This is a genomic window from Halococcus sp. IIIV-5B (genome assembly GCF_003602035.1).
In the GTDB taxonomy this organism is placed as follows: Archaea; Halobacteriota; Halobacteria; order Halobacteriales; family Halococcaceae; genus Halococcus; species Halococcus salsus.
Genome location: NZ_QZWE01000001.1, coordinates 57,672 through 115,180 on the forward strand (window position 1 = coordinate 57,672; position 57,509 = coordinate 115,180).

Annotated in this window: 53 protein-coding genes and 1 pseudogene (1 of these 54 only partly in view); 19 read left to right on the top strand and 35 right to left on the bottom strand. The window is 63.4% G+C overall.

What is annotated here, in order from left to right; genetic code table 11:
• Nucleotides 1-741 carry the 5' portion of a histidinol dehydrogenase gene (gene hisD, locus D3261_RS00245; RefSeq protein WP_120068189.1) on the bottom strand. Its footprint begins 576 nt before the window's first position, so the window shows 741 of its 1,317 coding nt (coding positions 1-741); its start codon is at nt 739-741; its stop codon lies beyond the left edge, outside the window.
• 168 nt (nt 742-909) lie between these two features.
• Here hisD and D3261_RS00250 point away from each other — a divergent pair, with 168 nt between their 5' ends.
• The 5 genes from D3261_RS00250 to D3261_RS00270 all read left to right on the top strand — a co-directional run bounded on the left by D3261_RS00250 (nt 910) and on the right by D3261_RS00270 (nt 5,460).
• Nucleotides 910-2,298: an APC family permease gene (locus D3261_RS00250; RefSeq protein ID WP_120067631.1), complete on the top strand. Its 1,389-nt coding sequence runs from the start codon at nt 910-912 to the stop codon at nt 2,296-2,298.
• Nucleotides 2,299-2,410: 112 nt separating this feature from the next.
• Entirely contained in the window at nt 2,411-3,313 is a 903-nt protein-coding gene (locus D3261_RS00255; RefSeq protein WP_120067632.1) for an allophanate hydrolase subunit 1, read from the top strand.
• Nucleotides 3,310-4,281 (top strand): biotin-dependent carboxyltransferase family protein, encoded by a 972-nt coding sequence (locus tag D3261_RS00260; protein WP_120067634.1) that lies wholly within the window; start codon nt 3,310-3,312, stop codon nt 4,279-4,281. The genes D3261_RS00255 and D3261_RS00260 overlap by 4 nt, the downstream gene beginning before the upstream one ends.
• A gap of 70 nt (nt 4,282-4,351) precedes the next feature.
• On the top strand, nt 4,352-4,594 hold the full coding sequence (locus tag D3261_RS00265) for an acetyl-CoA carboxylase (protein ID WP_120067636.1): 243 nt from the start codon (nt 4,352-4,354) through the stop codon (nt 4,592-4,594).
• Between the two features lie 104 nt (nt 4,595-4,698).
• Nucleotides 4,699-5,460, top strand: coding sequence for a LamB/YcsF family protein (locus tag D3261_RS00270; protein ID WP_120067638.1), 762 nt, complete (start codon nt 4,699-4,701; stop codon nt 5,458-5,460).
• Here the strand turns inward: D3261_RS00270 and D3261_RS00275 are convergent, their stop codons facing one another.
• Nucleotides 5,461-6,810 (bottom strand): acetyl/propionyl/methylcrotonyl-CoA carboxylase subunit alpha, encoded by a 1,350-nt coding sequence (locus tag D3261_RS00275; protein ID WP_120067639.1) that lies wholly within the window; start codon nt 6,808-6,810, stop codon nt 5,461-5,463. It abuts the gene before it with no gap.
• Between the two features lie 99 nt (nt 6,811-6,909).
• Nucleotides 6,910-8,220 (bottom strand): aspartate aminotransferase family protein, encoded by a 1,311-nt coding sequence (locus D3261_RS00280; protein WP_120067641.1) that lies wholly within the window; start codon nt 8,218-8,220, stop codon nt 6,910-6,912.
• A gap of 154 nt (nt 8,221-8,374) precedes the next feature.
• Here D3261_RS00280 and D3261_RS00285 point away from each other — a divergent pair, with 154 nt between their 5' ends.
• Entirely contained in the window at nt 8,375-8,860 is a 486-nt protein-coding gene (locus tag D3261_RS00285) for an Lrp/AsnC family transcriptional regulator (protein ID WP_120067643.1), read from the top strand.
• A 421-nt stretch (nt 8,861-9,281) separates the two neighbouring features.
• Nucleotides 9,282-10,565: an MFS transporter gene (locus D3261_RS00290; protein WP_120067645.1), complete on the top strand. Its 1,284-nt coding sequence runs from the start codon at nt 9,282-9,284 to the stop codon at nt 10,563-10,565.
• 154 nt (nt 10,566-10,719) lie between these two features.
• Here D3261_RS00290 and D3261_RS00295 read toward each other — a convergent pair whose 3' ends face one another.
• The 9 genes from D3261_RS00295 to D3261_RS00335 all read right to left on the bottom strand — a co-directional run bounded on the left by D3261_RS00295 (nt 10,720) and on the right by D3261_RS00335 (nt 18,914).
• Nucleotides 10,720-11,130: a hypothetical protein gene (locus D3261_RS00295; protein WP_120067647.1), complete on the bottom strand. Its 411-nt coding sequence runs from the start codon at nt 11,128-11,130 to the stop codon at nt 10,720-10,722.
• 3 nt (nt 11,131-11,133) lie between these two features.
• Nucleotides 11,134-12,843, bottom strand: coding sequence for a nucleoside recognition domain-containing protein (locus D3261_RS00300; protein ID WP_120067649.1), 1,710 nt, complete (start codon nt 12,841-12,843; stop codon nt 11,134-11,136).
• A complete protein-coding gene (locus tag D3261_RS00305) occupies nt 12,836-13,015 on the bottom strand; it encodes a 30S ribosomal protein S14 (RefSeq protein ID WP_120067650.1) in 180 nt (59 codons plus the stop codon). The genes D3261_RS00300 and D3261_RS00305 overlap by 8 nt, the downstream gene beginning before the upstream one ends.
• A gap of 2 nt (nt 13,016-13,017) precedes the next feature.
• The gene (locus tag D3261_RS00310) at nt 13,018-14,196 is read right to left on the bottom strand and encodes an NAD(P)/FAD-dependent oxidoreductase (protein ID WP_120067652.1); all 1,179 of its coding nucleotides are present in this window, start codon (nt 14,194-14,196) and stop codon (nt 13,018-13,020) included.
• 83 nt (nt 14,197-14,279) lie between these two features.
• On the bottom strand, nt 14,280-15,461 hold the full coding sequence (locus tag D3261_RS00315) for an FAD/NAD(P)-binding protein (protein WP_120067654.1): 1,182 nt from the start codon (nt 15,459-15,461) through the stop codon (nt 14,280-14,282).
• Between the two features lie 123 nt (nt 15,462-15,584).
• A complete protein-coding gene (locus D3261_RS00320; RefSeq protein WP_394337569.1) occupies nt 15,585-16,616 on the bottom strand; it encodes a metal ABC transporter permease in 1,032 nt (343 codons plus the stop codon).
• A 74-nt stretch (nt 16,617-16,690) separates the two neighbouring features.
• A complete protein-coding gene (locus D3261_RS00325) occupies nt 16,691-17,464 on the bottom strand; it encodes a metal ABC transporter ATP-binding protein (protein ID WP_120067657.1) in 774 nt (257 codons plus the stop codon).
• Nucleotides 17,461-17,673 (bottom strand): hypothetical protein, encoded by a 213-nt coding sequence (locus D3261_RS00330; RefSeq protein WP_120067658.1) that lies wholly within the window; start codon nt 17,671-17,673, stop codon nt 17,461-17,463. Before D3261_RS00330 ends, D3261_RS00325 begins: the two co-directional genes overlap by 4 nt.
• Nucleotides 17,670-18,914, bottom strand: coding sequence for a metal ABC transporter solute-binding protein, Zn/Mn family (locus D3261_RS00335; protein ID WP_120067660.1), 1,245 nt, complete (start codon nt 18,912-18,914; stop codon nt 17,670-17,672). The genes D3261_RS00330 and D3261_RS00335 overlap by 4 nt, the downstream gene beginning before the upstream one ends.
• 296 nt (nt 18,915-19,210) lie before the next feature.
• On the opposite strand from D3261_RS00335, the gene D3261_RS00340 reads away from it, so the two are divergent.
• From D3261_RS00340 to D3261_RS00360, 5 genes are all read left to right on the top strand, one after another.
• The gene (locus D3261_RS00340) at nt 19,211-20,821 is read left to right on the top strand and encodes an ABC transporter substrate-binding protein (protein ID WP_120067662.1); all 1,611 of its coding nucleotides are present in this window, start codon (nt 19,211-19,213) and stop codon (nt 20,819-20,821) included.
• A gap of 161 nt (nt 20,822-20,982) precedes the next feature.
• Nucleotides 20,983-22,245 carry a GTP-binding protein gene (locus D3261_RS00345; protein WP_120067664.1) on the top strand — a complete coding sequence of 421 codons (1,263 nt, stop codon included), beginning with the start codon at nt 20,983-20,985 and terminating at the stop codon, nt 22,243-22,245.
• A 2-nt stretch (nt 22,246-22,247) separates the two neighbouring features.
• On the top strand, nt 22,248-22,508 hold the full coding sequence (locus D3261_RS00350) for a hypothetical protein (protein ID WP_120067666.1): 261 nt from the start codon (nt 22,248-22,250) through the stop codon (nt 22,506-22,508).
• Nucleotides 22,505-23,266, top strand: coding sequence for a hypothetical protein (locus D3261_RS00355; RefSeq protein WP_199693835.1), 762 nt, complete (start codon nt 22,505-22,507; stop codon nt 23,264-23,266). Before D3261_RS00350 ends, D3261_RS00355 begins: the two co-directional genes overlap by 4 nt.
• A 189-nt stretch (nt 23,267-23,455) precedes the next feature.
• Nucleotides 23,456-24,133, top strand: coding sequence for a class I SAM-dependent methyltransferase (locus D3261_RS00360; protein WP_120067667.1), 678 nt, complete (start codon nt 23,456-23,458; stop codon nt 24,131-24,133).
• A 418-nt stretch (nt 24,134-24,551) separates the two neighbouring features.
• Here D3261_RS00360 and D3261_RS00365 read toward each other — a convergent pair whose 3' ends face one another.
• The 11 genes from D3261_RS00365 to D3261_RS00415 form a co-directional block, all read right to left on the bottom strand.
• Nucleotides 24,552-25,316: an FAD-dependent oxidoreductase gene (locus tag D3261_RS00365; RefSeq protein WP_120067669.1), complete on the bottom strand. Its 765-nt coding sequence runs from the start codon at nt 25,314-25,316 to the stop codon at nt 24,552-24,554.
• On the bottom strand, nt 25,313-26,383 hold the full coding sequence (locus D3261_RS00370; RefSeq protein ID WP_120067671.1) for an ABC transporter ATP-binding protein: 1,071 nt from the start codon (nt 26,381-26,383) through the stop codon (nt 25,313-25,315). Before D3261_RS00370 ends, D3261_RS00365 begins: the two co-directional genes overlap by 4 nt.
• A complete protein-coding gene (locus tag D3261_RS00375; RefSeq protein WP_120067672.1) occupies nt 26,380-27,480 on the bottom strand; it encodes an ABC transporter ATP-binding protein in 1,101 nt (366 codons plus the stop codon). The genes D3261_RS00370 and D3261_RS00375 overlap by 4 nt, the downstream gene beginning before the upstream one ends.
• Nucleotides 27,477-28,358 (bottom strand): nickel transporter permease, encoded by an 882-nt coding sequence (gene nikC, locus D3261_RS00380; protein ID WP_394337570.1) that lies wholly within the window; start codon nt 28,356-28,358, stop codon nt 27,477-27,479. The genes D3261_RS00375 and nikC overlap by 4 nt, the downstream gene beginning before the upstream one ends.
• An 11-nt stretch (nt 28,359-28,369) precedes the next feature.
• Entirely contained in the window at nt 28,370-29,314 is a 945-nt protein-coding gene (nikB, locus tag D3261_RS00385) for a nickel ABC transporter permease (RefSeq protein WP_120067675.1), read from the bottom strand.
• Nucleotides 29,311-30,960: an ABC transporter substrate-binding protein gene (locus D3261_RS00390; protein ID WP_199693836.1), complete on the bottom strand. Its 1,650-nt coding sequence runs from the start codon at nt 30,958-30,960 to the stop codon at nt 29,311-29,313. Before D3261_RS00390 ends, nikB begins: the two co-directional genes overlap by 4 nt.
• Nucleotides 30,961-31,093: 133 nt before the next feature.
• On the bottom strand, nt 31,094-32,683 hold the full coding sequence (locus D3261_RS00395) for an ABC transporter substrate-binding protein (RefSeq protein ID WP_120067677.1): 1,590 nt from the start codon (nt 32,681-32,683) through the stop codon (nt 31,094-31,096).
• A 147-nt stretch (nt 32,684-32,830) separates the two neighbouring features.
• Complete coding sequence (locus D3261_RS00400) at nt 32,831-33,475, bottom strand: cobalt-factor II C(20)-methyltransferase (protein WP_120067678.1); 645 nt, start codon at nt 33,473-33,475, stop codon at nt 32,831-32,833.
• A 42-nt stretch (nt 33,476-33,517) separates the two neighbouring features.
• A complete protein-coding gene (locus D3261_RS00405) occupies nt 33,518-34,102 on the bottom strand; it encodes a molybdenum cofactor biosynthesis protein B (RefSeq protein WP_120067680.1) in 585 nt (194 codons plus the stop codon).
• Nucleotides 34,099-35,442 (bottom strand): GTP-binding protein, encoded by a 1,344-nt coding sequence (locus D3261_RS00410; protein ID WP_120067681.1) that lies wholly within the window; start codon nt 35,440-35,442, stop codon nt 34,099-34,101. Before D3261_RS00410 ends, D3261_RS00405 begins: the two co-directional genes overlap by 4 nt.
• Nucleotides 35,442-36,653, bottom strand: coding sequence for a GTP-binding protein (locus D3261_RS00415; RefSeq protein WP_120067683.1), 1,212 nt, complete (start codon nt 36,651-36,653; stop codon nt 35,442-35,444). Before D3261_RS00415 ends, D3261_RS00410 begins: the two co-directional genes overlap by 1 nt.
• Before the next feature lie 107 nt (nt 36,654-36,760).
• Here D3261_RS00415 and D3261_RS00420 point away from each other — a divergent pair, with 107 nt between their 5' ends.
• Nucleotides 36,761-37,207, top strand: coding sequence for a CopG family ribbon-helix-helix protein (locus tag D3261_RS00420; protein ID WP_120067685.1), 447 nt, complete (start codon nt 36,761-36,763; stop codon nt 37,205-37,207).
• A gap of 55 nt (nt 37,208-37,262) precedes the next feature.
• Here the strand turns inward: D3261_RS00420 and D3261_RS00425 are convergent, their stop codons facing one another.
• Together D3261_RS00425 and D3261_RS00430 are read right to left on the bottom strand one after the other, a co-directional pair.
• A complete protein-coding gene (locus tag D3261_RS00425) occupies nt 37,263-37,652 on the bottom strand; it encodes a CopG family ribbon-helix-helix protein (protein ID WP_120067686.1) in 390 nt (129 codons plus the stop codon).
• A gap of 885 nt (nt 37,653-38,537) precedes the next feature.
• Nucleotides 38,538-39,044 carry a hypothetical protein gene (locus tag D3261_RS00430; protein WP_120067688.1) on the bottom strand — a complete coding sequence of 169 codons (507 nt, stop codon included), beginning with the start codon at nt 39,042-39,044 and terminating at the stop codon, nt 38,538-38,540.
• Between the two features lie 255 nt (nt 39,045-39,299).
• Here D3261_RS00430 and D3261_RS00435 point away from each other — a divergent pair, with 255 nt between their 5' ends.
• Together D3261_RS00435 and D3261_RS00440 are read left to right on the top strand one after the other, a co-directional pair.
• A complete protein-coding gene (locus D3261_RS00435; protein WP_147464856.1) occupies nt 39,300-39,533 on the top strand; it encodes a hypothetical protein in 234 nt (77 codons plus the stop codon).
• A complete protein-coding gene (locus D3261_RS00440; RefSeq protein ID WP_120067691.1) occupies nt 39,534-40,367 on the top strand; it encodes a GIDE domain-containing protein in 834 nt (277 codons plus the stop codon).
• 383 nt (nt 40,368-40,750) lie between these two features.
• Here D3261_RS00440 and D3261_RS00445 read toward each other — a convergent pair whose 3' ends face one another.
• The 5 genes from D3261_RS00445 to D3261_RS00460 all read right to left on the bottom strand — a co-directional run bounded on the left by D3261_RS00445 (nt 40,751) and on the right by D3261_RS00460 (nt 45,949).
• Nucleotides 40,751-42,223 (bottom strand): sodium/proline symporter, encoded by a 1,473-nt coding sequence (locus tag D3261_RS00445; RefSeq protein WP_120067693.1) that lies wholly within the window; start codon nt 42,221-42,223, stop codon nt 40,751-40,753.
• Nucleotides 42,220-42,366 carry a hypothetical protein gene (locus tag D3261_RS19860; RefSeq protein WP_158589308.1) on the bottom strand — a complete coding sequence of 49 codons (147 nt, stop codon included), beginning with the start codon at nt 42,364-42,366 and terminating at the stop codon, nt 42,220-42,222. The genes D3261_RS00445 and D3261_RS19860 overlap by 4 nt, the downstream gene beginning before the upstream one ends.
• Nucleotides 42,363-43,034, bottom strand: a complete 672-nt coding sequence (locus tag D3261_RS00450) for a hypothetical protein (RefSeq protein ID WP_147464857.1) — start codon at nt 43,032-43,034, stop codon at nt 42,363-42,365. The genes D3261_RS19860 and D3261_RS00450 overlap by 4 nt, the downstream gene beginning before the upstream one ends.
• A 378-nt stretch (nt 43,035-43,412) precedes the next feature.
• Nucleotides 43,413-44,792, bottom strand: coding sequence for a M20/M25/M40 family metallo-hydrolase (locus tag D3261_RS00455; protein ID WP_120067696.1), 1,380 nt, complete (start codon nt 44,790-44,792; stop codon nt 43,413-43,415).
• Complete coding sequence (locus D3261_RS00460; RefSeq protein ID WP_120067697.1) at nt 44,789-45,949, bottom strand: amidohydrolase family protein; 1,161 nt, start codon at nt 45,947-45,949, stop codon at nt 44,789-44,791. Before D3261_RS00460 ends, D3261_RS00455 begins: the two co-directional genes overlap by 4 nt.
• 37 nt (nt 45,950-45,986) lie before the next feature.
• Here D3261_RS00460 and D3261_RS00465 point away from each other — a divergent pair, with 37 nt between their 5' ends.
• Complete coding sequence (locus D3261_RS00465; protein WP_120067699.1) at nt 45,987-47,738, top strand: M28 family peptidase; 1,752 nt, start codon at nt 45,987-45,989, stop codon at nt 47,736-47,738.
• Here the strand turns inward: D3261_RS00465 and D3261_RS00470 are convergent.
• The 3 genes from D3261_RS00470 to D3261_RS00480 all read right to left on the bottom strand — a co-directional run bounded on the left by D3261_RS00470 (nt 47,726) and on the right by D3261_RS00480 (nt 51,825).
• The gene (locus D3261_RS00470; protein ID WP_120067700.1) at nt 47,726-48,811 is read right to left on the bottom strand and encodes an NADH:flavin oxidoreductase/NADH oxidase; all 1,086 of its coding nucleotides are present in this window, start codon (nt 48,809-48,811) and stop codon (nt 47,726-47,728) included. The genes D3261_RS00465 and D3261_RS00470 overlap by 13 nt on opposite strands.
• A gap of 57 nt (nt 48,812-48,868) precedes the next feature.
• Entirely contained in the window at nt 48,869-49,954 is a 1,086-nt protein-coding gene (locus D3261_RS00475; RefSeq protein ID WP_158589309.1) for a mandelate racemase/muconate lactonizing enzyme family protein, read from the bottom strand.
• A gap of 89 nt (nt 49,955-50,043) precedes the next feature.
• Nucleotides 50,044-51,825 (bottom strand): M28 family peptidase, encoded by a 1,782-nt coding sequence (locus tag D3261_RS00480; RefSeq protein ID WP_120067704.1) that lies wholly within the window; start codon nt 51,823-51,825, stop codon nt 50,044-50,046.
• A gap of 195 nt (nt 51,826-52,020) precedes the next feature.
• On the opposite strand from D3261_RS00480, the gene D3261_RS00485 reads away from it, so the two are divergent.
• Together D3261_RS00485 and D3261_RS00490 are read left to right on the top strand one after the other, a co-directional pair.
• Complete coding sequence (locus D3261_RS00485) at nt 52,021-52,770, top strand: creatininase family protein (RefSeq protein ID WP_120067705.1); 750 nt, start codon at nt 52,021-52,023, stop codon at nt 52,768-52,770.
• Between the two features lie 84 nt (nt 52,771-52,854).
• Nucleotides 52,855-54,195, top strand: a pseudogene (locus D3261_RS00490) (M28 family peptidase).
• Between the two features lie 22 nt (nt 54,196-54,217).
• On the opposite strand, the gene D3261_RS00495 reads toward D3261_RS00490, so the two are convergent.
• Entirely contained in the window at nt 54,218-54,949 is a 732-nt protein-coding gene (locus D3261_RS00495) for an aspartate/glutamate racemase family protein (RefSeq protein WP_120067707.1), read from the bottom strand.
• 31 nt (nt 54,950-54,980) lie between these two features.
• Nucleotides 54,981-56,180: a dipeptidase gene (locus D3261_RS00500; protein ID WP_120068194.1), complete on the bottom strand. Its 1,200-nt coding sequence runs from the start codon at nt 56,178-56,180 to the stop codon at nt 54,981-54,983.
• Between the two features lie 161 nt (nt 56,181-56,341).
• On the opposite strand from D3261_RS00500, the gene D3261_RS00505 reads away from it, so the two are divergent.
• On the top strand, nt 56,342-57,079 hold the full coding sequence (locus D3261_RS00505) for an SDR family NAD(P)-dependent oxidoreductase (protein WP_120067708.1): 738 nt from the start codon (nt 56,342-56,344) through the stop codon (nt 57,077-57,079).
• The last annotated feature ends 430 nt before the right edge of the window (nt 57,080-57,509 follow it).

Here is a 57,509-nt window from a genome sequence, read left to right on the forward strand (position 1 = left end):
ATCTGCTGCAACGAGTTCAGCATCTGCGGTGTCATCGGCAAGGACGAGAATTTCGCTTGGACCAGCGAGAAGATCGATACCAACGCTTCCAAATGACTGACGTTTTGCTTCGGTAACAAATGCATTACCTGGGCCGAGGAGCTTGTCTACAGCGGTCACTTCATCTGTACCATGAGCCATCGCGGCGATCGCCTGTGCGCCGCCCATGACAAAGATTTCGTCCGCTCCAGCTACTATGGCACCATACACGACTGCCGGATGAGGAAGTCCATCGTCCTGTGGCGGAGTTGATACCACAATATGTTCAACACCGGCTACTGCCGGTGGCACGACCGTCATAAGCGCTGATGAGAGAAGTGGATACTCACCACCAGGAACGTATGAACCGACCCGCTCGATAGGCACGATTTTCTGTCCTACGACGACACCGTTCCCGAGAGACATCTCGAATTCGTTGATGCTCTCAAGCTGTGCTTCAGCAAACGTTTGTATTCGATCCAAACTGTGATCGATGATCCGTCTCTCTTCTTCACTGACTCGGTCGAGCGCCTCTGAACGTTCTTCTTCAGTCAGTTTGTTTTGCTCGCGAGAGATGTCGTCGAACCTACTCGTGAAATCCAAGACAGCGTTGTCACCGTCTGAACGCACTGCTTCGATGATTTCTTCTACGGTTTCTCTGATATCAGCCGGAACGGTTGGCGTCTCCAGGGGGTCTTCTTGAGCCTGTTTCAAGTACTCCATCGGTAGATCCATTGTCTACTCACGGTTTAGTCCTTATTAATAATCCGAGGAGGACGTTTCAGATAGAACTTGGTCCCGTTTTCACGCTAATTATAGGACATATTTCAGGGAATAGAGGTGATGTTGCGGGAAGTTTTATTACCCTGGTGTTGGCTGGTATGAGACAGAATGTCTAAGACAAGCAAGAGCGGTCTCAGCAAGGCGTTGTCAACTCCGGAGATGCTAATACTGGGGCTGGGGGCGATGATCGGATGGGGGTGGATCATTCTGACTGGGACATGGGTCAACGACGCTGGAGCGATGGGTGCAATCACTGCGTTCGTCCTCGGAACAGTGCTTGTCAGTGTGATCGCAGTCGTATACGGGGAATTAGCCTCAGCGATGCCATTCGTTGGTGGAGAACACGCGTACAGTCTTCGGGCCCTCGGTCCAGTCGGTTCGTTCGTCTGTACGTGGGCGATCATATTCGGTTACGTAACTGTAGTGGCTTTTGAGGCAGTTGCCCTCCCTTCGGCATTCTCCTATCTCATTCCTGGCTTCAACACGCTACCACTTTGGACCGTTGCAGGTGAGACAGTCTACGGGAGTTGGGTTCTTGTCGGCCTACTGGGGATGCTGCTGGTTACGTATCTGAATTATCGCGGCATCCGCTTTGCAGCGCAATTCCAGATAGTGCTGACAGTCGTGATTGCACTCGCTGGCATTGTGCTTCTTGTTGGCGGGGTCACTAACGGGGAACCGTCACCGGATCCAGCTTTCATTGGAGGGGCAGCGGGCGTGTTCTCGGTCGTGCTTGCGATACCGTTCATGTTTGTTGGATTTGATGTGATTCCACAGCTCGCCGAGGAAGCAGATATGTCGTCACGTATGGTTGGCCGAATTATTACGGTCGCAGTGCTACTAGCTGCGGTATTTTACATCGCGGTTATTTGGGGGGCCGGCAGAGCACTGCCGGGAGCAGCACTTGCAGAGAGCCCACTTCCAGCAGCAGCAGCACTCTCGGCACTTTACGACAGTGCTCTCGTTGGGCGGATCATGGCTTTAGCCGGCATCGCTGGCATCTTGACGAGTTGGAATGCGATGGTTATTGGTGCAAGCCGAGCGATGTTTGCCCTCGCTGATTCCGGAATGCTACCCCAATCCCTCTCTTCGCTTCATCCTGAGTACAACACACCGACAAAGGCGATCCTGCTCGTCGGTGGGATTTCAGGTCTGGCACCCTTTTTCGGCGAGGGAATGCTCAATTGGGCGGTGAATGCAGGTGGACTCGGTATTGTCGTCGCATGGTTCCTAGTTACTGTCTCCTTCCTCCTTCTTCGGTATCGAGAGCCAGCGATGGAGCGCCCGTACAAAGTGCCTGCTGGGAAAGCTGTTGGAGTCTTCGCGCTCGTCCTCAGTGCATTCTTCGTTTATCTCTATCTACCAACCGGCGCTTCAGCATTGGTGTGGCCGTATGAGTGGGCAATCGTGTTTATGTGGGGAGTGTTAGGAGTTGTTCTGTACGCTGTCTCGACTGGCGAATCACGTGAAACCGCCGAAGATATAAGCGATTTATAGTATATCTTTAAGTTACATAGCAGCGTGCTCGATGCTCGCTTGCTAAATCCGGTCGCAATCAGAGAGACAACCAGTACCTATACATATGGAACTCCCGTTGTGAGACGGTAGCATGTCGGTTGATCAGATAACGCCTGTCGAGTTACCAGAGCCGCGGTACGAGTACGGTGGCGACGACCACGTATTCGTGGAACTCGCCGAGGAGATGAGCTTCACAGCGAATTTCAAGGCGATGGCGATCACACAGCAGGTTGCCGAACGCGACATCGATGGCATCGTCGAGAACTGCCCATCGAACGCATCGTACATGCTCCGAATCGACCCGGATGTTATCCATCCAGACGACGTTATTGCGGAGCTCAAATCCATCGAAACGGATGTCCACGTCGAAGACTATAGCTGGGAGTCACGCATCATCGATGTCCCCGTCCTCTTCGAGGACCCCTGGACACACGAGACGGTTATGAACTTCCGCGAGCGTCATCAAGACCCGGACGCAACCGACCTTGAGTACTCCGCGGAACTCAATGGCTACAACGATGTCGACTCGTTCATTGATGCACTCGTCGGGGCACCACACATGGTAACGATGGTCGGGTTCGTTCCGGGCCTCCCGTGGTGTTTCCAGATGGTTCCACAAGAACAGCAACTGGAGGTTCCGAAGTACGTCGAACCACGGACGCAGACCCCAAGCCGCGCCGTCGGCTTTGGCGGTGCGTTCTCCGTCGTCTACCCTGTAGAGGGCGCAGGTGGGTACCAGCTATACGGTCGGACACCAGTCGAGGTGCTCGATGTTGACCAAGAACTCCCGAACTTCGAGGAGTCGATGGTGCTTCCAAACCCCGGTGACATCGTTCGGTATCGACGGATCAACCGTGAGGAGTACGACGAGATCCGAACCGCCATCGAGGACGGGACGTATGAGTTCGAGATGGCCGACGTGACGTTCTCACCGGAGGAGTTCTTCGAAGCACCAGCTGATTACAACGCACGATTAGTGGAGGAGTTAGAATGATCGAGATCCGAAACGGCGGTGTAGCGAGCACGATACAGGACACAGGACGCAGCGGCCACTACCACATCGGAATGCCGCCATCCGGCGCAATGGACCCCTATGCGCATGCGGTCGCGAACGCCCTCGTGGGCAATGAGAAGGACGCAGCAACCGTCGAGATGACCTATCAGGGCATCACAGCCGTATTCAACGAGGACACGGTCGTGGCCATTACTGGGGCAGACGTCTCCCCGACGGTCGACGGTGATCCGGTCGGTATGTGGGAGGCAGTCGCCGTCGAGGCTGGCGACGAACTCGATATGGGGTTTGCCACGAGCGGTGCGCGGGCCTACCTCGCAGTTGCAGGCGGTATCGACGTTCCAGAGATCATGGGCAGCCAGTCGACTTACACGCTCGTCGGCATTGGTGGCCACGAGGGGCGTATGTTGGAGTCGGGTGACGAACTTCCTGTCGGGACGCCATCTGAAGATCTAGTAGATCTCGAGAACCGTACGCTCCCACACGAGATGGTGCCCGAGTACGCTGATGAGGAGACGGTCCGAATCATCCTCGGGTTGACGGACTACCGATTGACAGATGAGAGCCGTGAGGCGCTTTGTACGGAGGAGTGGACGGTCACCCCGGAGGCCGACCGCGTCGGCTATCGACTTGACGGCCCGGACATCGAATTCGTGGAGCGCGAGCAACCATTCGGGGCGGGCCCGGATCCATCAAACGTCGTCGACCTTGGCTACCCGGTCGGATCGATACAGATCCCACAGAAACCGATCGTACTCATGCAGGACGCGGTCACAGGCGGGGGATATGCAACGGTCGGGACCGTGATTAGCCCGGATCGTGGCGTGCTCGCACAACGGCAGACGCACGACGCAGTCTATTTCGAATCCGTTGATATCGAGGAAGCACTCAACGCGCGGGATACCGCGGCCACGTATCTTGAGGAAACGACAGATGCGATCCAAGACTGACGTGTAGTCTCGAACGAAATTACCACAACTACTATGTCTCCAGGACGTCGTCCAAGGGATAGCGATTAGAATGTCGAACGAAATCACCATAAACGCGCCGATGCCGGGAATATTCTACCGACAGTCGGACCCAGATGATCCTCCGTTCGTCGAGGAGGGCGACACCGTCGACGAGGGCGACGTGATCGGTCTCGTAGAAGTTATGAAGAACTATCACGAGATCCAGGCGGACAGCGCGGGAACCCTCGCCACGTTCCTCGTGGAGAACGAAGGGGAGATTGCGGCCGACCAACCGATCGCTGAGCTAGAGTAGTGGTCCGAAACGACTGACCTGTGTATCGGACCCAGTCCGACTGTTTGGCCTCTCGCTGTACGTTCTCCGCAAGTACTATGTTAGTTTGAGACACAGATGAAACCATGGTAGAAATCGACATAAACTGTGATATGGGTGAGAGCTTCGGGAACTGGAAGATGGGGAACGATGCGGACGTCATGCCCTACATCACCTCAGCGAACATCGCGGCCGGCTACCACGCGGCCGACCCACACGTAATGCGTGAAACGGTGGCCCTCGCCGCCGAGCACGATGTCGGGATCGGTGTCCACCCAGGCCTCCCCGACAAAATGGGATTTGGCCGTCGTGCGATGGATGCAACTCCCGACGAAGTTCGCGATTACGTCACCTATCAGCTCGGTGCCCTCACCGCGTTCGCCGAACAACAGGGGACGAGCGTCCAACACGTCAAGCCCCACGGGGCAATGTACTCAATGCTTTCCGAAGACTCGGAACTCGCTCGTGCCGTCATGGAAGGTGTTCTCGCCGTCGATGAGGACCTCGTCTACCTCGCGACGGATATGAACATCTACGAGGTGGCACGGGAGATGGAGGGGCTGCGGACCGTTTTCGAGGGCTATGTCGACCTCGACTACCGCCCGGACCGCTCGCTCATCGTCGAACAGTCCGTCGAGAACAAAGACCCCGAGACCGTCGCCGATCGTTTTGTCTCTATTGCAACCGAGGGCGTCGTCGAGGCCGCAAACGGCGAGGAGATCGAGGTACCTGCAGACAGCATCTGCATCCATGGAGACAATCCACACGCCGTCGACCTCCTTGAAGCGATCCATGACCGCGTCGAGGAACACGACCTCGACCTCGCTTCCCTCGACCGAATCGCCTGATCAGGTTTCGTCGTCGTTACGCATTCGATCGACGTACTTCGTCGTATGGCGGTTCTCGAGGAATACATCGTCTTCGAGGAGGTCCCGATGGAACGGCATCGTCGTTGGGATGCCCTCGACTGTCGCTTCGTCAAATACCCGGCGCGCCCGCGCTAACACCTCCTCTCGGTCCTCACCGTAGACGACGAACTTCGCGAACATCGAGTCATAGAACGGGGCGATTGTGTCAGCCTCATCAACGCCGTCGTCGACTCGAATGCCGATACCACGTGGGGGGTCGTACGTTGACAGTGTCCCCGGGAGCGGCGTAAAGTCGTTGTCGGGATCCTCTGCGTTGATTCGGAACTCCATTGCGGCCGCGTGAGTGTCGACGTCCTCCTGGGCGAAGTCGAGTTCCTCGCCCGCCGCGATGCGCAACTGCCACTTCACGAGGTCGACGCCCGTTCGAAGTTCTGTCACGGGGTGTTCGACCTGAATACGGGCGTTCGTCTCGATGAAGTAGAACTCGCCATCTTCATAGAGGAATTCGACGGTTCCTGCATTCACGTAGTCCGCGGCCGCTGCACCCCGACGAGCGGCGTCACAGATCTCTTCTCGCGTCTCTTCGTCGAGTACTGGCGATGGGGACTCCTCGACGAGTTTCTGTTGCCGGCGCTGGATACTACAGTCGCGCTCGCCGAAGTGGCGGACGTTCCCGTGTTCGTCCGCGAGGATCTGGACCTCGATATGCTTCGGATCCTCGAGAAATCGCTCGAGGTAGACGTCGGGATTGTCGAAGTACGCGTCCGCCTCTCGACTTGCGTCCCGAAGCTGCGACTCGGCTTCCTCGGGCTCCTCGACAATGCGGAACCCACGACCGCCGCCACCGCCAGCCGCCTTGATCGCGACTGGGTAGCCATGCTCGTCACCGAACGCGTGCACCGCTTCGGCGTCTGTGACCGCCTTGGTGGTCCCGGGAACCACGGGAACATCCGCGTTCGCCATGATATCACGCGCTCGCGTCTTCTCGCCGAACGCCCCCATTACCTCGCTTGGTGGACCGACCCATGCACAGGCGCTCTCTTCGATGTACACGGCGAACTCCTCGCTCTCTGCGAGGAATCCATACCCAGGATGAATCGCATCTGCGTTAGCGTCTACCGCGGCGTTGAGGAGTGCTTCCTGGTCGAGGTAGCTCTCTTTAGCCTTCGATCCTCCAACGTGTTTGGCTTCGTCCGCGAATCGGACGTGTTTCGCATCTTCGTCAGCATCGCTATACACGGCGACCGTCTCGATATCGAGTTCCTGACAGGCCTTCATGATACGGATGGCGATCTCGCCGCGGTTTGCGACTAGCACTTTGTCAAACATGGTGCCGACAAATCCACTCCGTTAGAATATAAAGCCACCTGGGACGATTTTGTCGAACGTCGTCCACCAACAGCTGGCACGGATCGACGCGGTCAGTGGTTACGCGACAGCGTCGAGCGCGTCACGGAGACCGGACAGGACGCGACGCAATTGGTCGCGTTCGATCGTTAGAGGCGGCTGAATACGGAGGACGTTCTTGTGGAAGCCACCGACACCGGCAATCACGCCGGATTCCTCTCGGAGGTGGTCACTCACGGCTGTCGCGAGCGCGGTGTCTGGCGCGGGTGCGACGTTCTGCGGGCCCGTCTCGGACTGGTCGACGAATTCGACACCCCACATCAGCCCGCGGCCACGGATTTCCCCGATGGGGTCGTACTCTTCCTCGATCGAGTCGAATTCGGAGCGGAGCCACGCTCCTTCCGTCCGCGCGTTTTCGATGATCCCGTCCTCGAGTTGATCGATCGCCGCGAGTGCGGCTGCACACGCGACTGGGTTCCCGCCGAACGTTGAGAGGTGGTCACCTGCCTCGAAGGCGTCTGCGACCTCCGCTGACGCAGTGAATGCACCGAGCGGGAGACCATTTGCGATACCCTTCGCCTGCGGGATGATATCCGGCACGACGTCGTAGTGTTCGCTCGCGAACATTTCACCAGTCCGTCCGTAACCCGCCTGCACTTCATCGGCGACGAGGAGGGCACCGTGGTCGTGTGCGATCTCTTGGACATGGGCGAGCCACTCGTTCGGTGGAACGACGATTCCAGCTTCACCCATCACTGGTTCGACGACGACGGCTGCGATGTCACCGCTCGTGTGAGAATTGATGACGCGCTCGATGTCAGCCGCGCATGAGGAGTCACACTCAGTGCCCTCACACATCGAACACCGGTAGCCGTACGGCGGTGCGGCATGCGAAACGTCGTTGAGCGTCGGTCCCATCTCCTTCTTGTAGGACTTATTCCCGGTCAGTGAAAGTGAGCCGAGCGTACGGCCGTGAAACCCCATCTCGAGAGCGACTACCTCTTTCGATCCGGTGTACTTGCGTGCGAGCTTGATGGCACCCTCGACGGCCTCCGTTCCGGAATTACAGAAGAACGTCTTCTGAAGGTCACCGGGCGTTATCTCGGCGATCCGCTCAGCGAGGTCTGCGGCAGGTTTGTTCGGGTGGACATAGCTGCACCCGTGAACGAATTCGTCGAGTTGCGCCTTGGCGGCATCGACAACCGCCTTGTTCCGGTGACCGACGTTCGTCACGGCGATCCCAGCGAACGCGTCGAGGTACTCGTTCCCCTCGAAGTCCACGAGGGTACACCCGTCAGCGCGCTCGATGGGGACGTCAAGCTCCTTCCAAATCGGCATGAGGTACTCGTCGTACGCCGCTGTGACAGCCTCGTTCGAATCTGATTCCGACATTGGGGATATATGCGCACCAAGTCCTAATAAAACACGAGGGATGGAACGAAGTTCCTGAGGTGGGTGTCTGAACCAGCTGGTACGTCGCTGAACGAGGTCCAATGAGAGTCATTACTTCCGAACATGGTTTCTGTGAGCTCATCCATGAGGGGGCATGGACGAACGTGACCTCGTAATCCTCCAAGCGGCGGTCGACCTCGGAACCGGGAGTCCGGATGAAATCGCGACGCAGACGGATATCCCAAAGTCGACCGTCCACTATCGACTCAACAAGCTCAAAGAAAGCGGTGTCGTGAATGACGATCTCCTTAGTCTGGATCTAACCGAACTCGGCCTCGACATCACCATTGTCACAGAAGTTATCGCGGACTATGGTCCGCAGTATCACGAGGAAGTCGGCCAAGCGCTTACCGATATCGAAGGCGTGAACCAAGTCTACTTCACGATGGGTGATACCGACTTCGTCGTCATCGCGCACCTCTCTGAGCGCGAAATGGTCCAACGGCTCATCGCAGACTACGAAGCCATCGAAGAAGTCGAACGAACGAGCTCTCAGTTCGTTGTCGAGACCCTCAAGGACGAACCCAATCCGATCAACGACTTCGAGCTGAACACGCTCGTCGACTCTCTTGTCAAGTAGTGGTTGAGTGGAACGCCGGTCGTCCCGGAATCACCTCAGGCAGATCTGAGGAAGGCTAGCGGTGCCTCATCGAAGTATTCTGAATGGGTGGCGGTCCCATCGACACCTCGACTTTAGCTCGCCCGTGGTGTCGGTCACTCGCTTCGATGTTTCCCGTATCCGTTGGGAGGTATCGTTCGAAATCGGAACCGTACCATCTAGCAGAGGCCTCAGCTCGCTTTCGTTCGTCGCTCCCGCTCAAAACGCTTTAGCGTCGTGCTAACGAACCGGTGAGAATGAGTGATACTGCGCGCGCTGCGGTCGGCGTGCGCACCAACCGAACCGTGTTCGACGGTTCAGTGGTCGACAACGCAACATGTGAGATCCTCGTAACGTGCTTTGACGCCGTACTGGTTCGTGACGCCACGGATAGGCGTGTCGAATGAACAGGAGCGAAACCAGCCGCGACCCGGACCATGACACGGGTCGCTCGACACGGTACGTCGCGGGAGCGCTCATTGCGGGCGTGTTCTTCGGCGGGATCGGTGGTGGGGTTGCCTTCCCAACCCTCCCCACGCTCGGTGGGGTACTGGGTATCGCGCCGATTTTGGTCGGGTTGATCCTTTCCACCAATCGGATCGTTCGGCTCGTGATGAACACACCTGCAGGCCAGATCCTCGACCGGTTTGGTACCCGTCGACCGATGCTCATTGGCTTCTTCCTGCAGGGGTGTGCGCCGTTTGGCTACGTGCTCGGCATTCACTCGGACCTCGTTCCAGTATTCGATGCTGGCGGCGTGTTCTTGCTCTCACGAGCGATGTGGGGCTTCGGTTCCGCCTTCGTGTTCGTGGGCGCGTTCAGCACCATCACGCGGGTGACAACCACCGAAAACCGGGGCAAGTGGGTTGGCTATATGCGGGGTGGCCAGAGCCTCGGTTTCCCGACGGGCCTGATCGTGGGCGCCCTTATCGCCGACACGTTCGGTTACACGCCAGCCTTCCTCACCGCCGGTGGTGCGGGCCTGTTCGCCTTTCTCGTCGCGTTCGCCGTGCTTCCGAACATCCAGCCCACCACTGGTTCTCGGAGCGGGCTGACCGATCTCCCGCGGATGGTCCGTGCCGATATCCGCATCTTCACCGTCGGCGCGGTGAACTTCACCGTGCGATTCCTGTTCGCGGGTGTTCTCCTCTCGACAGTCGTACTCTACGCCCAGCAGAACAGTATCGAGATCGCCTTTCTCTCCGGTGTTGGCGCGAGTGGGGTCGTGATGGCTCTCGGCGTACTCTGTGCGAGTCTAACGACGGTAATCGCGGGTTCGATTTCGGATCGACTCTCGAATCGTGCACTCTTGACGCTGCCCGCGCTCGCCGTCTTCGGATGCGGGTTCGCGCTGCTCGCGCTCGTACCCACTCTGACGAGTACACTCGCCGGCATCGCGCTCATCGGCGTCGGTGTTGGGGGATCGAACCCACCACTGCTCGCATATCTAGGGGATATCAGCCCCGCCGATGACACCGGAAAGCTTGGTGGTGTCTACAACGTCTTCGGTGATCTCGGGTCCAGTGTCGGCCCACTGGTCGCGCTGCCACTCGCGGAGGTGGTAGGGTTCACGATCGAGTATCTCGCCTGCGTCGGCTTCGTGGTTCTCGCCGGCGTACTCGTCGCCGCGACATTGTTCGGTGAAAACGCCTCCGTCTCCACTAGGGCCCTCCCCAACGACGACTGATCGCCAGGTCGAGACCGGCAGGCACGCGAACGCGGAATAGAAGAACCGTAGAACTGGATCCGAAGGCCAGACGTTTTGAACCCAATAACACTCGTATTCGACCGGTATATCACACCATTGGCGCGAGATAGCGGGGCTGCCGTATCGAGTTCGTTTAGTCCCGATCTCCTAGCGCGCGATTCAACCACGCAGTCAATCGACTCGCCCGTCCTCGCTCCGGCTGCTCGATGTCCCAGCCAGCAGCGGTGGCGGCGTCCACAAGCGGCAGGTACTCCCATCGCTGTCGGGGAAGATACATCGGTCTATCGGGCGTCGTTCCAACCAGAACGTATCGCTCGGTTTCGAACTGTGTACTGAGATCCCGGAGGTCCCAGGCGGTCGGCCTCGCTCGGAAGTCACGACGGACGAGGTGCTCGGCACAGAAGCCATGAGCAGCCACGGGATCCGCCGAGAGAAGCCCCACGGTCCGCGCCCATCGCCGCGCATCTACGACCACCGCCTGTGGATCACGGGTCCGCCGGAGCGCGGCGAGCTCGAACGCGAGCGTCATGCTGTTGTCAGCCATCGGCTACAGGAGAAGCGCGCCACCCCACGCGATGAGGAACGAGAAACCGGCGGCCGCCGCCGCCTGTCGGAACAGCATCCGTCCTGCATATTTCGGAGAGAGTTCCTTTGCAACCGTGATCGCCGTCACCAGGCAGGGGAGCAACACGCCCGCGAGGTAGACGGCCGTCAGCACCTGGACGGGCGTCATCGCTGACAGCGTGCCGCTGAGTCCGTCCGACTGGAGCAGGAGTAGCCCGTCCTTGCGGATCGAGCCCATCACGACGACGAGCGCCGTCTCGCCGGGGAGGTTGAACAGTCCCATCACTGGTGAGAGGGCCTCGCCCATCGCGTCGAGGATCCCGACGTAGTCAAGGATCGACGCGACGAAGACGATACCGGCGAAGACGGGAAGCGCCTTCACGAAGAAACTCCGGATCACGGTTCTGGTCTCGCGCCACACGGCCCGCCAGGTCGGCCACTGGAGGAACGCGCGGTTGTCGGTGGCGAGCGACGCGGTTCGCGCCCGTTCGGGGGCGATCAGGCGGGCGTAGATCAGCGTCGTGGTCGTGAGGACGGCGAGATAGGGGAAGACGAGCCACGGCATGTCGACCGCCGCGAAGACGGCGAGCGTGGCCGGGAACTGGTACGAGCAAGCAGACCCGAAGCCGATCGCCGAGACGGCCGTCCCGCGCGTGCAGTCCGAGCAGCCACGGGTACTGGTGACTGCGGGAACGTTACAGCCGAATCCCATGACCACGCGAACGAGGTCGCGGCCGGTGAGACCCACCCGCCGGAGGTAGGGGTGGAGCGACGTGGTGATCCGCGTGATGAGCCCGCTCTTCTTGTAGACCGCCATGAAGACCGCGAAGATGAGGATCGTCGGGCCGGCCCAGACGAACAGGAACGGTCCCATCGAGAGCAGCCCGTAGTCCCCGCCCAGCACCGCCGCGAGCGGCCCCGGGAGCCCGTTCGCCCACTCGACTGCGGGTTCCAGCAGCGTCTCGACCCGCGGGGAGAGCTCGGCGGCCACGGCGTTCGCGAAGTGGACCGCGGCCGCGGCCGGCAACAGGAGCAGGGCGACGCTGACGAGCGGACCGGCGACCGGGTGCTCGATGACCGTCTTTGGCGGATCGAGGTGGATCCCCGTCCGCCGGTGAACGCGCCCCGGAAACTCGTCGGGGCTCCGAAGCGCGCCGACGAGCCGGTCCCGGTCGGTTCCGTCGACCGCCCCAGCGCCGCCGTCGGTCGCGATGCGGGAAACGTCCCGCGCGTCCACCGGGGTGACCGGAACCCCGAGGTCGTCGGCGAGCGCGTCGATCTCGGCGCGCGCCTCGGCCCGGTTCTCCACCTTGTCCCAGAACGTCACTGCGATTGCGCCGACCTTTCCCTGGACCAGCGGCAGCAGGTCCTCGAGGTCGTCGTCGATGGTCGTCGCGCGAACGACGAGCAACACCGTCTCGGTGTCCTCGACGGCCTTGATCGCCGTTCGGGTGGTCTCGGTGTCCGCCCCGATCAGGATACCGGGCGTGTCGACGAAGACGAATTCGTCCGATTCGTACCGTTCGATGTCGACGGTCGTGCCTCTGAAGTTCCCGGTCGTCGGCGTCGTGCCGGAGAGCCCCGCGACGAGTTCCGACTTCCCGACGCTCTCCTTGCCGACGACCACGACGGTCTCCTTCTCACCGTTTGCCGTCGATCGGTCATCCACGGACCGCGGCCGTGCCTCACTCATACTTCTCGAAGCCCATCTTCGGGGCGAGTTCGCGGAACGACTGCCGACAGAGCCAGATGTCGTACTTCCCGACGAGCCCCTGTTCGCGCCCGGTCATCCAGCAGACGTGTCGGTCGTCCGTGCCGCTCGAGCGCTCGGTGCCGTCGTCTCTCTCGGGAGTTTCTCGTGTCACGGTTAGCAATCACAGATGTCCGGTTCGCAGCAGGCCAGGTCCTCCAAGAACATGTCCTCCTCGCGGTACGCTTCGAGCGGATCGCGATCGACGTCGAGTCCGGCGGCGACCTCGTCGGCGACGACGGCGAAGCGCTGTCTGAACTTGTAGATGAAACAGAAATCCTGGTCGTCGTGTGCGACCTGCGGGCCGACGAGGAACAGGCCGGGAGCGACGGTCGACTCGTCCCGGTCCGTGAGTCGAGGATGGCCGCTCTCGACCTCGAAAAGCCCGTCGGCGGGCCCGAGCGTGCTCTCGAACCCCGTCGCGAGCACCGGTGGATTGCGCGTCCGAAATGCTTCTCCATCGGTGCCGCGCACGACGAACGTCCCGTCCTCGATATCGACACGCTCGACGCGGATCCCGTCTTCGAGGGCGACCGGCGCGTCGGTATCGGACGCCCGCTGCATCCGCTGGCTCGTATAGGGTGAGAGCACTTCGCTCGGGTCCGGTCCCCGGAACTGCCACGGCCCCGTTTCGTCGACCACGAGGACTTCTCTATCTAAATCCGCAAGCGTGAGCGCCGCGTCGATACCGCTCTCGTAGCCACCGACGACGACTATCGGGTCGTCCGCGCAGTCGTTCGCGAAACTGCGCCAGGAGTCGACTCGCGAGTTGTGGACGCAGTACTCCGCACCGGGAAACGGGTCATCGTTCGGCTGTCCGAACTGGCCGGCCGCCCAGACGACGAACCGGCTTCGGATGACGCCGGCGGAGGTATGCAGCACGAATCCATCGGTACGTTCACCCGATGTTTCGATATCGGGGTCGGCTCGCTGTATCGACTCGACCGCCACGCCGGTCCGAACGGGTAGGTCGTGAAACTCCACGACTGCCCGGAGATACTCGGCGTACTCCTCGCCGCTCGGGTGTTCGCGGTCGAGGGCGAACGCGGGTGAGGTGTCGACGGTGACGGCGTTCAGGTCCCGGCAGCCGAAGTTGTTGCTCGGGAACGACGGGGTGATGAACCGCATCTCCTCGGGCCACTCCTGGAACGACGCGCCGACCACGTCCCGTTCGAGGATCGTGTAGGAGTCGAAGTCGAGGTCGGCGAGCACAGTTCCAATACCGACCCCTGCAGCACCCGCTCCGACGACCACCACGTCGAGTGACTCGTATTTGCGGACTTCGTTCGAATTCACTGTTAACAACTAGATAGTCTTGCTAGCCAAGAATAAATAATCTATGATTCTATTTTAATAACGCGTGAATCGTGATTGCGTACTCACGCGAGGAGCCGTTCGGCAGCTCGACGTGCGCCAATGATGTTCCGAGCGAATGGGCCGACGGTCGGCTCGGCGAGCGCCCCCGAGATGTAGACGTTCGAATTCGTGCTATCGCGTCGTCGCCACGCGAGCGTGTGGTCGTCGAGGACGGGGAACCTGTTCGTGCCGCGTTCGAGCGAGAGCGACTGGGCGACGGCGCTCACCAGCGGATGCTCCGGGGCTGGGTCGAACCTGGTCGCGAGGACGACCTGCCCGACGGTCATCGCCGTGCCGTCCCGGAGCCGAACGAGGAGGCCGTCGTCCGTCGGAGAGGTACACGCTATCTCCCCAATGAGAACGTCTATTTCCCCCCGTTCACGCCCCGCGACCAGCCGCTCTCCGACGTACGGCGGTATCGTCGCGTCGTTGCGCGCCGCCCGAATCCGGTTGTAGCGGGCTTGCGAACCCGCCGGGAGCGGATGTATCTCCTTCTCGATGTGGTCCCAGTTCATCCAGCGCGGGTCCGCTTCCGTCAACGTGTTCTCCAGGGGATGACGGGATAGAAGCATCACGTCGGCGCTCCCTGCAAGCCGACAGCAGACCTGTGCAGCGGTGATCCCGCCGCCGACGACGACCGTCCGGCCATCGACTGCCGTTTCCGCCGAATCGAACGCGTCGTCCCAGACGTGGACGACTGGCGCCCCGTCGGGCAGTGACTCAGTCCACTCCGGGCGGGTTCGCCCGCCACCGGGACCGATGGCGAGCACCACGTTTCGAGTCGCGAACTCGCCCTCGCCGGTCTCTACTTCCAACGCACCGTGTCGTTCGGTGATACCGTTCGCCCGCGCCCGGACGTGGCACCGCTCGATGTGGCCGCGTTCGATGGTGTCCCGGGCGTGGTCGAGGAAGACGTCGAGCGTCGGCCGGTTCGGGTGGCTCGTCGTCGGGACGAGTTCGCCATCGCGCTCGGCCCCCTCGACGAACGACCGAAGCGAGAACGGCTCCGTGTCGATGTGGTGGACAAACGGCGATCGGAGGCTCTCCATCCCACATCGGCGAGCCTTGCTCGCGAACGAGTCGAGTAGCTCCGCTCGGGGTTCGACGATCCTGATGTCCGAATGGCTGTATCCAGCATCGCTGAGGAGGCAGTTCGCCACGTACGTCCCGTGGATGCCGCCACCGATTATCACGTAGTCATACATGATTCGAGTTATGCGTCGTTCGTGTCACTGGATCTCTGACCGACGTTCGACGATCCGTGACCACACCTCGAAAGCAGGTGTGACACGAGCACACACTCCGCGTGCGAACGTATCGCAGTCATCTCACTCGTCCTCCCGACCGCCGTCCGGTTCGGCGCTTCGTGCCGAGTTCGTGGAGCGCATCGTCCCCAGCCTCCGACGCCACCCGAGCCCCGCACCTCCGACGTTCGAGCGAACGCGTCGCCCGATCAGTACGAGAACGTAGACCGCTATCGCGGCGAGCACGACCGAGCCACCGGCGGCGAGCCCGTAGACGTACGAGAGGCTCACACCGGCGACGACGGCGACCTCGGCCGCGAGGACACCGAACACGAGCGAGCGTTTGAAGCTCCGGGCTCCGGTGGCCGTTGCGACCGGGACGACCAACATCGCGGCGACGAGGATGACGCCCATGATCTGTATCGCGCTCACCACGACGAACGCGGTGAGGACGACCAGTAACCGATTGAACAGCGGGACGTCGACCCGGGCGGCCCGAGCAGCGGTTTCATCGAAGGTCACGTAGAGCAGCGGGCGGTACGCCAACACGACGACGCCGGTCACGAGCCCGGTCATCGCCAACAGGAGCCCGACGCTCCCGGTCGAGACGGTCGCCAACGTCCCGAAGAGGTACGCGTCGATCCCGACGGCGATGTCGCCACCCGTCGCGCTGATGAGCACGCTCCCGAGCGCGAACCCGCCCGTCAGCACTATCGCGAGGGACATGTCGGTGTAGGCGTCGGCGTACTCGACCAACACCTCGACGAGCAACGCGGCGACGACGGCGACGACGAGCGCGGTCAGCAGCGGCGGGAGGGCCAGCGAGAGGGTCGTGTTCACGAACAGACCGACCGCCACGCCCGCGAAGGCCGTGTGCGCGAGCGTATCACCGATCATCGACATCTCTCGGTGAACCAGGAAGGTCCCGACGAGCGGGCCGATGACGGCGATGCAGACCGCCGCGAGATACGCCCGCTGCATGTAGGGATAGCCGAGCATCCGCACGCCGAGGAGCTCGCTCAGCCAGTTCATTGCCGTACCGTAGACCGCCGTGAGAAACCAATCCAATGCGTTCGTCGCACCCGAGAGAAATCCTACTGGCGGCTCGATAGCCATCCCCGATGGGTGGATACCGGCGGCGAGCGTGCCGACGACCGTGAATACGAGGTGGTGAGCGGGACCAAACATGGTCAGTGGCCGTGCTGGAGCACGTGTTGTTCGGTCCCGTAGGCGTTCGCGAGCGCGTCGGTCGCGACGAACTCCTCCGGCTTCCCGTCGAAGTAGAGGTGGCGGTTCAGACAGGCGACCTGGGTCGCGTGCTCGGTGACGACCCCGATGTCGTGTTCGATGAGGACGATCGTCAACCCGCGGGCGTTCAGGTCGCCGAGGAGTCCGTAGAACCGCTCGCGTGACTCGGCATCGACGCCGATGGTCGGCTCGTCGAGCGCGAGGAGGTCGGCCTCGGCGGCGAGCGCGCGGGCGAGAAACACGCGCTGGCGCTGGCCGCCTGAGAGTTTCCCGACGCGCCGGTCACTCAGCTCGGCGATCCCGGCTCGGTCGAGCGCATCGTCGATGGCGTCCCGGTCGGTCGCCGAGAACCGTCCCAGGGGTCGGTGTGGATACCGCCCCATCGTGACCGCCTCCCGAACCGTCACCGGCATCCGCTCGGTCGCCGCCGACTGCTGGGGGACGTAGCCGATGCGCTCGCCGTCGTCGAAGGCGTGAGCGGGCTCACCGAACAGCTGCACCGAGCCCCGGTCGGGACGGCGGAGCCCGAGGACGAGTTCGAGGAGCGTCGTCTTCCCCGAGCCGTTCGGGCCCACGAGCCCGAGAAACGTCCCGGCCTCGATATCGAGCGTCACTCCGTCGAGCACGGGCCGCTCGGCGTACGCGAAGGTGACGTCCTCGACGCTAGCGACTGGTCCGTCATCGTCATCTCGGGATGTCGGGTCGGACGGCGTCACTCGACCGCCCCGGCTTCGACGAACGAATTCTCGCTCGCCGTGATCCACTGCGACATGAGGTCGACCCCAGTCGCGTCCGGCGGGTAGACCGTGCAGCTCCGCCGCCCGTCCTCGGCGGTCTCGACGACGGCACGTAGCTCCGACTGTCTCTCGGGAGCCGAAAGCGGGCCGGGTCGGTCGTCGGGCATCGTTCGGGCCATCCTCGTCATCGCGCGTCGAGCGCCTTCACCAGCGTCGGCAGGTTGACCTGCTCCATGATGTCGACGTAGCCCCACTCCTTGTCGGCCCACTCCTGGGTCTGGCCCGGGATCGGGGTGAGCGGGAGGACCTCCTTCGCGTCGGTCTCGGCGACGAGCTGGTTCGCCGCCTTCTGGGATTCGAGGGGATCCGCGAGAACGTATTCGAGGTCGTGTTCGCCGATGATCTCCTGGGCGCGTTCGATGTCCCGCGGCGTCGGCTGGTCGTCCGGCGAGAGCTCGGTCAGCGTCTCCGCCTCGAAATCGTACCGCTCGGCGAGGTATTGGTAGGCGTTGTGGCCCGCGATGAAGACGACTCCCTTCGAGGCGTTCTTCAGCTTGGACTGGAAGCTGCCGTGGAGGTCGTCGAGCCGCGACCGGTACTCGTTGGCATTCGTTGCGAACGCGTCCCCGTTTCCACCACCGATCTCCGTGAATCCCTGTTCGATGGTGCCGACGGCCGTCTTCGCGCGGATAGGATCGAGCCAGAAGTGGGGGTCCATCCCACCCGGAAGGTTGTGTTCGTGGTCGTGGTGTCCACCCTCCTCGCCTTCGTGCTCGTGGTGCTCGTCCTCACTCTCGTTTTCGTGATGCTCGTGCTCGCTCTCGTTGTCGTGGTGTTCACCCTCGTGGTCGTGATGCTCGCCCTCGCTTTCGTTTTCGTGATGCTCGTGGTGGTCTGACTCGTTGCCAGCGCTCTCGTTCTCGTGGTGACCTTCCTCCTCGTCGTGGTGGTGATGATCCCCGCCGGCTTCGAGCAGCTCGACGTTCGAGCCCACCGTGACGACCGTCACGTCCGCGTTGTCTCCCTGAAGACTTGATACGAGGTCGTCCGCCCACGGTTGGAACCCCTCCATCCCACGGACGAACAGGTCGGAATCGAGCACCGTGCCCTGTATCTGTGGTCCGGGCTCCCAGCCGTGACCGTGCTGGCCGACCGGAACGAGCGTGTTCGCCGTCGCGGCGTCGCCGGCGACATGCGAAGCGAAGTCGCCGAAGACGAAGAACGACGCCTGCGCCGTCTTCTGCTCGCCGGACGCGTTCGACGTCTCGACACTACTGTTCGAGCCGTTGCTACCGCCACCGGATCCGCTCCCGTTGTCGCTTCCGTTGCTGTTTCCGGTTCCGTTCCCGCCGAGACAGCCGGCGACGCCACCGATTCCCGCCGCCCCAGCACCGACCAGAACCCGCCGCCGTGTGTAGCCTTTCGTCATCTCGATTGCTAATCTAGAGCTTTGACATAATAACAGTTGTGATTCGATATAGTCTCGTTAACAAATGTGTGCGAGAGAAGCGGGTAGCGATCCATCGCTGACTTCGGCACCAATATTAACAACTGGTAGCACTAAATAGGTAAGCTTAAATAAAAAATAGGCTGTCGTTAATAACGCATGGATGGAAACACGAATCCCGTCACGGTGCTGGCCGACCGCCCGTGTACGCGGGACAGAAAGACCTCGGACCGCTTAACCAAACGCCATGGCCGCGAGCTTCGGCGGTGCCCGCATCGATGAGCCGACGGTACTCGCGCCGACACATGCTCGGCGGGCTTGCCGTCGGAGCCGCAGGCGTCGTCGCCGGATGTAGTAGTAACAACCCGTCCGGAGCAGGAAACGGAACGGCTTCGACAACCAACGGAGCGCAACCCGAGGGAACGCGTACTCTCCGGTTGAGTACATCGTTCGATCAAGACTCCTTAGACCCGATCCTGTCCTCCTGGTTCCCGCGCTGGAGCGGCTTACACGAATGTCTCGTTCGGGTCGACCACGATCTCAAGCTCGTTCCATCCCTCGCGACTTCGTGGAAACCGAACGACGACGCGAGTTCGTGGCGGTTCGACCTCCGAAAGGACGTGACGTTTCACGACGACACCGAGCTCACCGCTGACGCCGCCAGATGGTCGTTGAAACGGGCGTTCTCGGTCGGCGAGTCGAGCGAGGAGTCGGTCACTGCCTCCGTTCCGATCACGTCGATCACCACCGAGAACCGACACCGGCTTCGGATCGATCTCGATGAACCCTTCACACCTCTTCCAGCGTTCTTCGGATTAAACGATGCAGCCATCGCCCGCCCCCAAGCGACCGGCAAAAATGCGACGTTCGATCCGGTGTTTACGGGACCGTTCGAGGTCGAATCCTGGACCCCCGACAAACGGCTCGTCGCGGTCCGCAACGAGGAGTACTACGGGCCACGGCCGGGGCTCGATCGGATCGAGTTCGAGGTGGTCGTCGAGGGGAAGACTCGTGAGTTAAAACTGCTCAACGACGAGTTGGATATGGTCTGGAACCAGCCGATAACATCGGTGAATGCGTTCGAGAACGATCCGAACACGGAGGTCTCCCTCCAGCCGAAGACCCAGACGCGGTGCCTGGCGTTCAACACCGACTCGGGTCCCTTCGCCGAGAAGCGCGTCCGTCAGGCCGCGAACTACGCATTCAACGAGGCAGCCAACGTGAAGAACGTCCTCGAAGGCGTCGGCAAAGTCGGCGTCGGTCCCTGGCCGCCGGACATCTACTGGGCGAACGACGACCTCACGCCGTACGCACACAACCCGAAGAAGGCCGGGACGCTGCTCGACGAAGCGGGCTGGACGATGCGTGACGGCGTCCGATATCGCGACGGCGAGCCGTTGGAGATCACGCTCCACACCTACCCGACGCGCGCGAACTTCCGGACGCTTGCGGAGGCGATGCAGGCACAGCTGCAACGGGTCGGCTTCGCAGTCGACCTCGAACTCACGGACTGGTCGACGATGCTCGAAGCCAAGAAACAGGGCAACTTCGATACCACGATGGAGGCACGGACGACCTTCGCCTACCCGTCCGACCCGGAGAACCTCGCCTCGCTCTATCACTCCGAGGACTCGTACATGGACACCGGCTACGAGAACGAGACCGTCGACGAACTCCTGGAGGCGGGCCGAACCACGCCGGACAGAAAGAAGCGAAAACGACACTACGACCGTGTTCAGGCCATCGTAATGGAGGACCTCCCGGTCAGCTATCAGAGCTACATGACCGTGGTACACGGTACCCGTTCGTCGGTCAAAGGGTTCGACCCTACCCATCCGGTCGGCAACCAGTATCGACTTGCGGATGTTTCGGTGCCGTCCAGTACGTAACCCCGGTTACATTTCGAGAGCCATTTTACTGTCGGTCGTAACCCGTGTGTCAATGGATCTCGCGTCGAGGACTCGTGTCTCCGGTTCGTCCCGGCCATCATTAGCAAGAGATCGGCCTAAATAGCCAAACATAAATAACATCGCCTATATCATTAATAACGATGAGTCGAGAGACGATCCCCGTCACCGTACTGAGCGGCAACCTCGGTGCGGGGAAAACGACCGTGCTGAACAGCCTTCTGCAGGCGCGAACGGACCTCGACATCGCGGTGCTCGTCAACGACATGGGTGAGGTCAACGTCGACGCCGAGCGCGTCGCCGAACACTCGGACATCTCGGGCGAGGACGAGGACCTGATCGAGCTCTCGAACGGCTGTATCTGTTGTGAGCTCCGCGGCGACCTCCTCGACGCGCTCGCGAAGCTCGCACGGACCCGGGAGTTCGACCAGCTGGTCATCGAGTCGACGGGTGTCGCCGAGCCGCTACCGGTCGCCCAGACGCTCACGATGGGGTTCGACCAGTCCGACCTCGACCCCACGGAGTTCTACGAGGAGACCGGTGTCGAGGTGATGGACTACTACGAACTCGATACGACCGTCACCGTCGTCGACGCTCATCAGTTCTGGACGGCCTTCGACTCGACGGAGTCGTTGATGGACGGCGACACCAAGAAGGAGCTCGGGACTCTCCTCGTCGAACAGATCGAGTTCTGTGACGTCCTCCTCCTGAACAAGTGCGACCTCGTGGACGAGGCGACCCTCGACGAGATCGAGGAGATGATCGGTGTGCTCCAACCACGTGCGGAGATCATCCGGACGGAGCACGGCGCGGTCGATCCCGACGAGATCCTGGGTACCGGCCGATTCGACTTCGAGGCGGCGAGCCAATCCGCCGGCTGGCTCCAGGAGCTCCGTGAGCCACACGCGTCCGCCGAGGAGGAACACGGTGTCACCTCGTTCGTCTTCGAGTCCCGGTGGCCGTTCCATCCGGAGCGGTTCGCGGACCTACTGGACGAGTTCCCGACGAGCGTCGTCCGGTCGAAGGGCCACTTCTGGCTGGCGGGGCGCGAGGAGACAGCGCTCGGGGTGGACGTCGCCGGCCAGTCCATTCGGATCGCCCCCGCCGGCGAGTGGATCGCGGCGCTTCCGGCGGACGAGCGCGAGGCCACCCTCGAGGCCAATCCGGAGTTAGCGGAGGTCTGGGACGAGCAGTGGGGCGATAGAGGGACTCGACTGGTCCTCATCGGGACCGAGATGGACCACGAGGAGATCCATGAGGCGCTCGACGCGGCGACCCTGACCGACGACGAGATGGCTGCCGACTGGACGGCCTTCGAGGATCGCTTCCCACGGTTCGAACTCGAACCCGAGGACGAACCGGTCGAAAACGAGACCAGCGCCGAAGAAGTGGGGCTAGCGGACTGACAATGTCGAGCGAACGCAGCCTGTTTCAGCAGGTCGTCGCAAAATCCGCATCGCGTGAGATACGCCACGAGGCGATTCACGAACTCGGACAGCTCGACGCCGTCTCACAGCTGGCGACGATCACGCGGACGAACGGGATCCACGGTAGCCTCCGACGGGAGGCAGTGTCGGAGCTGAGAGGAATTGGCGCGACGGCGGCGCTCGAATCGATTGCCGCCGACCGGACGGTCGATACCGCGATCAGAAAGCAAGCCCGACAATGAGTATCGATTCTCGGTCCTCACCAACGGAGGACCCGAACGGGCAGCGAGAGCCCCCCGAGAATCATCGACGAATCGGGTTCGTCGGACCCGCGGGCGTCGGGAAGACGACCATCGCGACGGTCGTCGCGAACCGCCTCGGCGAGCGAACCGCTCTCGACGTCGTCGGCGAGGCGACGACGAGGATCGAGCGGTCGCCATCGGCACCGGCGGAGCTCGGTCCGCTCGGCATCCACTGGACGGTCGTCGACGCTCCCGCCGGGACGGCCGCCCTCGAACGCGCGAGCGAGACGCTCGATACCGCCTTCGTCGTCGCGACGCCCGGAACACTGGACCGCGTGGCTCGGTACGAACGCGTCGCCGACCGGATCGATCTCGACGTCTTCCTCGTGGTCAATCGGTTCGAGGAATGCCACCGTGAGGAACTCGGAGCCTTCGACGGCCCCGACCTCGCGGAGTACTTCTACGAAGACGAGACCACGTTGGCCGGGACGGTGCCCGAGTTCGCGGGGTGGACGACCGAGGCGCTCCTCCTCGAATCGCTCCAGCCCGAGCGGATGGACGGTTTCGAAGCGATGGCCGCGCTCGACGGTGGTCACCGGTCAGTCGTCAACGTCGAAGTCGAGGATGAAGCGGCGGCGCTCGCTGTCGTTCGCCGATTCCGAGACGGCGGTTACGCGGCGGATTTCTTCCGATGTAACTGCCGGTGTCACGACGGCCACGTCATCGCCCGCTCGCGAGGAGCCAGCCCGAACGACTAGCCCTCAGTTCCTCGTGGACCGAAACAACGACATCCCGGAAAGCAAGTGGATGGAAACAACACAGCAAACACGATCGATGGCAATGTCCGATAGTAACCGAACGTTGACGGCGACGAGCAGTATCGTCGAGGGGTATCCTCGCCGATCCCGACACCGATACGTCGAGGGTACACGGAGCGGTGACCCGTCGTGACGGAACCGAACCGGTCGCCGACGGAGATCAAGGGCGAGGTCCGCGCCTACTGGAACGACCGGGCCGAAACGTACGACGACGACAGTCAGCACGCACTGAAGAACGAAGCCCAACACGACGCGTGGCTGTCGGTACTGCACACGTGGACGGGTGACGCGCCACAGCGAATCCTCGATGTCGGCTGTGGAACCGGCGTCATCTCGTCGTTGTTGGCGGACCTCGGTCACGACGTCAGCGGGGTCGATTACTCGACGGAGATGCTCGACCGGGCCCGTGAGAAGGCTCGAGAAAAGGGGCACTCCATCGACTTCGATGTCGGTGACGCCGAAGCGCTGGATGACCTCGACGACGCGTACGACACGGTGACGGCCCGCCATCTCATCTGGACGCTGCCGGACCCAGCCGCGGCGATAGGAGAGTGGCGTCGCGTCGTTCGGCCCGGTGGCCGGATCGTCCTCATCGAGGGCCACTGGGACTTTTCCGGTCCGTTCGCCGGCTACGAGAGGGTCCACGACGACCTGCCGCTCTACGACGGCCGCTCCCCCGAGGAGCTCTCTGAGTTCCTGCGGGCGGAAGGGCTCGAAAACGTCAGCCACGAACCGTTGATGGCGGAAGTTCTCTGGGGCGAGACGCCGGAGTACGAACAGTACGTCATCGCTGGGGACGTCCCCTAAGACGTCTCAGTACCGGGTCCGCGTCCACTACTTCGACCGGCACGACCGTCGAATCGCAACGCTGAGACCACAGTTGCCAAGAATTGTTATTCCGAATACCGTATTACACAAGGCATAAATGCGTGCTAACAGGGTTTTTGGTCTCGTCGCCCTCACTATCGAACTGCAATGTGCCACTGCTTCAGTGACCTGAGCGAGATGAGCGAGACCGAGCGATCCGCGGTGCTCGAAGAACACTCGACCGAACAGCTCCGCGCGGAGTACTCGGCCGAGGAACTGGAGACGCTCGGCGTCGGCGCCTGAGCCGTCCCTTCTTTCCGAGCGAAATTCCTGCCGAGCGGTGCGGCCGTCGTCCGGGTCGCTCGTCGGCTGACGTTCCGGAGCGGCTGCACGAGACGGTTCGTACATGGAGCTCGTCTCAACGACCGTCCACGTCCTTGTCGCGCGCGAAGTACGACTCCATCACCGCAGCGGAGCGTTCGACCCGTTCCTGTCGCTTCTCGTGGGATATCTCCTCGACACCCGCCGGAACCTCCCGGTCCCAGTAGTCGTAGTAGCCCTCGGGAACGACCCAGTCGTTGTAGAACTCGGGACGCTGGTCGTCGATTATCGCCCGTGCGGTCCGGGCTCCGGCTCCCGCGTTGACGATCGCCTGGTGAGGCTCCTGTGCGATGCGTCCGGCCGCATAGAGCCCGTCGACGGCCGTTCGCCCGGCCTCGTCGGCGGGCAACACCTCGATGTCGCCGTGCTCCTCGACGACGGTTTCGACCTCGAAGCCGTCGAGATACTCGATGTGCGACCACGAGGCGACCAGCACGGCGTCGGCGCGGATGGTTCGGTCCGCGACGTCGACCGCGAACCGGGCTCGCTCGTCCGGACGAACGGTCGTCGCGGACTCCCGCAGTCGGTCGCAGCCGCTCGTCGCGGTGTGGTCGCGCATCAGCGCCACGAAGAGTTTCGGTCTGACCCCCGCGGGGAAGCCGAGATAGTTCTCGAGGTGGGCGCACTTCTGTAACGTCGAGCGCCCGTCTTCGAGGATCAGCGTGTCGAGTTCGGCCCGAGCGGTGAACACGCCGGCCGACGATCCGGCGGGTCCACCGCCAATGACGATCACGTCGTACGTTTCGGCGGCGTCGTCGGTCGTGACGAATCGGTCCGTCTCGGTCGGTGAGTCTGTGTTCATGGATTGGATCGGGGGACGTGCTGCGGTCGGTCGGTCGTTTCGGGCTCGTTCGCTCCCGACTCTTCGGCTATCGCCGCGGCGTAGTGACATCGTGACCGGGCGTCACCGACCCGCTCGAATCCCGGCTGGTGGCGTTCACACCGTTCGTCGGCGTGCGAACACCGGGGATGGAACGGACAGCCGGGCGGTCGGTTCGAGGGGTCCGGCGGGGCACCCGGCAACGGCTCCGGTGACGGGTCGGCCGGATCGTCGCTCGGGACCGCGCGCACCAACGCGTCCGTGTAGGGATGACTCGGGCGCTCGAAGACGGTCGCCGCCGGGCCACGTTCGACGACCTCCCCGGCGTACATCACCGCCAGCCGGTCGGCGAGATACCGGACGACGTCGAGGTCGTGTGAGATGAACAGATAGCCGACCCCTGACTGACGCTGGAGCGCCGCGAGCAAGTCGAGGATCGTGGCCTGCGTCGCCACGTCGAGGCCGGAGACAGGTTCGTCGAGCACGACGAGGTCCGGGTCGTGTGCCAGCGCCCGTGCGATTCCGACCCGCTGGAGCTGCCCGCCCGAGAGCTCGCTCGGGTACCGCTCGCCGACCACCGGATCGAGATTCACCCGCTCCAGCAGCTCCGCGACGTGGTCGGCCGTCGCCGACCTGCGTTCCCGGTCGAACGACTCCGCGATCGCTCGCCGAACCGACCAGCGGGAGTCGAAGCTCTCGCTGACGTTCTGAAACACGACGCCGATGCGACGGAGCTGGTCGTCGGTGCGGGTGGCGTATCCCGCGACTGGATCGCCATCGAGCAGGACGGTCCCGCTCTCCGGCGTTAGCTGCCCGGTGACGAGCTTCGCCAGCGTCGACTTTCCACAACCGCTCTCGCCAACGAGCCCGACGGTCTCACCCGCTCTCACCGAGATCGAGACGTCACACACCGCTTTCGCGGGCGAGGGGTCGTCCAACAGCCGATCGAGAAACGAGCGCGTCGTCTCGAACGCCTTCTCGACGTTCCGGAGCTCGACGACTGGCGCGTCACGTCGTCGATCGAGGTCGTTCGCGGTCTGGGTTTTCACTCCTCGTCACCGCCGTCGAGGGCGACCTGTTTCGGGTTCGGAGTTCGCGTCCCCCCGGAAACCGTCGGTCTCTCGTGAGGCTCAAGGGGAGCCTCGATACACGCTACGCGATGGCCGGGTTCGGGTTCGGTGACGGGGATCGCTCCGTCACGACAGTCGAGCGTCGCGTGCCGACAGCGCTCGGCGAACGGGCAGCCGTCGTGACCGCCGACGGCGTCCGGTGGGTCGCCGTCGAGCGTCCCGACCCGCTCGCCGGCAGCCAGATTCCGGGGCGAGCACTCGAGGAGCGCTCGGGTGTAGGGATGCTCCGGTGCTGTCAGCACCTCGTCGACCGGCCCGGATTCCATCACCCGTCCGCCGTACATGACGACAACGCGGTCACAGGTCTGAGCGACGACGCCGATGTCGTGGGATATCAGCAGAACCCCCAGATCCCGTCGGTCGCGAAGCGTCCGTATCCGTTGGAGGATGCCGGCTTGCGTCGTCGTGTCCAGCGCCGTCGTCGGCTCGTCGGCGATCAGGAGGTCGGGATCGCTCGCCAGCGCCACGGCGAGCATCGCGCGCTGGCGCATCCCGCCGGAGAGTTCGTGGGGGTACGCGTCCGCGCTCCGCGCTGGGTCGGGCATCGCGACCTGATCCAGCAGCTCGACGGCACGCTCCTCGGCTCGCTTCCACGCGCCGCGCTTTCTGCAGGGCGGCACGCCCAGGAAGTCGAGGAGTCCCTGTGAGGGGTCGTCGTGGATCCGGACCGCCTCGGCGACCTGCTCGCCGACGGTGAACACCGGGTTTAGCGTCTCGTGGGGGTCCTGAAACACGATGGAGATATCGTCGCCCCGGACGCGACGAAGTGTCGCTTCGTCGGCCTGGGTCAGGTCCTGTCCGTCGAAGTCGATCCGTCCCGAGACGATCTTCCCGGGGTCTTCGAGTCGGAGGAGAGACCGGGCGGTGACCGACTTCCCGCTCCCGCTCTCGCCGACGACCCCGACGATCTCGCCGCGGTTCACGCCGAAGGAGACGCCGTCGACGGCGTGGACAGTACCTCGGTCCGAATCGAACCGCGTGTGCAGGTCGTCGACGCGAAGAAGTGCGTCGGTCATAGCTGTTCGATTTGGGCCGACTGTGTCGGCGAAAGAGCATCTCTAAGCCCGTCACCGAGGAGGTTGAAGCCGAAGACGGTGAGCATGATCAGCACCCCAGGGGCGTTCACCAGCCACCACGCGGTCCGGAGGTAGTCCCGGCCCGCCGCGAGCATCGTCCCCCACTCAGGCGTCGGCGGCTGTGCGCCCAGCCCTAAAAAGGAGAGGCCCGCCGTGCCAAGGATGACGCTCCCGACGTCGAGCGTCGCCAGCACGACGACCGGCGCGACGACGTTCGGGACCAGGTGACGACCGAGCACGTGGGCACGCGAGCGGCCGAGCAGTCGCGAGGCGGTCACGAACTCCCGCTCGCGAACCGAGAGCACGCTGCTTCTGACGAGGCGGGCGTACGAGGCCCAGCCGACGACCGCGAGCGCGACCATCACGTTCGTGAGGCTCGGGCCGAGAATGCCGGCGATCACGAGCGCGAGGACGATACCCGGAAACGCCAGGAGCGTGTCGACGAGCCGCATCAGCGCCTCGTCGACCCAGCCGCCGACGTAGCCCGCGACCAGCCCGACGATCGTCCCCAGCACGAGGCGCACGGTCGTCACGACGAGCGCGATGCCCAGCGAGAGGCGCGCGCCGTAGAGCAATCGCGTGAACACGTCGCGCCCGAGCTGGTCGGTTCCGAGCGGGTGGGCGAGCGATGGAGCCTCCAGGCGGTGCAAGAGCGCCTGCGCGGTCGGGTCGTACGGCGAGAGGACCGGCCCGAACGTCGCGAGCGCGACGAGGCCGACCACGATACCGGCACCGAGCTGCGTGAGTCTCGTCGCCATCAGCGCCGCGTACCACCGCCGCCATCGGCTGTCGGTCGGCCGTCGGGACGTGCCGGTCACGGTATCGGCGCTCACGCCGGCTCACCCCGGCGGTCGATCCGCGGGTCGAGATACCGGTAGGTCAGGTCGACCCCGAGGTTGGTCAGCACGAAGATGACGCCGACCAGCAGCGTCGCGCCCTGGATAACGGGGTAGTCCCGCGCGAAAATCGCGTCGACGAGCAGCGTCCCCAGCCCCGGTCGCTGGAAGACGGCTTCGACGATGACCGCCCCGTTCAGGACGTAGCTGAACTGGAGCCCGGCGATCGTCACGACGGGAACGAGCGCGTTCCGCAGGGCGTGTTTGTAGACGACGATCCGCTCGCGGAGCCCCTTCGAACGGGCGGTCCGGATGTAGGGTGCGTCGAGAACGTCCAGCATCGTCGTCCGGACCAACCGAGCGATGACCGCGGCCATGCCCGACCCGAGCGTCACCGCCGGGAGGACGAGGTGGTCGAGACCGCCGGAGCCGGCGACCGGGAACAGGTCGAGCCAGAGGGCCGCGACGATGATGAGGAGGTAGCCGAGCCAGAAGTTCGGCATCGAGACGCCGACGAGCGCACCGAACTGGGCCGCGTAGTCGATGCGACCGCCGGGGTTCACGGCGCTCGCGACACCGGCCGGGACCGCGATGCCGAGCGCGATCACCATCGACGCGGCGGCGAGTTCGAGCGTGTTCGGCAACCGCTGTTCGATCATCGAGGCTACGGTCTGCTCGGAGCTGTAGGACTGCCCGAGGTCGCCGCCCAGCGCGTCGATCGCCCAATCGGAGTACCTGAGCGGGAACGGCTGGTTCAAACCGTGCTCCGTGCGGAACGCGGCCACCGCTTGCTCGGATGGCTGGTGGCCCATCTGCTCGGTGAGTGCGGCCACGGCGGGATCGCCCGGCGTGAGCGCGGTCATGCTGAACGTGAGGAGCGAGACGCCGACCAGCACGAGCACCGTCGTCCCGAGTCGCTTCAGGAGATACCGACTCATCCGCCGGGCTCCGAGACGTTCCGTCGAGTGGCGTTCGAGCCGTTTGGTTTCGTCCCGGCCGAACGGCCGGTCCCGCTTGCCCCGAACTCGATGTTCTCGAGGTGATAGCAGGTCTCGGTCGGTAACGGTTTGTACCCCCTGATGTCGGCGTCCAGCCCGACGACATTGGTGATATAGGTCAACCAGCCGATCGGGACGTCCCGCTGGACGATGGCCTGGACCTCGTCGTAGCGGCGTTTGCGCTCGTCGGCGTCCGTAGCTCGTCTCGCTTCCGCGAGCAGCTTATCGACCCGGTCGTTGGCGTAGCCGCTGAACATCGTGGCGTCCTCGGAGTGAACGAAGTCCGTGAGCCGGTCGGGGTCCGGATACCAGAGCAGCGAGTTCGCCCACATCACGAGGTCGAACGACTCGTCGGTCGCGCGCTCCTCGACGGTGCTGTAATCCATCACCTCGAGGCTGACGTCGAACCCGACCCGCGAGAGCTGAGCCTGGACAGCCTCGGAGACGAGCGGCAGTTCCCAGTTGTCGTAGGTCCAGAGGTCGATCTGCAACGGTTCTCCGTCCCGCTCTCGGCCGTTCTCGCCCGGCTTCCATCCCGCTTCCATGAGGAGTCGCTTCGCCGTATTGGGCTCGTAGGAATACGGTTCGAGGTCGGTGTTCGCCCAGTCCGTTACCTTCGGCGGGAACGGACCGACGGCGGCCGGTCCAAGTCCGTTCAGCACGCTCTCGACGATTCCCTGCTGGTCGATCGCGTGCATGACCGCACGGCGAACGTTTAGATCGTCGAACGGCGACGAGGTCGTGTCGTAGACCAGATAGCGGGTCCGGGGCAGCGCGTAGGTGACAGGCTTCATCCCGTCCCGATTCTTCAGGGTCTCGACCGCCGACCCCGAGAGTGCCCGTGCCATCTCGAGCTCGTCGTTTTCGAGCTTCAGCAGCCGCGTTCGCTGGTCGGGCACGCTCTCGTAGACCAGCGTATCGATCGCCGGTGTCCGCCCGCGATAGGCAGGGTTCGAGACGGCCGTGATCCGCGTGCCCTGCTCCCAGGAGTCGAACTGGAAGGGGCCGGTCCCGACCGGTTCGGTGACGTCTCCGTCCTCGTACGAACTCGCCGCGACGATGCTGGTCGGCGGGCGCGTGAGGTGGGCCGGCAGCGGTGCGTACGGCGTGGTCGTCTCGATCTCGATGGTGCGCTCCCCGGCGGCGGCGATCGATTTCACCGGCAGGCTCGACAGCGACTCCGAGTCGAAGCTCCGTCGAAGCGAGGCGACGGCAGCATCGACGGTCAACGGCGTTCCGTCGTGGAACGAGACGCCCTTTCTGAGGGTGAACGACCACGTGCGGCCATCGTCGCTCGCGGTCCATTCGGTGGCCAGACCGGGCTCGACCGACGCGTCGTAGCCCGCGGTCGTGAGCGGTTCGATGACGTTCAGCTTCCGGAGCATCCAGCCCTTGACGAGCGGGTCGATGCTGTCCGGGTCCCACTGCGTCCCGAGACGGAACGTCGTCTGCTCGCCGGACATCGTCGACGTCGAACTGTTCGCTCCGTTTTGCTGGCTGGTGCTACATCCCGCGAGGCCGATGAAGCCCGCCGTCGCGCCCTTCAATGCGTCCCGTCGACTGAGTTCGTGACTTCGTCGAGTCATCGTTTCTCGTGGTCTCCGTTCGTTCGTCGGTGGTTCGCGGCTGCGTGCAGCCCGTGCTGTTCGATGCTGATCGGTAGACGACAGCTATCGACGGTCGACCTTCGGGGGTCGGCCCACGTTCGATTCGTGGAGATCACGCGCTCACGTCCCGTGTGAGGTTCGACCAGCCGACCATCGCGCTCAGCGGATGCATCCCGACCCCGGCGACGGTCGCCCGTCGACCGAGCACGTACTCGTTGTAGTACAGCGGCACCACGGCACCCGTCTCGACGACGCGCCGCTGTACCTCGCCGTAGTACTCACGTTTCTTCGCGAGCGTCTTCGCCTCGTAGCCCTGCTCGATGAGCCGGTCGACCGCCTTGCCAGGGTTGTAGACGCCAGTGCCGTTCTTCTCGTGGAGCTTCCGGTTGTCGCTCCCGGTCGAGTGGAACATCGCCCGGACGAGGTAATCACAGGCGGCACTGTTGGAGCCGAACCCGACGAGCGCCAGATGCCCGCCACCCGACGTGAAGGTGTCGTAGAACGACGCCGGGTCGATCCGTTGGATCTCGCTGGTGACGCCGATCTCGTCGAACCAGCTCTTCAGTATCTCGGCGATCGTCGCGTCGTCGGTGTTCTCGCTGTTGACGAGGATCGAGAGCGTCTCACCGTCGTAGTCCGACCGCTCGACGAGCCGGCTCGCCTTCTCCCGGTTCGGACCGTAGGTCGGGAGCTCGTCGTGGATCGTCCACGGGATCGCCGAGGAGAACGGTCCGCGAGCCGGCTCGCCGATACCGTTCAGCACGCTCTCGACGAGTCGTTCCTGGTCGACCGCCCAGTTGAGCGCCTGGCGAAGCGTTTCGTCGTCGGTCGGCGCTTTGTAGAGGTTGACCGCCGCGAGGCCGGCTTCGGGCCCCAGCTGTGTCTCTATCGCTGTCTTGGCTGCGTCGTCGACCGAGGGGGCCTTGCTCTTGGGGACCTCGTAGGCGACGTCGACGGTCCCCTTCTCCAGCGAGAGCACGCGAGTGTTCGGATCCTTGACGTAGCGGAACGTGAGTTCCGACGGAGCCGGTGCTCCATTGCGGTAGCCGTCGAACGAGGAGAGGGTGACCGACCGGCCCTCGTCGGTCCCCGTCGCTCGGAACGGCCCCGTTCCCACGGGGTCGTCGGTGTCGGGATGCTGGATACCGAAGTAGTTGTGCGAGATCGTTCCCGGGAACGCGGGGAACGGGTTCGTCGTCTCGAAGCGCACTGTATGAGCGCCTCGCTTCGTCACGCCGTCCGGTTCGACGCCGATCCACTCGGGAACCCACGACCAGTTCTCGAAAACCGTCTCGAACGACGAAACCACGGCGTCGGCGGTGAGCGCGTCGCCGTTGTGGAACGACACGTCCTCCCGAAGCGAGAACTCCCACGTCGTCCGGTCGACGGCCTTCCAGTCGGTGGCCAACAGCGGTACGGGTTTCATCTCCGCCGAGACACCGACGAGCGGCTCGAAGACGTGCGTGTAGTAGGGGACGATACCGTCGTAGAGGTCCCACTTCGCCTTCGTCGGGTCGTCGGCGACCGCGACCGTGAACGACTCCCCGGACGTGGCGGTCGACGGACTCGACGTCGACGTCCGGTTCGTCCGTCCGGTGGTCTCCGACGAGCCCGACTCCGCGCTACTACAACCCGCGACGGCCCCGACGGTTCCAGTCGCGAGGCCGGCGATCAGCTCCCGTCTCGACCATCGCCGTTTCATGGATAACAATCTACGCTGTGCTTCTAATAACTCTTACTAAACAAAGCTCGTTTATTCACAACTCGGTGAGGGAGGGATCGTACAGTACCGGACCGAGAGCCGGGTCGACGGAGAGGAACATCGACCAGTGGAACTACCTCAGTCCGCTTACCGCTCCGCGTAGGCCAGCGTGTAGTAATCCCGGTCGGCGACCGCGTCGGGGTCGTCGGTGATCAGCGTCTCGTCGGCGTCCATGAAGAGCCGTCGACCGAAGGTCACGTCGTAGCCCGCCTCGGTCAGCTTCTCGTGGGTCGTCGGCGCGTCGGTCACCTTGAACAGGATCAGTCGATCCGGACCGACGGGTGCCGCACCGTCGGTCGCCTCGCGGAGCGCGAGTTCGCCGCCGGCGTCGATATCGACACCGAGCATCGACGCGAACGCGGTCACGCTGCTGACACCCGGCACGATCTCGATCTCGACATCGGGATGGTCCGATTCGAGGGTTCGCCGGAGGTGGCCGAACGTCGAGTAGATGCAGGGGTCGCCGAGCGTGACGAACGCGGCGTCGTCCGCCCGCGCACGCGGGGCGACCTCGTCGGCCGCCGCGCTCCATGCGGTTCGGAGTTTCTCGGGGTCGGTCGTCATCGGAAATTCGAGGTCGCTCAGCGTCGACTCGGGGACGTACTCGGCGGCGACCCGGCGGGAGAGCCGACCCGGGGAGTAGACGACGGCGACCGATTCGAGCACTCGTTTGCCCCGAACCGTGAGTAGGTCGGCCGCACCCGGTCCGAGCCCGATCCCGTAGAGAGTCACGCGACACACCCCTCCGGCGGGAGCGGGAGTGGTTCCATTACGTCAGCCATCGTCGCTCCCGCTCGTGTGTCGTGTCGCGAGCCCGGCGAGGTGTGGTGCCTCCGCGGCGATGATCTCGCTGGTCGCGAGCCGAACGGCGTTCTCGCTCCCGGGGAGCACGAACACCGGCACGTCACGGGCGATGCCCGCGGTCGCGCGGGTCGAGACGACTCGCGTCCGCACCTCCTCCCAGGAGAGCCACCGGAACGCCTCGCCGAACCCAGGGAGTTCGCGGTCGAAGAGCTCCCCGACCGCGTCCGGGGTAACGTCGTCGACGGTGACGCCCGTCCCGCCCGTGGTGATGACGATATCCATGTCCGAGCGGTCCAGCAACCCGCTCACGGCCGTTTTGATCCGGACGTAGTCGTCCGGAATCAGTTGGCGAGCGGTGACGACGTGGCCCGCATCGGCGAGGATATCGGCGATGGCGTCGCCGCTGGGGTCTTCGGGATCGGGTTCGTCGTCGGCCCCGCGGGACGACGAGACCGTCACGATGGCCACGCCGAGGGGGTCGATGCGGTCGTGGCCGTCGGCATCGCTCGTCCGTCGGTCCTCGACCGCCGGCAGATCGGGATGAGTCCGGCTCACTGTCGTCCTCCGACAACGAGGCGCTGTTCCATCGGGGGCTGGGACTGCTCCATCGTCCCCGGAAACGGGTTCTCGAACCGCTCCCACTCGTCGTCCGCCGCCAGCTCCGCGTCCGATAGCAGACAGTCGTCGAGCGCCTCGGCGATTCCGGCCTCGTCCATCCCCGCACCGATGAAGACGAGTTTCGTCTCGCGGTCGCCCCACTCCTCGTCCCAGTGGAGGTCCGACCGGGACTCGCGGTAGGACTCCTGTTGGAACGAGGGCAGCGTGGCCGCCCACCGACCGTTGACGTCGACGTGGGTCTCGACGCCGGCCTGACTCAGGTTGAGCGCGTAGCGCTCGCGGCCGGCGACCCAGAGATGACCCTTCGCGCGGACGACGGAATCGGGGAACGAGCGAAGCCAATCGTGGAACCGCTCGGGGTGGAACGGTCGGTGGCGCTCGTAGACGAACGACTCGACGCCGAACTCCTCGGGCGGATGGAGGTGGTCGTGATGGTCGTCGTCGTGACCGTGGTCGTGCCCGTGGTTCTCGTCGTCTTCGTGCTCGTGCTCGTGAGCATGGTCGTCGTGCTTGTCGTGTCCGTGCTCCTCGTCGTGGTCACCGCCGTCCTCGTGACCGTCATCCGTGATGATCTGTTTCCAGCGTGCGGCGTTGCTCGCCGCCTCCTCGTCGAACCGTCCGGTTCCGAGGATCCGGTCCGGGTCGACGGCGCTGTTGGTCGCTCGGACGATCTCTACGTCCGGGTGGAGCGTGTGGATGACACGTTCGACCGCTTCGCGTTCGGCCTCGGAGACGAGGTCGCACTTGTTGAGTACGAGGACGTCACAGAACTCGACCTGTTCGGCGAGCAGGTCCGAGAGCGGCCGTGTGCCGTTCTCGGCCGGCGTCAGGGGCTCGTCCTCGACGAACGCGCGGTGGAACTGCTCGGCGTCCACCACGGTGACGGTCGTATCGAGGTCGTAGAGCGCGGAGGCCCGCGCTGGGGAGACGAATCGCCCGGCGATCGGAACCGGGTCGCTGATCCCCGAGGCTTCGATGACCAGATAATCGAACTCCTCGTCGAGCACGAGCCGTATGAGCTCCTGGTCCAGTTCGTCTTGGAGCCCACAGCAGATACAGCCGTTCGAGAGCGCCGTAATGCCACCATCGTCCACCGAGAGGTCGGAGCCGCTCTCGATGAGGTCGGCGTCGACGTTCACCTCGCCGACGTCGTTGACGAGCACCGCGATATCGTAGCGCTCGCCGCCGACGGTGAGGAGGTGATTGAGTAGCGTCGTCTTCCCCGCCCCGAGGCCGCCGCTCAGGAGCGTGACCGGGGGCTGGTCGTCGGCGCTCATCAGTCGTCGGCCAGTGCCAGCTCGCGCTGCTCGTCGGCCCCGAACGGGTCCGGATACCGGCTCCAGTCCTCGTCCATCTCCGTCGCCGAGAGGAGACAGTCGTTCAGTTGCTCGATGAGCGACTCCTGGTCGAACTCGCGGCCGATGAAGACGAGTTCGACACCACGGTCGCCCCACTCGTCGTCCCAGTCTTCCTCGATGCCGGGTCGCGCCGCGAAGTAGCGCTCCTGTTCGGCCTCCGGGAGCGTTGCGAGCCACGTTCCGCTGGGGCCCGCTCGGACAGATTGGCCGGACTTGTCCATCCCCATCGCGATGTCCTCGCGACCCGCCGACCAGAAGAAACCCTTCGCGCGGATCACGCCATCCGGGAGGGTCGCAAGGAAGTCGGCGATCCGCTCTGGGTGGAACGGTCGGTCGGCGTCGAAGACGAACGAGGTGACACCATGTTCGGCCGCGGCGTCCCCGTGGTCGTGGCCGCTCTGGAGTTCGCGCTTCCAGCCGGCGGACTGGCTGGCGTGTCTGAAGTCGAACCGACCCGTGTTCAGGATCTCCGTCGGGTCGACCGCGCCGTGTTCCGTCCGGATGATCTTCGCGCGTGGCTGAAGCGCCTGTAGTACCGCTTCCATCTCGTCGAGTTCCTCGTCGGGCACGAGGTCACACTTGTTCAAGAGAAGGACGTCACAGAACTCGATCTGGTCCATGAGCGCCTCCTCGGGGACGCGCTCGTCGTTGGGTTCGACGGTGTCATCGGTGAGTGCCTGACCGGAGTCGAAGCCCGTCCAAAAGCTGTGCGCGTCGACCACGCTGACCATCGTGTCGAGCTCGTAGACCCCTGTTGGATCGAATTCCGCATCCTCGAAGCCACGAGCGAACGTCTGAGCGACCGGGATCGGCTCGCTGATGCCCGAGGGCTCGACGAGGAGATAGTCGAAGTCGCGGCGCTCGGCCAGCTCGCCGACCTGGTCGAGCATGTCCCCGCGGAGCCGACAGCAAATACAGCCGTTCGAGAGTTCGATGACCTCCTCGTTCTCCTCGGAGAGCTCGGATTCCTGCTCGACGAGCCCGGCGTCGACGTTCACCTCGCCCATGTCGTTGACGACGACCGCGACGTCGAGCCCGTGGTCGGTGTTCAAGATGTGGTTCAGGGTGGTCGTTTTGCCTGCTCCGAGACTTCCACTCAGTACCGTGACTGGAATTGGTCGCTGACTCATGTAGTATCGATTCGATTATGAAGTCGGGGCCACTTAATGCTAATTATTACGCAACGTGTATGCCTTTCATAACAAGATATACGGTTCGTCAGGGAGAGGGAAACCATATGTCAGTCATCAGTATATCGATGCCAGCTGTGCTCGTAACGAAGCTCGACGAGTTCGCGGATGACCACGGCTACTCCGGTCGGAGCGAAGTCGTCCGGCAAGGGGCACGAAACCTACTCAGCGAGTTCGAGAATGAACGACACGAGGACGAGAAGCTGGCGAGTGTCGTGCTCGCTCTGTACGACTATGGACTCCCCCACGTTGAACAGCGGTTGATGCAACTTCGCCATGAACACGACGGCCTCGTCGTCTCGAACGACCACTGCCATACCGATGGATCCTACTGTATGGAGGTGTTCGTCCTCGACGGATCGATGGCAGATATTTCGACGTTTATTCGGAAGACACGTGCAGTTTCCGACATCAACTCGGTTGACCACCTCCTCGTTTCCCCGAACGAATTCCCATCGACCGCAGCCGAAGACGAGCATTCTCTCGTAGGGTGATCGGGGTTATGTGGAAGACAGGCGCAAAACCCCGTCCTTTAGGGCGGGGAGGATGTCAAACCGTGTGGGTTAGCGTGATGTTCACTCGATTTACGTCGTCGAAATCCCGGAGCGCGTACACCAGTTCACGAATCCGGCTCGCAGCACCGCGACAGAACAGCGTTTCGAGACACCACTCTCCCTCGTGAATATGATTCGTCGTCGTGATCACGTCCTGAAAATCGTGTTGGACACCGTGGAGCGCCCCGATCACGGGCTCGTAGGCGTAATCAAAACTGATTATCGAAACGATATCGCCATCAACAGCCTCGAGACGCACGTGTGATTCGACGTACTCCTGCATCGCTTCGCGAACACCACGCGAACGTGACTCCAATCCCTCGGATTGCCACGTCTCGTCGAACTCCGCCACAAGCTCATCGGGGATGCTGAAGCTCGTTCTCATCGGTTGCTATCTACGCCTATAGATGTGTTAGCCTTTAGTATTCGATCCCGCCCGGCCACTAGCGGTATGTACGACCTATCTACCCATCTGGATAAGGAATGATCAGAGTGTTTGTATCCTGTAAGATATAGAAGTGTACATCTACGGTAGGCTTGTGCCAGACCAACGGGAGAGGTGTACCAATGGTCCCACATGAGCACTCAGATGATAATGACGAAGACCATACGCCACTACTTCTCTCGTGGCGCATAGTAGACGAATTTCGCGTATATCAGAACGTTCGTTTCGGCGAGTCGGTGGATTTACCGACAATCACGAAGCTGCAGGCCACTGTGAGGTGAGTAGGGGAGTCGGCGGGATTTAGTAGGTGAACGCGAAGATGCTCGTCCTAGAAATCGCGGACTCACGAATGGTTCACAGTACTCTTCCGCTACGAAACAACGAACATTGGAGAGTGAGCGATGCACCTCCATCGTTGCTGGACCCCCGCTATCGGGCCTCCACGACCATGATCGGAGATAACTACTGGATCGGCGCTTCGTACTCGGTGATAAACCCGAGGCCATCTCAACCCTCATCGAGAACCAGCAGACACGCTGGACGTCAACAATAAGTATCGGTCGACACGTAGGGCTTCTAAATGGACCCGCTACAATTTCTGTTCTCCGCGCTGGTTTTGGTCCCGCTGCACGCTGGGCATGCGAGCCACGACGCCGCTTCTCTTCCATTGTACCAGTTCGTGCTTGCTGTGGCCGTATTCGGGCTCGTAGCGTTTGCTGCAGTGAGAACAGCCGAATTCATCCGGTAGCCACCACGTTCTGGGCCACGGGTCACGCCTGTAAGGGACTTCGTAATGTGACCGACTGCGGTCACATCGGTCCCTGGTCAGTGTTTGGCTTCTGCTGGCCGTGGATCAGCTCGTACGAGCAGACTAAATACCAAAACGGCGATGATTTCGACGAGTTTCGTCCCTCCCTCGAGTGGAACCGTAATGAAATGTGTGAGCAGCGTTCCGAGGATGGTTCCCTCGTGCCCTTCAGTGGCCGCTGCGTTCGACGAGGTCAACACGACTCCGTGGTTGAGGACCGTATGCCAGAGCGCCCACCCCACGACCGAACCCACCATCAGGACGATCATAGCGATGTAGACCGTCTGGTTTTCGATCAGGCCGCGCCATACAGCGATCCCCAAAATCAGGACTACGAGCACTAGACCGAGGAACAGAAACGGTCGAGGGTCAGGGAACCCGCCGGTTTGAAGATAGAAATTGAGTGTCTGTGGGTTAGCATAGATGAGAAATCGCGGCAACCCCCACCAGAGGTGAACGGCTACTGAGATGAGAACGAGCACTGCTCCAAAGTACTGGAGACTTCGTATCCTGTTTCTCTCCATTGTCGGATAATGTCCTGACGGATGTATAGAGACGCTGGTTTGATGCTCGAATGCGTCCCCTCAACCGCACTACTGGCACCCATGGCGACTTCGAGCTGCAAGGTTGGGAACCGGACGGGGTGGAGGTACCGCTGTTCATCCGATGAGACACTCTCACGCCGTGAACTGCGTTCAGACGGTTACTATAGATTGTCATAGCGCGATACTGAGAACGACTGTGCGGACTATCCAGACGTGCAGTCACAAGGGACCACAATGGCAGGCAATGCGAAGGCAATCGACGGAGGCGGCGACGAGACCGTCACCGTACCGGCGACCGAAACACAACGGAGTAGCGGATTAGACGGCAACGTCGTGGGAGCATTATCGTCCGTTCTGTGGCTCGTCACAGGAATTACTTTCTGCGTTGTCGACGACCGTGAGTTCGTGCGTTTTCATGCTGCCCAGAGCATCGTGTTCTCGGGAGTACTCGTCACACGGGTGGTATAGATGATTGATTTCATGCATTCGCTGACCATCGCTAATCTGGTATTGCCAACGGACCCTGGAAAGCAACTGCTGCTTACGGTTGCGTTGTTGGTCAGTCTCGGCGCGTTCGGCTACGGACTCATGGAATTGCGGATGGTTTACCGGATGTACACCACACGGACGAATACAGTTGCCTCCGTTGCCAATCACCCAGGTGTGGTTGAGCTCAAGGGTACCGTCCGTATAGAGAGTGACTCGTTACGCGCGCCGTTCACTGACACTGAGTGCGTCGTGTACAAGTACGAAATCGAAGAGCTCCGTCGTGACGACGGTGGCTCGAATTGGGAGACGATCGATGCAGGGGATGAACGCGTCCCGTTCCGCATCGAAGACGATACGGGAAGTGTGCTGGTCGAACCTGATGGTGCGCGCCTTCGACTCGATGCGCAGCGAGTATTTCGTAACCGTCCTGGCGAGGAACCGTCCTCGACCATCACTCAAGGCCTCTCTGCCCTCTCCAGTATAGAGATCGGGGGGTTCTCGATCAAAGCTAGTAACGACCGACGGTACACGGAATACCGGTTGGATCCAGGCGAATCCGTCTACGTTCTCGGTCCAGCAGGTTCCGACCCCACCGTGAGTGATTCGGCAGGCGAGATAAACGCGGTCATCGGTCGGACAAGTAGACAAGGGCTCATCGAACGAGCTACGAACCGAGTGCTGGGGCGATCGCCGTTTCTCCTTGCCGATGGTACTGAGCAAGCGGCGCTCTCTCGTGTGGTAAGACGATCACTTTTCGGATTGACGTCCGGCACGATCATACTCGCTACTGTAATTATTGTATTTAGTATATAGAGATACGTAGTGCAAAGTCGAAAGCAAGCAAATCGGTGGCCGTCGAGGCATGAGTGGCTTCGGCAATACTCTCCCCGAAGAAGACCAGCACGGTTCTCTCGACTGTCCTCGTTCCGCAAGTCGAGCGCCACCCCGGTTCCCCGTACGCAGCCGATCTGAGGGAGACCATCCGCTGTCAGTACCTTGTGTAGCTCATCGAAAGGAGATCACGAATGTAGCGTACTGGTCGCAGCTGTCTACTTGATGTTCCTCTTCCGTGTGAAAGCGAGTGTAATCATTACTCCCTTGCGGGATTGTTTCGGGTGGTGCCGAAAAGGTCGTGCCGATCCGATCCTCCACCGGGAATACAAACCCGGTAAGGAGGGAACAAAGCCGCTTCTTCTTCAAATATCGAAGAAGCGCTCCAATCGCTCGCTTTCCGGTGGCGCAGTCGCGTACGACCCGATGAACAGCCCCAGCAGACTGACGATGACACCCGGAACGACCGGGTCGATCTGGGAGAGAATACCGGCGAGGTCGCTTTGCAGGAAGTGCCAAACGATCACCGTGAGGAAGCCACCGACCATCCCGAGTGCGGCTCCCCAGAGATTCGCTCGCTTCCAGTTCAGCCCGATGAGCACCGGGATCGAAAAGGACGCGCCGATGAGCGCCGTCTGGAGGATGACGATGAACTGCACTAACCCCCCCAAGACACCCGGTGTCAGCGCGAGGACCAACGGAACGACACCGACGACCACGGTACTCAGTCGGTTCACCCATAGTTTTCGGCGTTCGCTGGCGTTCGGGTTGAGGAGTTGCGCGTAGAGGTCGTGTGCAAGCGCACCCGCGGAGACGATCATGATCGAGTCGACAGTACTCAACATCGCGGAGAGGATGGCTGTCACGACCATCGCACCGAGAACCGGACCGAGTACATTGATACTCATGATGATACTCGCGAGGTCGGGGGTGCCGAGTTCGGGGAACATGACGCGCATTCCCATTCCGATGAGTGCGACGCTGGTCGCGATGATGACCTGATAGATCAGGGTCAAACCGATCGCCTGACGAACGGTCTTTTCGTCCCGCATCGAGTAGACGCGCGTGAGTTCGTAGGGCGCACCGATCATCCCGAACCCGAACGCAGCAGCGATCGTTCCCACTTCGATGGGTGTGTATCCCCACCCGGTAAGCGAAGGCTGAACCGCCGTGAGGGTCGCGTTGAGTGCCTCGAATCCGCCGATGTACTGGAAGATCTGCGGGAGAGCAACGACCGCCCCCGCCAACATGATGATGAACTGGACGAAGTCGGTGAGTGCGCTCGCGCGCATCCCACCGAGCGTCGTGTAGATGAGGACGATAACCACCATGAGGATCATTCCAGTGTTCCGGGAGACCCCGAACATCGACTCGAAGACGAGCCCGGCACCCGTGTACTGTGCACTGATGTAGACCGTGTACGCACCGAAGATGAGCACCGCTGAGAGTGCACGGAAGTAATCGTCGCTACGTCCGCCACGGCCGAACCGAGCTACGAGGAAATCGGGCACTGTGAGTTCTCCGAACCGACGTATCTTCGGGGCGACGAACACGAGCGAGACGAGCCAACCGAGCCAGAGCCCGATCCAGATGTAGACGTAGCTGACGCCGGTCAGGTAGTGGACACCGATGGTCCCGATGAACGTCCCGGCGGACATCTGCGTCGCCGACAGCGTGGTTCCGCCGACGATCGGACCGATCGACCGACCCGCAACGAGGAAGTCGTCCTCAGTATTCGTTGTCCGGTAGCCGTAGTAGCCGATCCCGAGAACGACCAGGAAGAACACGAAGACGATGGCGAGGAACAGTGGCCCGACGGCACCGAGCACGGGACTCATCGGTCCCCTCCGGTGCTCTCGGTGTCGTTCGTCTCGACTCCCATCCACGATTCGTCCTCCTGGAGGTATCCCCAGGCGAGCGCGGCGCCCGCCATCGCGAATCCGATCACGACGACGGGTATGATCATGCCAAGGACGGTCATTCGATATCACCACGTGTCACGTTCCGGTCGTAGCGAAGGAACGCACCGAGGAATCCGACGATGATCAACAATCCGACCACCGTCATAACGTTGCTCGTCGTCAGCATCGAACCGCTCCCGTCCCCGTAAGTCGCGTAGATGAATCCCGGTACGTGAAGGAGGGAGAAGGTCAGTACGTTCCCGTTCGAGGATTGGACCGTCGGGAACACGTCACCCTGGGCTTGGGTCCCCTGAGGGAGTGTCGTCGTCACGTCGACGACGCTGGCACTGCCAGGGGTTGCGTAGTCCGGAACGAACAACGGGACTTTGAGTGCGCCGTTCGCGTTGGTGGCCGAGTAGCTAACGCGCAGCGTCACGGTATCCCCGTTCTCCACGTTCCTCACGGGTATCGACACGTCGACGACTTCCCCGTTTCTCTCCGTCGTGGCGTCGACCCGTTGGCCATCTACCACTGCAGTGAAATCCGAGATACCCCTTCCAGGGAACGACCAGACGGTTCCGGTGAGTGCCGTGAGTCGTTGATCACCACTGCCGACGGATGCTACCTGTAGTCTGTACGTCCCGCGAACGTCGTTCGTCGACGGCGATGCTTCAACGGTCACGTCTGCATCGCTGAGCGTCACCGACGGCGCAGCACTGCTCTGTGCAACGACGCCACTGGAACTCATACCCACTGCGACCGCCAAGACGATCGCGGTGAGAGCAAACGAACGAACCCGTCTCCGATTCGAGAGGTGTAGTGTTTGCATCATCGTGTTATATAAACTCGCCCACGCACTGGCAAGCCATACCGTGGTGAGTAAGACCAATAGTATAAACGTTTCTTTTGCAATGGGCAGGGATCGGTCGGCGATCACCCCGATTCGTGGTGTTGTCTGGCGAATCGGACGCGAAATTGTCACTTGAATGGAGTCGATCTCGCCGCTCGTCGATAGTACCACCGGGGTGATAGCCGATAGCGGGACAGCCCCGTACCGAACCACGTGGATGCTCACGAAGGTGCGCGTGCGATCGGTGAGTGCCCGTTCAGTACGGTCTAGGACGGATCACAGCGACCGTTCGAGGTTCGTCAGCACGTGTGCGGTCGTGTGGATCCCGGTTCGGAAGCGCTCCACGGCCAAGTTTTCGTTCGGTGAGTGGTTGTCCTCGTCCGCGTTCGCGTATGGAACGACGACACACGGGGTACCGAGATGGTTCTCGAAGACGTACGTGGGCAGTGACCCACCGAGCGAGGGTTTGAGGATCGGATCGTTGTCCCACGTCTCGCCAACGGCGTCGAGGATCGGCGCGATGACCGGGGAATCGAGCGACGTCCGTTGGGGGGTCATCGATCCGTGGCTGATGACGTCGAGGTCGACGGTCCCGGAGGCGTGACGCTCGACGTGGTCGCGGAATCGGGTGAGGATATCGTCCGGGTCTTGGTCGGCGACGAGGCGCATATCGATCTTCACGCTCGCCGTCGACGGGATGATGGTCTTGCTCCCCTCACCGGTGTAACCGCTCCCGAAACCGGGAACGTTGAGGGTCGGATAGTAGAGGAGCTTTTCGAGCGGCGACTCTCCGGGACCATCGGCGAATCCGTCGATACCGAGGTCCGACCGCATGGCGGCGGCGTCGAACGGGATGTCCGCTAGCACCTCACGGTCCCGATCCGTGATCCCACGGACGTCGTCGTAGAAGCCGTCGATGGCGATCCGACCGTTCTCGTCCTTCATCGATCCGAGGAGGCGAACGAGTTCCCACGCCGGATTCGGCACTGGTCCCCCGAAGTTCCCCGAGTGGAGGTCACGGTTCGGTCCCTCGGCGTCGATCTGGACGTAGAGCATCCCCCGTGCGCCCATGAGGACGTGCGGGCGGCCCGACGGGTCGATCGGTCCGTCGGCGGCGTAGGTGAGGTCCGCCGCGAGTTCGTGGGCGTGGGTCTCGACGACCCACTCGAGGTTCGGACTACTGCTCTCTTCCTCGCCCTCGACGAGGAGTGTCACGTTGACTGGGAGCGACCCAGCCTCGCGGAGCGCGCGGACGGCACAGAGGTGTGAGAACCACTGACCCTTGTTGTCGCCGGCCCCACGGGCGTAGATCCGGTCGGTTCCATCGGGTCCCTCGCGAATCGTCGGCTCGAACGGGGGCGTCTCCCAGAGGTCGGCCTCCACCGGCTGGACGTCGTAGTGCCCGTAGAGCAGGACTGTAGGGACGGCGTCGGGGTCTTCGGCCCGCGCGTGGGCGATGACGGACGGTTGGCCCGGTGTCTCGACGGTTTTCACGTCGTCGAAACCGTACTCGCGACAGGCGTTTTCGACGAGCGCGGTGCACTCGGCGACGCCCTCGTCGGTCGCGCTGATGGAGGGTTGTGCGAGCAGCTCGAACAGGTCGTCGAGGGACGTCTCGAAATCGGCATCGATGCGTTCGTCGACGGCGGCGTTCATTGGCGCACACCCCGCTTGAACACTGCAACTGGATCGGCGAGGGTCTCGAAGGTCTCGTGCGGGTCGTCGGCTACGACGACGACATCGGCGCTCTTGCCGCGTGTGAGCGTTCCGGCTCGGTGGTCGATGTGCGCCGCGCGTGCGGCGTCGCTGGTCGCCGCCCGGATCGCCTGGTCGGTCGATGCGCCGAACTCGCGGAGGAGTTGCATCTCCTCGTAGAGGTTGCCGTGCATACTGTCGGTGCCGAGGGCGAGGGGGATATCTCTATCGACGAGCGAAGTCCACGTCTCGCGGACTGTCTCACGAGCGTCTCGGACGTTCTCCATTATCGCGTGGCTGTCGGCGTCGCCCTTCTCGATACCCTCCGGGTTCATGAGTATCGAGAACGTGCCGACGACGAACTGGTCGCCACCGTCGAGGGCGTCGATCGCCGCCGGGCCGAGCGTCGCTGCGTGTTCGATGGTGTCGACGCCACAGTCGATGGCTTGTGTCGCTCCCGGCCCGCCGTGAGCGTGGGTCGCGACGTGGAGTCCGAGGCGATGTGACTCGGCGACGATGGTCTCGACCTCCTCGCGTGTGTAGTTCGGGGTATCGAGGCCACCCGCATCGCTCGAAACGCCGCCGGTGGCGAAGTACTTGCTGTGGTGGGCCCCCCGGTCGTAGTTGGTTCGCACGCGGTCGCGGACCTGTTCCGGCCCGTCCGTCGCGGTCAGCGCCTTCCCGTGGCCGCCCGTCGGTGTCAGGTGCACCCCGCTCGGAAGCAATCGTGGCGCGTCGAGTTCGCCCTCGCGCTCCAATCGAGCCAGCGTCACGTCGATATACCGCTCGGCGGCCATCAGTCGCATGGTGGTCACGCCCGCGTCGAGGTCGGCTCGGAGGTTGTGTGCGGCGCGAACGGCCTGTTCGGCGGGGTCGGCCCGCATCTGTGCGATCTGGTCGCCCTCACCGGGTCGGATCGAGGCGTGTGAGTGGGCATCGACCAGTCCTGGAAGGACGTACCCCTCGGTGTCGAACACCAGTTCGCCGTTCTGGGGAACGTCGTCGCGAACGGCACAGACCGTCCCATCCGAGAACTCGAGAACGGTCCCGTCCATCCCCCCGACATCCGGGTCGTAGATACCGGCGGCGCGGATATACTGCCTGTCACTGTCAGACATAAACGCTAAGTCTCAGTACGGGTCATTAAGCGTATCCATGCTGGATCCGATAGACCGACAGACAGAGACGGAACTCCGTGACCTGGTCGACCCCGCCGAACTCGAACGCCACGTCGACGCCTTCGTGGGGCTCGACCGGGTCTCGGGGACCGACGACGAGTGGGACGCGAGCGAGTACGTCGTCGAGACGCTCGAATCGTACGGCGTCGACGCCACACTCCACGAGTTCGAGGGCTACGTCAGCGTTCCCGAATCCGGGTCCGTGACGGTCACGACGCCGACCCACCACGAGATCACCGACGCGATCACGACCTCCTTCAGCGCGAGCACTCCCACGTCGGGCCTCGTGGGCGAGCTCGTCCACGTGCCCGAGGTAACCCCCGAGGCGCTCGCGGGTCGGGACGTCGCCGGAAAGATCGCCTTTACGACGGGACTCCCCACACCGGAACCGATCGGGATCCTCGAAGAAGCGGGCGTCGAAGGCGTCGTCTTTCAGTCGATCAACCCCGACGAACTCCACGAGATGATCGTCACGCCGGTCTGGGGAACGCCCGGTGTCGACGAGGTCGACGAGATCCCGAACCTACCCGTCGTCGAGGTGAGCCACGACGCGGGCGAGTGGCTCGCCGGACGGCTCGACGAGGGACCGGTCGAGGCGACGCTCACCACTCGCGTCACGACCGAACTCACGACGCTTCCGTGTGCCGTCGGGCGGATCGACGGGACCGAGAGCGACCAGTATTTCGTGGTCGGCAATCACGTCGATTCGTGGTACGAAGGGATCACCGACAACGCGACGGCGATGGTCTCGACGCTCGAACTCGCCCGGCTCTTCGCCGACGCGGAGCCGAAGCGCGGCCTCGTCTTCGGGTTCTGGCCCGCCCACTCCACGGGCCGCTACGCGGGCAGCGCGTGGTGGGCCGACGAGCACTACACCGACCTCCGGGAGAACGGTGTCGGCTACCTCCACATCGACCTCAACGGGCTGAAAGGAGCCGACGGCCTCTGGTTCCAGCACATGGCCGAACTCGCCGAGGAACACCGCGACGCGATGGAAGTGGCGACCGACATGCCCCTCAGAGAGGCCGAGAACAGTTGGCTCGGCGGGTCACGGCGGCCCGCGCGCAACTCCGACCAATCGTTCTGGGGGGCTGGGGTTAGCTCGCTACTGTCGGGTGCGCGGCTCGAACCCGAATCCGAGGAGGGCGGACCGATCGGCGGCGGCTGGTGGTGGCACACGCCCGAGGACACGCGCGACAAGGTCGACATCGACGTGCTCGTCGAGGAGACGCGGCTCTACACGACGATCGCCTCCCGGATCTGCAATTCGCCCGTCCTGCCACACGACTTCACCGCGACGGTCGACGACATCACCGAGACGCTCGACGCGGTCGCCGACGCAGCCGAGGGTGAGGTGGATTTCACAGGTCTTCAGGAGCAGGCGACCGACCTCCGCGAGCGGATCGAGCGCGTCAACGCGGTCATCGACGAGCGCGCCGGCGACGACGCCGACCTCGCGGTGGCCGCAGCGGCGCTCCAGAAGGAGTTCGCCAACCGGCTCAATCCCGCGCTTTACATGGATCGCCCGGCGTACGAACACGACCCCGCGCTCTCGCACGCGTTGCTCCCGAGCCTCAGGATCGCCGAGGAGCTACCGAATCGAACCGGGCGTGACCGGCGGTTCGCGGAGGCCAGCGTCCAGCGTGGGAAGAACCGACTCGCGGAGTCGATGCGGGAGGCCGCGCGCGCGGCCGACCGCTTCCTCGACGCGTCCGATCAGACCGCGTAGTCGTACTGGTCGGGCCACGAGACCGCATCCTCCTGCCCCAGTTTCTCGGCCGCGTGGAGCGCGAAGTAGGGGTCGCGCAGGTGTTCGCGGCCGACGACCACGAGGTCGGCGCGGCCGTTGCGAACGAGCGCGTCGGCGTATTCCGGCGCGGTGATCCCGCCGACGGGCCCAACGGGAACGCCGGCTTCCGACCGCACGCGCTCGGCGAACGGAACCTGATAGCCCGGTCCGGTGTGGGGGATCTCCTGGGTCGGGTCGAGCGCACCGGCTGAAACGTCGACGAGGTCCACGCCGGCGGGTTTGAGGCGCTCGGCGAGCCGAACGGTCTGGTCGGCCGTCCAGGCGTCCTCACCGAGCCAGTCGGTGGCGGAAACTCGAACGAGAAGGGGTTTCTCCGCGGGCCAGACCTCGCGGATCGCCTCGACTGTCTCGACCACGATACGGCTCCGGTTCTTGAAGCTCCCGCCGTAGGCGTCGTCCCGGTGGTTGGTGTGCGGCGAGAGGAACTCGTGGAAGAGGTAGCCGTGGGCGGCGTGGAGTTCGATGACGTCGAAGCCGGCCCGGAGCGAGTGCTCGGCGGCGTCGACGAACGCCCGCTCGATAGCCTTGATCCGGTCGGTCGTGAGCACCTCCAGCTCCGGCGGTTCGTCGGAGGGCCACGGGACGTCGCTCGGGGCCGGCGTCGCCCAACCGCCCTCGTCGGGGCCGAGCGGGGCGCCGCCCTCCCAGGGTCGAGTCTTCGAGCCTTTGCGTCCAGCGTGGGCGAGCTGGATCCCGGGTACGCTACCCTGGGATCTGACGAAGTCAGTTATCGGCGCGAGCGCGTCGGCGTGCTCCGGGCTCCAGATTCCGAGGTCCTCGGGGGTGATGCGTCCGCGGGGCGTGACGGCGGTGGCCTCGGTCAGGACGAGCCCCGCCCCGCCAGACGCCCGGCTTCCGAGGTGAACGTGGTGGAACTCGGTCGCGAGACCGTCCCGCGCCTCACAGGAGTACATGCACATCGGCGAGACGGTCACCCGGTTGGGGATCGTGGCCCCGCGAAGGGTCAGCGGACTGAAGAGGTGGTCGGGCATCGAACGCTCTACTCGGTGTCGCGAATAAAAGACATCGGTCCCCCCGTTGCCACCCGGTCACTCGAACAGCGAATCGGGGAGGCCCACGCCGAGGCCAGGGTCCGTAGGAACGTCCACCACCGGTTCGAAGTCGAACGCAGGCTCCGCGACATCCTCCGCGACGAGGTTCATACAGAGCTCACAGCCGGCCGACATTCCCGTGAGTGTCGCCGCGAGGTGGAGGTTCGCAGCGGCTTCGAGCGACGTGCCGAAGGCGCTGACCGGCGAGGTCGAGAGCCCGTGTCGTCGGGCGACGGTCGCGAGGTGACGGAGCCCGCGGAGCGACCCGGTCTTGGCGAGTTTGAGGTGACAGCCAGCGACCAGCCCCCGTTCGCCGAGGCGTTCGAGGTCCCCCGGACCATGGACACTCTCGTCGGCGAATACCCGCACGCCCGTCTCCGTCCACAGATCGCGCATGGCCTCGGGACGATCGGCCGCGGTCGGCTGTTCGAGGTACTCGATCCGCTCGGTGCTATCGAGCCCGGCGACCGCACGGCGGGCGGTCGCCACGTCCCGCCACCCGGTGTTCGCGTCCACGCGGAGCGTCCCGTCGTCGGGGAGCACGTCAAGAACCGCGTTGATGCGTTCGACGTCGCCGCCGACGTCGCCGTCGGCCTTGATCTTGAACCGCCGAAACCCGCTCTCGACGCCCGCGGCCGCGCGCTCGACGGCGTCAGCGGGGTTGAGCGCCGGGATCACGAACACGAGCGGGACGGAATCGCGTACCGTCGGCCCGAGGAGGTCGGCGACCGGCGTTCCCAGCCGCTTGCCCTCCAGATCGAGCAGCGCGAGGTCGACCGCGGTGGTCGCCCCCGGTGCGTTCGGGAAGGATTCGTCGAACGCGGCGAGCGCGGCCATCGCCTCGTGGACGGGTCGTCCCTCGACCGACGGGGTGATCCAGCGCTCGATGACCTCGACCATCCCCGCGGTGGTCTCGCCGGTGAACCACGGCAGGGCGGTTCCCTCGCCGTAGCCGACACGGCCCGCGTCCGTCCCGATTCGAACGAACACGTGGTCGGATGCAGCGTGGTCCTCGTAGCTCATGGGGAACGCACCGTCGAACGGGATCGCCCGCCCCACGACGTCCACAGTAGTGATTCGCATCGTTAGAACGAGTGCGCCGTGTGAACACATAAGGGTTCGTGGTGGTCCGAGCGGTTCAGGTTGGGAACCGATCGGTCCCATGGATCCGTTCAGACGGTGGGCAGCGACTCGCGTGCGCGGTGGAGTTCGGCCACGGCGTCGTTCTGTGCGCGCTTCAACTGGACCTGGAGGAAGCGCCGTTCGTCGGCGTCCAGACGGGGGAACTCGCGGGCGGGCGAGAACCGCGGAACCGGTTCGCGACTCGTCGCTGGATCCTGGACGAACTGGCCCTCGGAGACGAGGTTGAGCCTGGTCAGGCGTCGTGACAACCCTTTGATGACGTCGTTGGCCTCATCCGGCGCGACATCGCCGTTCTCGATGGCGGCGTAGAACGCAGAGAGCGCATCGTGGAGCGTGTCGAGTTCGTCGAGGGTCGGCGAGAAGTCGAACGCGTCACCGGCCACGTCGTCGTACTCGGCGACCGCCGACCGGATCGATTCCGTGTTTCGAACGTGGTCGAGCGGGAGCACGGTCGCGTCGAGCACGCGCGCCACGGCGACGGCGTACACCCGGATGTCCCGGAGGAGTTCGTCCTCACCCGCGGTGTCGAGCGTGTCGGTCGAGAGGTGCCAGGCGTCCGAGTTCCCGCCGCAGCCACCGACGCTGTGGTAACCGCGTTCGTCTCTGACGTCCTTCGGGATGTTCGACGAGAGCATCAGGAAGCCGCTGATTCCCAAGTTGTCGAACGTGTAATCGCCCGCCCGGAACGGGTGGTGTTCGGCGGACGGGGCCCCTGCGACGTCGTCTATCGTGTCCGTCACGAGGTCGTGGGTCTCCGGCGTCCAGCAGGACATGTCGACGTACTCGGTCGCGTCCTTCGCCCCGGGACTGTCGCAGTTGACCTGCGCGACGCAGTGACGATCGAGGTCTTGGGCGAACTCGTCGGCGAACCAGGTCGAGCCAGCGTAGCGGCCGGTCGAGTGGCCCGGCCACCAAGCAACACGAAGATTTCGGGCGAACTGGTCGCTGTGGGCGTCGAAGACCCGGGCGAGCTCGAGCAGCGCGGCGTCGCCCGTGGCGTTGTCGGTGATCCCGACGAACCACGAGTCGTAGTGACCGTGCAAGAGGACGAAATCCTCCTCGGCGGGGTCGGCCGTGCCCTCGATTTCGGCGACGACGACCGGACAGGCCATGAAGTCGGTCGTCACGTCGGTCGTGAGTTCGATCTCGAGAGCACCCTCGTCGAGCCACGCCTTCAACTGCTCGCCGTCGGGCTTGCAGACGTTGACGATCGGGAGGTCCGGAACCCGCGCGTCGCGATACTCGTCGAGGGTGGGCACGCCACCCCAGATCGGCGTCGAGATGCCGCTGTGGGGTTCGCGGTCGTGTTCGTGGATGCAGATCACGGCCTCGGCGTTTTTCTTCTCCAGCGCCAGCATCCCCGAGACCGAGATCGATCCCGCGTCGGTCAGGGCGATCTTTCCAGCGAGGTCGCCGACGTCGTCGTAGGGTTCGCCGACTTCGACCGTGTCGTCGATGAGGTCGCTCCCGGCGGCCCCGACGTACACGACGTCACCCGTCACCGTCCGGTCGGCCGAGAACCCGACGGTCTTGAGCGGTCCGTGGTCGAAGGTCCGTCCGACGACGTCGAGTTCCGCGCCCTTCGGCTGACTGATGTACAGTTTGGGGTCGAAGCGTTCGTAGGAGACGCCGAACGCGTCGAGGCGGTCGGTGAGGTACGCGGCGGCCGCGCGTTCGTCCGCGGTCCCACTCACCCGTTCGAGGTCCGAGAAGCGTTCGAGGAGGTTCCACGGCCCGTCGATGGACGTCTCGTCGACGAGCGAACGTTCGAGCGCTGACAGCGCGCTCCGGTCTGCGATCTGGTGACTCATCACGTTTCAGGACCACAGCCGACAGTAAATAGATTCGGACTCGGGTCGGTCGCCTGTCGCTTCAGCGACGGCGGTCAACCGTTTTGCCCAGACCGATGCGTTCTTGCCCTCGATTCGTGTTCGTCCGCCCGTGTACAATCCACGGAGAAGCGTGCATCGCGCACACGACGGACGAGGTTCCGAGCGGAGACCACGATGACCGTCTCGCTCGACTACGAGGACTACGACCTCGGGAGCATGACCTGGGAGGAGGCGACGGAGGCGATCCCCGACGCGGATCTCCTGGTGCTCCCGAGCGGGTCGGTCGAACAGCACTCGATCCACCTCCCACTGACGGTCGATACCCTCCGTGCGGAGAACCTCTCGCGCGTGCTGGCCGAGGCTGCCGCGTCGCGGGACCGCTCGATGCTGCGGCTCCCGACGCTCCCCTACGGCTACTCCGAACACCACATGCAACGCGCCGGGACGGTGACGCTCCGCGCCGAGACCTACCAGCGAGTCCTCGAAGAGGTCGGCGAGAGCGTCGCCGCACACGGAGCCGAGCGCCTCGCGATCGTGAACTGCCACGGCGGCAACCGTGCGCCGATGAAGCTCGCCGCCGACCGCCTCCAGCGCGACCACGACCTCGAAGTCTACCCGATCCACTGGACGGACTTCGCCCGCGAGCAGCTCGAAGACCGCTTCGGCGACGACTGGGGGCACGCCGGCGACCACGAGACGAGCGTCATCGAACTGTTCTACCCCGACCTCGTGCGCTCGGAGAAAAAGGAGCCACAGACGACCGTCGCCGACTACGAAGCCCGCCAGTACACTTGGTTCACCGACCTCACCGAACAGGGCGGCCTCGGCGACCCGACGAACGCCGACAGCGAGTTCATGAAGCAGGTCGTCGAGGAGACGACCGAGCGAATCCTCGACGCGCTCGAATCGGATATGGCTCAGTAGGGTTCACATCACGGATGGCCGCCACGAACGTGGTTCGGCGTGCGAATACGTACCTTCATTTAGCCATCCCACGCGACTGTTGGCATGGCACGACTCGACAACGAGACGATCGGCGACGCGTACACGAGCGACTTCGCGTGGGACCTCCTCGAGGACCTCGTGGACCTCGAAACCCGGATGGCCGGACAAGCGGAAGAACACGACGGCGCGGCGGTCCTCCGGGAGCGCTTCGAGGGGATCGGTCTCCGCGACGTTCACCTCGACGAGTTCGACATCGACGGCTGGTAGCGGGGGTCCTCGGCGATCGAGACAAGCGGTACCCACGACCAGCGCTACGAGAAGGACTATCAGGTGATCGCACTCCCCGGAACCCCCGCCGGGACCATCGAGGGGAACCTCGTCGACGTCGGCGACGGCCGCCCGGAGGACTTCGAGGCCACCGACTGCGAGGGTCGGGTCGTGATGGCGTCGAGCGAAACACCGGAAAACTACGGCCGCTGGATACACCGGATGGAGAAGTACGTCACCGCCGCCGACGCGGGGGCCTGCGCGTTCGTCTTCTCGAACCACGTCGAGGGCTGTCTCCCGCCGACGGGCGAGGTGGGCTACAACAACCGACCGGGACCGATCCCGGCGGTCGGGGTGTCGAAGGAGGTCGGTGCGCGCCTCGGCCGCCACGCCGACCGCGGGAGGCTGGACGTGAGCGTCGACGTGACGTGCCGAAACGAACCCAGTACCTCGGTCAGCGTCGCGGGCGACGTCGGCCCCGAAACCGACGAGATGGTACTCGTGACGGCCCACGTCGACACCCACGACATCGCCGAAGGCGCAAACGACAACGGTGCCGGGTCGGTGCTCGCGACGGAGGTCGGTCGACTGCTGAAACGCGTCGAGGACGACCTCGAAACGCGCGTTCGGATCCTCGTCTTCGGCTCCGAGGAGATCGGTCTCAAGGGTGCCTACCACGCGGCGGAGCGCTACGACCTCGACGCCGTCCGCTGCATCGCCAACATCGACGGCGCGGGCCGCGCCCGAACCCTGTCGGTCAACGCCAACGGGTTCGACGGGGTGCTCGCGGCGTTCGAGACCGTTGCCGAGGAGCACTCGATCCCCCTCGACGTCTCGAACACCGTCTCGCCGCACGGGGACCAGTGGGCGTTCGTCCAAGAGGGCGTCCCCGGGGCCATGATCTCCTCGACGAACGTGACCGGAAGCGGTCGCGGCTGGGGGCACACCCACGCCGATACGCTCGACAAGATCGACGTTCGCGACCTCCGCGAACACGCGGTCACCGTCGCCGACGCGGTCTGTGCGCTGGCCGGGGACCGAGTCGAGGTAACCAGCCGGTCGCGGGACGACACACGGGCGTTGGTCGACGAGGGCTACGAACAGGAACTCCGGCTCGGCGGGCGCTGGCCGTACTGAACGGCTGACGGGAAGCGGTTCGTCAGCCGAGCAGGTCGTCCAGTTTCTCCATCTTGGGGGTGGGATACGCGCGGGCGCTCTGCGTGACCCCGTGGCGCGCCCAGGCATCCGCCTGTTCGAGGGCGATGCTCGCCGGGTCGAGAAACGGAACCCCGAGTTTCTCCTCGATCTCGGCGTGGCGTTGGGCGAACGAGAGGCTCATACAGCCCGGGAACAGCGCCTCCGCACCGTCCTCCTCGATCGCTTGTTTCCCAACCGAGACCATTCGCTCGACGAGGGCGTCCGACTCGTGGTCGATCCCCTCGACGGGTGCGTCCACCGACCGGATGCTCACACATCGGTCGGCGAGCCCATACTCTTCGGCCTGTTCGGCCGACAGCGGGACCGTCGCGTCGAGCACCGTGAGCCAGCCGAAACGATGGGCGACCTGGGCCGCGGTGTAGAACGTCGCCTCCGCGGGGCCGACGACCGGGATGTCGAGGAGTTCGCGGAGGGCACGGAGTCCAGGATCGCCGAAGCAGCCGATGACGAGCGCGTCGTAGTCGGCTTGGATCTCGTGGGCCGTCCGCAGCGACCCGATCACACACCAGACCTCCTCGACGCCGCTCTCGATGCTCGACGGACCGGCACCCGTGGCCACGACGACGTCGACGCCGACGTGGTCCGGGGTGAACGCGTTGGCGACGCGTTCGCGCCGGTCGCGTTCGTCGTCCGAGAGTCCAGTACCGGGGACGAGGTAGGCGATCCGCGTCATCGGCGTGCTCCGTTGGTTCCGTCCATCGGGATCAGTCCCACACCGTTTCGAGAACCCGAAGGACGTTCCCGCCGGTGACTTTTCGAATATCCTCGTCGGAGTAGCCCTCGCGCACGAGCCAGCGGACGATGTTGTGCCAGGCCTCGGTCGGGTTCTCCATTCCCTCGACGTAGTCGAACTCGATCGTCTGCCAGTCGGGGTACTTCGAGTAGTCCTTCCCCATGTACTGGTGGAGCCCACGGTGGTCGCCGTAGAGGGTGTCGGGGCCGAACGAGACGTGGTCGATGCCGACGAGCTCCTCGACGTACTGGAAGTGGTCCATCACCGACTCGATGGTGTGTTTCGGGTGGTCCGGCGAGGCGACGTTGTGTGGGGCGGACTGGATGCCGATCACGCCGCCGGTGTTGGCGACGGCTTCGATGACTGGGTCCGGGTCGAGACGACTGATGTCGAGGAGTGCCTTGGCCCCGTTGTGGGAGAGGACGACTGGATCCTCGGAGACCGCACAAACGTCGAGGGTCGTGTTGTCGCTCGCGTGGCTCGGGTCGACGAGGATCCCGAGTTTGTTCATCCGTTCGACACAGCGTTCACCGAAGGTCGTCAGACCGCCGTCGCGGTGTTCGTCCCGACCACCGGTGCCGAGCGCGTTCGATTCCGCGTAGGTGACCCCGAGCGCCCGAACGCCGAGTCCGTAGAGCACGTCGAGTCGGTCGATCTCGTTTTCTATCATCATACAGCCCTCGACGGAGGGGACGATGGCGACCTTCCCCTCGTCGTGGGCACGCCGAATGTCGTCGATGGACTTGGCTCGGATCACGAGGTCCTGCTTCTCGACGTCGGCGGCACGCATCCCGAGATCGTGTATCACCTCGGTCCACTTCCACCCGTTTCGCGAGTGCATCCGGAGTACGCCGTCGAAGTGCCAGTCGAAGACCGCGTCGAGGGTCGACTCGGCGAGGGCGTCGTAGGCCGTGAACGCCCGACCCTGGCGCGCGTAGTCCTCGACCGCGTCCATCTCTTTCGGGAAGTAGAAGGCGTGTTCGTGCATCGAGACGATTTCGCACTGGTCCGAGAGCGCGTCGGCACGTTCCGCGTCCGCCGAGTCGAGCTCGATTTCGCACGGGTCGCCGAAGAAGTGGGGTTCGTCCTGAAACTCGAAGGGTTCGAAGTCCGTGCCGGCCTCGAGATACTCGTAGGCCCGGTAGCCGTCGTACTGCTTGTTGCTACCCATGATCATAGCGCGCAGGAGAGGACGATAACTGTTTGCTTTCCGCATCGGTGGGACTCGGTTCGAATCGGGCGCGTCGACGATGGGTGTAGAGGCGTCCGATCTACCGGTAATAATTGTCGAATCCCTAGGGAGCAATAGCCGCCTGTCCCGTCGAGAGCGGTATGGGTTCAACCTCTATCGCACTCGTCACCGGTGCAAGCAACGGGATCGGGCGCGCGGTCGCGGAGCGGTTCGCCGCGGACCTCGACTACGACCGTGTCGCACTACTCGATATCGATTCAGCCGTCGAGGGGCGAGCGGATTCGCTCGACGGCGCGTCCGGACACGTCCTCGACCTCCGCGACCAGGAGGCCGTCGACGACGTAGTCGAGACGCTCGAAACGGAGGGGCGCATCGACGCCGTCGTCAACAACGCCGGGGTGTCGGCGTACTACTGGCTCGGCGACCTCGACCTCGAGGAGTGGCACCGGGTGCTGGACACCAACCTCACGGGACAGTACAACGTCCTCCACGCGGTCGGGCCACGAATGTACGAGCGCGAACACGGGTACGTCGTCAACGTCTCGTCGGGGGCGGGACAGCGTGGAAGCGCCAGCGGTGGCGTCCACTACTCGGCGTCGAAGGCAGGTGTGCTCGGGCTCACGAAAGGAACGGCGAAGCAACTCGCGCCACACGTCCACGTCAACGCTGTCGTTCCCGGACTCGTCGATACGCGTCTCACCGCGGATCCCGACCTCTGGAGTGAAGATGAACTGGCCGCGTTTACTGACGACCTCCCTGCGAGACGGTTGGGGGAACCGGACGAGATCGCGCGCGTCATCCAGTATTTCTGTGGCGACGGGGCCGCCTACATGACGGGAAGCGTCGTCAACGTCGATGGTGGTGGAAGCATCGCGTAATCGTCTATTCCTAGCGAACACTGCGAGCTCGTACCAACAGAGGCTTCGGTAGGTCCCAGCGCTTTCCGCCGAACTCAATGCAGCAAGTGGAAACACCTCGGGCAACGCTTCCGCACCGCCCCTGTCACACGCGTTCTCATCTCTAGTTACTCCCTCAACAATGCGCTGTGCCAGCGCTCAATCGACGGTCTATGGTCCTTCGAACGGTCTGTTTTGCTGACTCAGATCGTGCTCACTAGCTTCGACTCGTGCGATTTCGGGTTGACTCACTGTGAGACCATCGGATCGACCGGAGAGGATCGAGCGATTCATCCATAGATTGACGACGCAGGAAAACATCCTAAACAAGGACTGCACTCAGATTTCGATATTATCGAAGGTAGTTCGAACCGGTCGTGATTGAGAAGCGGTCCAGTAGTGGCGAAATCAC

Bases quoted from the DNA above. Each gene is read 5' to 3' on its own strand.
- D3261_RS00250 (WP_120067631.1), top strand. From the start codon at position 910: ATGTCTAAGACAAGCAAGAGCGGTCTCAGCAAGGCGTTGTCAACTCCG.
- D3261_RS00415 (WP_120067683.1), bottom strand. From the start codon at position 36,653: ATGAGTCAGCGACCAATTCCAGTCACGGTACTGAGTGGAAGTCTCGGA.
- D3261_RS00260 (WP_120067634.1), top strand. From the start codon at position 3,310: ATGATCGAGATCCGAAACGGCGGTGTAGCGAGCACGATACAGGACACA.
- D3261_RS19860 (WP_158589308.1), bottom strand. From the start codon at position 42,366: ATGACCGTCCTTGGCATGATCATACCCGTCGTCGTGATCGGATTCGCG.
- D3261_RS00470 (WP_120067700.1), bottom strand. From the start codon at position 48,811: ATGCCCGACCACCTCTTCAGTCCGCTGACCCTTCGCGGGGCCACGATC.
- D3261_RS00465 (WP_120067699.1), top strand. From the start codon at position 45,987: ATGCTGGATCCGATAGACCGACAGACAGAGACGGAACTCCGTGACCTG.
- D3261_RS00460 (WP_120067697.1), bottom strand. From the start codon at position 45,949: ATGTCTGACAGTGACAGGCAGTATATCCGCGCCGCCGGTATCTACGAC.
- D3261_RS00425 (WP_120067686.1), bottom strand. From the start codon at position 37,652: ATGAGAACGAGCTTCAGCATCCCCGATGAGCTTGTGGCGGAGTTCGAC.
- nikB (WP_120067675.1), bottom strand. From the start codon at position 29,314: ATGAGTCGGTATCTCCTGAAGCGACTCGGGACGACGGTGCTCGTGCTG.
- D3261_RS00435 (WP_147464856.1), top strand. From the start codon at position 39,300: ATGGCAGGCAATGCGAAGGCAATCGACGGAGGCGGCGACGAGACCGTC.
- D3261_RS00455 (WP_120067696.1), bottom strand. From the start codon at position 44,792: ATGAACGCCGCCGTCGACGAACGCATCGATGCCGATTTCGAGACGTCC.
- D3261_RS00355 (WP_199693835.1), top strand. From the start codon at position 22,505: ATGAGTATCGATTCTCGGTCCTCACCAACGGAGGACCCGAACGGGCAG.
- D3261_RS00320 (WP_394337569.1), bottom strand. From the start codon at position 16,616: ATGGCTATCGAGCCGCCAGTAGGATTTCTCTCGGGTGCGACGAACGCA.
- D3261_RS00300 (WP_120067649.1), bottom strand. From the start codon at position 12,843: ATGAGTGAGGCACGGCCGCGGTCCGTGGATGACCGATCGACGGCAAAC.
- D3261_RS00335 (WP_120067660.1), bottom strand. From the start codon at position 18,914: ATGACGAAAGGCTACACACGGCGGCGGGTTCTGGTCGGTGCTGGGGCG.
- D3261_RS00340 (WP_120067662.1), top strand. From the start codon at position 19,211: ATGAGCCGACGGTACTCGCGCCGACACATGCTCGGCGGGCTTGCCGTC.
- D3261_RS00330 (WP_120067658.1), bottom strand. From the start codon at position 17,673: ATGACGAGGATGGCCCGAACGATGCCCGACGACCGACCCGGCCCGCTT.
- D3261_RS00280 (WP_120067641.1), bottom strand. From the start codon at position 8,220: ATGTCGGAATCAGATTCGAACGAGGCTGTCACAGCGGCGTACGACGAG.
- D3261_RS00255 (WP_120067632.1), top strand. From the start codon at position 2,411: ATGTCGGTTGATCAGATAACGCCTGTCGAGTTACCAGAGCCGCGGTAC.
- D3261_RS00295 (WP_120067647.1), bottom strand. From the start codon at position 11,130: ATGGCTGACAACAGCATGACGCTCGCGTTCGAGCTCGCCGCGCTCCGG.
- D3261_RS00480 (WP_120067704.1), bottom strand. From the start codon at position 51,825: ATGAGTCACCAGATCGCAGACCGGAGCGCGCTGTCAGCGCTCGAACGT.
- D3261_RS00395 (WP_120067677.1), bottom strand. From the start codon at position 32,683: ATGAAACGGCGATGGTCGAGACGGGAGCTGATCGCCGGCCTCGCGACT.
- D3261_RS00390 (WP_199693836.1), bottom strand. From the start codon at position 30,960: ATGACTCGACGAAGTCACGAACTCAGTCGACGGGACGCATTGAAGGGC.
- D3261_RS00275 (WP_120067639.1), bottom strand. From the start codon at position 6,810: ATGTTTGACAAAGTGCTAGTCGCAAACCGCGGCGAGATCGCCATCCGT.
- D3261_RS00450 (WP_147464857.1), bottom strand. From the start codon at position 43,034: ATGAGTTCCAGTGGCGTCGTTGCACAGAGCAGTGCTGCGCCGTCGGTG.
- D3261_RS00495 (WP_120067707.1), bottom strand. From the start codon at position 54,949: ATGACGCGGATCGCCTACCTCGTCCCCGGTACTGGACTCTCGGACGAC.
- D3261_RS00345 (WP_120067664.1), top strand. From the start codon at position 20,983: ATGAGTCGAGAGACGATCCCCGTCACCGTACTGAGCGGCAACCTCGGT.
- D3261_RS00445 (WP_120067693.1), bottom strand. From the start codon at position 42,223: ATGAGTCCCGTGCTCGGTGCCGTCGGGCCACTGTTCCTCGCCATCGTC.
- D3261_RS00265 (WP_120067636.1), top strand. From the start codon at position 4,352: ATGTCGAACGAAATCACCATAAACGCGCCGATGCCGGGAATATTCTAC.
- D3261_RS00420 (WP_120067685.1), top strand. From the start codon at position 36,761: ATGTCAGTCATCAGTATATCGATGCCAGCTGTGCTCGTAACGAAGCTC.
- D3261_RS00505 (WP_120067708.1), top strand. From the start codon at position 56,342: ATGGGTTCAACCTCTATCGCACTCGTCACCGGTGCAAGCAACGGGATC.
- D3261_RS00365 (WP_120067669.1), bottom strand. From the start codon at position 25,316: ATGAACACAGACTCACCGACCGAGACGGACCGATTCGTCACGACCGAC.
- D3261_RS00430 (WP_120067688.1), bottom strand. From the start codon at position 39,044: ATGGAGAGAAACAGGATACGAAGTCTCCAGTACTTTGGAGCAGTGCTC.
- D3261_RS00475 (WP_158589309.1), bottom strand. From the start codon at position 49,954: ATGCGAATCACTACTGTGGACGTCGTGGGGCGGGCGATCCCGTTCGAC.
- D3261_RS00290 (WP_120067645.1), top strand. From the start codon at position 9,282: ATGAACAGGAGCGAAACCAGCCGCGACCCGGACCATGACACGGGTCGC.
- D3261_RS00270 (WP_120067638.1), top strand. From the start codon at position 4,699: ATGGTAGAAATCGACATAAACTGTGATATGGGTGAGAGCTTCGGGAAC.
- D3261_RS00315 (WP_120067654.1), bottom strand. From the start codon at position 15,461: ATGTATGACTACGTGATAATCGGTGGCGGCATCCACGGGACGTACGTG.
- D3261_RS00410 (WP_120067681.1), bottom strand. From the start codon at position 35,442: ATGAGCGCCGACGACCAGCCCCCGGTCACGCTCCTGAGCGGCGGCCTC.
- D3261_RS00350 (WP_120067666.1), top strand. From the start codon at position 22,248: ATGTCGAGCGAACGCAGCCTGTTTCAGCAGGTCGTCGCAAAATCCGCA.
- D3261_RS00500 (WP_120068194.1), bottom strand. From the start codon at position 56,180: ATGGGTAGCAACAAGCAGTACGACGGCTACCGGGCCTACGAGTATCTC.
- D3261_RS00375 (WP_120067672.1), bottom strand. From the start codon at position 27,480: ATGACCGACGCACTTCTTCGCGTCGACGACCTGCACACGCGGTTCGAT.
- D3261_RS00485 (WP_120067705.1), top strand. From the start codon at position 52,021: ATGACCGTCTCGCTCGACTACGAGGACTACGACCTCGGGAGCATGACC.
- D3261_RS00440 (WP_120067691.1), top strand. From the start codon at position 39,534: ATGATTGATTTCATGCATTCGCTGACCATCGCTAATCTGGTATTGCCA.
- D3261_RS00285 (WP_120067643.1), top strand. From the start codon at position 8,375: ATGGACGAACGTGACCTCGTAATCCTCCAAGCGGCGGTCGACCTCGGA.